This is a genomic window from Pseudomonas lactucae (assembly GCF_036688725.1).
GTDB lineage: Bacteria > Pseudomonadota > Gammaproteobacteria > Pseudomonadales > Pseudomonadaceae > Aquipseudomonas > Aquipseudomonas lactucae.
This window is the reverse complement of the sequence record NZ_JAQQPT010000016.1, coordinates 114932-172602: the sequence shown is the minus strand read 5'-3', so window position 1 is coordinate 172602 and position 57671 is coordinate 114932. Positions and strand designations below refer to the sequence as shown.

Below are 57671 nucleotides of genomic sequence, written 5' to 3'. Positions count from 1 at the left end.
TGGTCCACACCGATCATGGTGTACACCGACAGAATCAGCGTGGCCGATGCAATCGCCCCATAACGTTCACCCAGCGCGCCGAGCATGGTCAGGCCGAACGTCGCCAGGGCCAGGGAGATGGCGAAAATCCAGGGGTAGGGGAACAGCAACTCCACCGACAGCGCGGCGATGCTGAAACACACCAGCGTCACCGCCAGAGCGTTGAGGCGGCCTTGCCAGCTGTCGTCGGTCTCGGCCAGAGCGCTGGCGATAATCCCCAGGAACAGCGGGATCAGCAGGGTCATTTCATCCTGGTACCAGCACAGCGCCATGCTGCCGGTCAGGGCGATGAATACCCGAATGCTGTAGCTGAATTTATCCAGCGCCCACAGGCGCCGCAGGGAATGCTTGAACGAGGTCGATGACATGAAGTCGGGAGTCTTCCGGGACGTTGTCGCTAAATTGAGCTATCAAGGACGCCACGGCAAGGGTGGTGAGCACATCCCAGCGCAAATATTTCCAGGGTACGCCGCAAATCAAAATGTGGGAGGGGCTTGCTTCAGGCGTATTGTGCCGCGGCATAACCCGACGCCCACGCCCACTGGAAATTGAACCCGCCCAGGTGCCCGGTCACATCCAGTACTTCGCCGATAAAGTACAGCCCGGGGCTTTTCAGCGATTCCATGGTCTTGGACGACACTTCCCGCGTATCCACCCCACCCAGCGTCACCTCGGCGGTGCGATAGCCTTCGGTGCCCGCCGGCACCAGTTGCCAGTTCCCGAGTTTTTGCGCGATATCGGCAATTTCGGCGTGGGTGTATTGCTTCATCGGCTTGGACGCGAACCAGGTGTCCGCCAGCAGGTTGGCCATTTTCTTGGTGAAGATCTCACCCAGCAAGGTTTTCAGCTCGCTGTTGGGGCGCTCGACCTGTTGCTGTTGCAGCCAGGTGTGGGCGTCGTGGTCGGGCAGCAGGTTGATCTCTACGGTGTCGCCGGGTTCCCAGTACGAGGAAATCTGCAAAATCGCCGGCCCGCTGAGGCCACGGTGGGTAAACAGGATGTTCTCGCGAAAGCTCTGGTCGTTGCAGCTGACCAGGCAGTCCACGGAGGTGCCCGACAACTCGCCGCACAGCGTCTTGAGCTGATCGGTGATGGTGAACGGCACCAACCCTGCGCGGGTCGGCAGCAACGCGTGACCGAACTGCTTGGCCACCTGGTAACCAAAGCCGGTCGCGCCCAGGGTCGGGATCGACAGGCCGCCGGTGGCGATCACCAGTGACTCACAACGCAACTCACCCAAGGTGGTCTGCAACTGATAGCCGCTGTCGAGCCTGGCGATTTCCTCGATGGAGGTGTCCAGGTGCAGGCTCACGCCGGTCTGGATGCACTCGTCGAGCAACATGCCGAGGATATCGCTGGACTTGTTATCGCAGAACAGCTGGCCGAGCTTCTTCTCGTGGTACGGCACGCCGTGCTTGGCCACCAACCCGATGAAATCCCACTGGGTGTAGCGGGCCAGGGCGGACTTGCAGAAGTGCGCGTTGTGCGAGAGGAAGTTGGCCGGCTCGGTGTACATATTGGTGAAGTTGCAGCGGCCACCGCCGGACATCAGGATCTTTTTGCCGGCCTTGTTCGCATGGTCGATCAACATCACTTTGCGCCCACGCCCGGCAGCGGTCAGCGCGCACATCAAGCCTGCTGCGCCGGCGCCAATGATCACAACTTCGGTCGAGCGCACAGCAATGTCCTCATACAAATTCTGATTTGAAATACAGTCAAATGTGGGAGGGTGCTTGCCCCTCCCACATTGGATCTCCATTAGGTTGGAGATTTTTTACAGGATGCGAACGCGCAACGAACGGCCCTTGATCTTGCCGTCATTCAACCGCTGCAACGCCTGCTTGGCGATGCCACGCTCCACGGCCACGAAGGCCTGGAAATCAAAGATGGCGATCTTGCCGACCTGGGCGCCCGGGATGCCGGCCTCGCCAGTCAAGGCGCCAAGAATGTCACCTGGGCGAACCTTGTCTTTACGCCCGGCGGCGATGCACAGGGTGCTCATCTGCGGCAACAGCGGACCACCGCTTTGCGGCTTGAGGTTGTCCAGTTGGTCCCAGTTCAGCGGCGACTTCTGCAGTTGCTCGATGGCCTGGGCGCGGTGCGCTTCGGACGGCGCCACCAGGCTGATGGCGATGCCGGTCTCGCCGGCGCGGCCGGTACGGCCCACGCGGTGGATGTGGATTTCCGAGTCGCGGGCCAGTTCGACGTTGATCACCATGTCCAGCGCATCAATGTCCAGGCCACGGGCGGCAACGTCGGTGGCCACCAGCACCGAGGTGCTGCGGTTGGCGAACATCGCCAGCACCTGGTCACGGTCGCGCTGTTCCAGGTCGCCATGCAGGCCGACGGCGCAGATGCCCTTGGCCGTCAGGTGGTCCACGGTTTCCTGCACTTGCTGCTTGGTAAAGCAGAACGCCACGCACGAAGCTGGGCGGAAGTGCGCCAGTACCTTGGTCACGGCGTCCATGCGTTCTTCCGGCGAGATTTCGTAGAAACGCTGCTCGATCTGGTCGTCGGAGTGGAACGCTTCGGCCTTCACCTGCTGTGGCGCACGCATGAACTTCGACGCCAGTTGCTTGATGCTCACCGGGTAGGTGGCCGAGAACAGCAGGGTCTGGCGACGCGGCGGGGTCTTGCTGATGATGTCTTCGATGGCGTCGTAGAAGCCCATGTCGAGCATGCGGTCGGCTTCATCGAGGATCAGCGTGTTCAAGCCGTCGAGAACCAGCGAACCCTTGCGCAGGTGTTGCTGAATACGGCCCGGAGTGCCGACGATCACGTGGGCGCCGTGTTCCAGCGAGGCGATCTGCGGGCCGAGGGACACGCCGCCGCACAGGGTCAGCACCTTGATATTGTCTTCGGCGCGGGCCAGGCGACGGATTTCCTTGGCGACCTGGTCGGCCAGTTCGCGGGTCGGGCACATCACCAGCGCCTGGCAGCCAAAGTAGCGCGGGTTGATCGGGTTCAACAGGCCGATACCGAACGCAGCGGTCTTGCCGCTGCCGGTCTTGGCCTGGGCAATCAGGTCCAGCCCTTTGAGGATCACCGGCAAGCTTTGCGCCTGGATCTGCGTCATCTCGACATAACCCAGCGAGTCGAGGTTAGCCAGCATGGCGGCGGACAGGGGCAAAGTATTAAAAGCGGTGGCGATGGTAGTCACGGGACTGGCTCTGCAAAACAAAATGTCGCGCAGTGTAGCAGTCCCGTGGGATTTTCCCTGCAAGTTCTCGACGAGACGCCCGCTAGTGCTCGATATCGTGTTCGCGGCTGACCACGCGTTTGCCGTCTTTTGGCGACAATTGCAGGAAGATCGCCGCTGCCAGCATCGCCATGATGCCGACGGTGAGGAACGTCAACTGGAACGCGCCGAGCACGCTTTCCACGCCGTCATTGCCGGACTCCGCGGTAAACCCGCCGAGCAGCGCACCGGCGCAGGCCACGCCGAGGCTCAGGGACAGTTGCGCCACCACCGACAGCAAACTGTTGCCGCTGCTGGCCTGAGCGTCGTCGAGGTCGATCAGGGTGACGGTGTTCATCGCGGTAAATTGCAGCGAGTTGATGGCCCCCAGTACCGCCAGCATGCCCAGCAGCAATGGGTAGGGCGTGTGCTCCGTTACCAGGCCCATGCTGGCCAGCATGATCCCCAGCGCCAGGGTGTTGCCGGTCAGCACCACGCGGTAACCCAGGCGCTCAATCAGCGGCCGGGCGATGGACTTGGCAAACATCGCCGCCGCTGCCAGGGGCAACATGCTCATGCCGGCTTGCGACGGCGAATAACCCAGCGCCACCTGCAACAACAGCGGCACCAGGAACGGCAGCGCACCGCTGCCCAGCCGCGCGAAGAGGTTGCCCAGGATGCCCACCGCAAAGGTGCGCGTCTTGAACAGCACCGGTGAGAACAGCGCATGGTCGATATGCCCGGCGCGCAGCCAATACGCCGCCAGGCACGCCAGCCCGCCGAACAGCAGCAACATCACCCGCAAGTGCGGCAGGTGCAATTCACCCAGGCCTTCCATGGCGATGGTGATCAGCACCATCGCCGCGCCAAACAGCAGGAAGCCTGCGCCATCGAAGCGTGTGCGCTCGCTGCCGCGCAGATCGGGAATGAATTTCCACACGGCGTAGCAGCCGATCATGCCCACCGGCAGGTTGATCAGGAAGATCCAGTGCCAGGTCAGGTATTGCACCATCCAGCCGCCCATGGTCGGGCCGAGCAACGGGCCGAGCAGGCCGGGGATGGTGATGAACCCCATGATCCGCACCAGTTCGGAGCGGGGGTAGGCACGCAACACCACCAGCCGCCCGACCGGCAACATCAACGCTCCGCCCAAGCCCTGCACCACCCGCGCCCCCACCAGCATGGTCAGGCTACTGGACAAGGCGCACAGCAAGGAGCCGATGCTGAACAGCATGATCGCGCCAAAGAAGATTTTCTTGGTGCCGAAGCGGTCGGCGATCCAGCCCGACGCCGGAATCAGCAAGGCGACGGTGAGCATGTAGGCGATCACCACCCCTTGCATGCGCAGCGGGTTTTCCGCCAGGTCCCGGGCCATGGCCGGCAGTGCCGTGTTCAGAATCGTCCCATCCAGCGATTGCATGAAGAAGGCAATTGCCACCACCCAGGGGAGCCAGCGGGCGGTCTTGGCATCGAGAGGGGCGCGATTCGGCATGGGATCCCTTTTTGTTAGCAGGCTATGTGTCAGCGATTATGCGCCATTCGTCGCGCCTTTTCCCACTGGCGGTTCGTCTAACTCCGACAGCGCTGCGTGCTCGCCCACCAGGAAATTCAACAGCGCCCGGTGCACCGCCAACGCGGCCTCGCGGGACTCCAAATCCAGCAAATGGCCGGTGTGTTCGGCCACGGTGAAGCTGCTGCGTCCCACGTATTGCTTGAACAATTGGGCGTCGGCGGCCGGGGTGTATTCGTCCAGGGCGCCGTTGAGGAAATGCACTGGCGTTTCAATCTGCCGCAGCGCCGGCAGGTAGTTGCCATCGCCCAGGGCCAGTACCTGATGGATATGAAAGCGCGCCTGGCGGTACTCGGTGGTGGCCATGCTCGACAGGTGGCGGTGGTTGTTGCGCTTGAGGCGCGGCGACAGGTATTTGCCGACGGTCTCGTTGAGCAAGTGGCCGACGGCGGATTTGTCATCGGCCTCGATCAGCACGCGCACGCGCTCTACATAGTCGAGCATCGCCGGGTTGAGGTTGGGCGCCAGGGCCATCACCACCGAGCTTTCGATGGAGGGCGGGTTATGCGCCAGGGTCAGCAACGTCGAGATGCCGCCCCAGGAGGCCGATACCAGGTGGTTGACCTCAAAGCGCTCGACCAGGGCGCGCAGCATCTGTACTTCATCGTCCTTGGTCACCAGGTCCAGGTCGGTGTTGTGCTCGCGCGAATAACCGGAGAACGGCAAGTCGAACAGCAGCACATTGAAATGCTCGGCCAGGCATTTGCTCGTACGGGCGAAGGACCGCGTGGTCGACAGCGCGCCGTTGACCATCAGCACGGTTTTCTTGTGTGGGTCGTTGCCGAGTTGCTCTACATGGACGTTGTAGTGTTTGAACAGCTTTTGTATGACGAAACTTCCATGGTTCATCGCAGCACTCCCTGTGGTGTGGCGGTATGCTATTAACTCTTATAACGGGGTTTTTTGCGGGCGACAACAGGCTGCCCGTGCAAGCTGGGAGGAAGAGAATTTACTGTAGGAAGGGCCGAAGCCGAGAGGTTTGAATTCAGCACAAGACAATGTGGGAGGGGCGGTGCGACGATTCGACTTGCTCCCTCCCACAGGGATTTTGGTGCTTAGAGGGTCAGGGTCAGGCGCTTGATCAAGGCGCCGGGAAGCAGGTTCGATGACGTATTGCGCTGCCCGTAGGTGCTGGCCGACAGCAGCAGCTCGCGTTCAGCCGTCAGCGCTTCCAACTGCGAACCGAGCAGGTTGTAGACGCTGTCATCAAAACGCATGGTGCTGACCGGCGCCTTGATCTCGCCGTCTTCCACCCAGAACGTGGCAAAACGCGTCATGCCGGTCAGGCGCGCCGCCGGCAGGTCGGAATAGTTGAGGTACCACAGGTTGCTGATGTACAGCCCGGTGCCCAACTGCTTGAGGATATCAGCCTGGGCCAGGCTGCCCGCCGCCATCTGCAAGGCGCTGGGGGCTTCATCGCGGCTGGCGCCGTTGGCGCTCAGGCCGTATTCGGCGGCGCTGCGCGAATTGACCAGTTGGCCGTCGGCCTTGCCGGCGTTGATCAGGGTCACGTCGCTGCGCGGGTAGCCCTCGGTGGAGAACGCCTGGCTCAGGGAGCCGCTGACCTGTTCGTTCACCGTCACCAACGGGTTCAGCTGCTGCTCGCCGGCGTACAGCCGTTGCAGCGAACTGCCTTTGCTGGCGATTGCCTGGGCCGAGAACCCGCCCCAAGTGATGATGCTGATGATTTCTTCCAGCGCGGCCGGCGCCAGGTAGGCGCGGTACTGTCCGGGCGGCAACGGGTGTAACGGGCGGTCGAGGAACGCCAATTGCTCGCGCGCCTGCTGCAAGCGCGCGGTGAACTCGGCGCTGTCCCAGGTGTGCCCGGCGTAGCTGGCTTTGACGGCTTCGCCATTGGCATGGAACAGGCTGAAATCGAAGTTGAAGCTATTGGCCCGGTGCCAGCCGAATGCGCCGTCCGAACTGGCGAAGCCACGGCTGATCGGACCGGCGGCGTAGATGCCTACCAAGTCGACGCCGTCGGCGGCCTGGCTGATGTCTTCCAGCACCCGCGCCAGTTCGGGCAGCGGCCGCGCCTGCTCATTGTTGCTTTGCCAGGCGTTGTGGTTGAGCAACAGGTACGGGTCCTGCGGCAACAACGGCAAGGTTTCGCGCAGTTGCCGCAGGCCATCGGCGAGGCGCTGACGGTCCAGTTCGGGCTCGCCGGCCAGGGTAATGCCGAGGTCGGCATGCCGGCCGCCGTTGATCAGTTTAAGGTTGAGGCTGGCCTGCTGCACTTGCCCGGCCTGGCGTACCTTGGCGTGGTTGAAGCGCACGAACTCGGAGGCTTCCGCCGCATAGCCGAGGTGAAATTGTTCCTTGTCGGTGATGGCCTGTTTGAGCCATTGCACCAGTGCCTTGAAATCATTCATCAGGCATCTCCCCCGAATACGTCGACATTGCTGAACACACAGGCCGGCGACGCATGGCCGACGCGGATCACCTGGTTGGGTTCGCCCTTGCCGCAGTTCGGCGTGCCCAACACCTTGAAGGTGCTGGCGTCGCCCACGGCGCTGAGCTTGCGCCAGAACTGCGCGGAAATGGCCCGGTAGTTGGGGTTCTTCACCACGCCCTTGAGTTCGCCGTTTTCGATCAACTGCCCCCATTCGCAGCCGAACTGAAACTTGTTGCGCGCGTCATCAATGGACCACGAACGGTTGGTCGACATCAGAATGCCGCTTTCGATGCCACCCACCAGTTGTGCCAGGCTCTTGTCGCCGGCCTCGATATTCAGGTTGGCCATGCGGTCGATCGGCGGGCGGTTCCAACTGCTCGCGCGGCTGTTGGCCACGCCGCTCATGCCGGAACGAAATTGCGACAACGCCCCACCCAGCGGCTTGAGCAACAGCCCCTCGCGGATCAGGAATTGCTTGCTGGCGCGGGTGCCATCGTCGTCATGGCTATAGCTGGCGAGCTGTTCGGGGATGTCCGGGTCGAAGGTCACGTTGAGCAATGGGGAGCCGTATTGCAAATGGCCAAAGTCGCTGGGCTTCACAAAACTGGTGCCGGCGTAGTTGCGCTCGTCACCGAGGATACGGTCCAGTTCCAGCGGGTGACCGATGGATTCGTGGATCTGCAGGATCATCTGATCGGGCATCAGCAGCAGGTCGCGTGGGCCCTGGGGCGTGTTCGGCGCCAGCAGCAGTTGCAGGGCTTCATCGGCCACCCGTGGCGCCGCGCCGATCAGGCCGAAGCGGCTGATCACGTCAAAGCCGCCTTGCTGGCCGAAGTTGGTGCCGCCCAGGGTACGGGTCTGGCTGTCGCTGCCATCAAAGGCCGTGACGTTGACGCCGGGGAATATAAAACGCTGGGCCTGACGCAATTGCGCGCCGGCCGTGTTGAGGTAGATCTGCTCGACGTGGGTCAGGCCCAGGCTCACGTCCCAGCTCACCAGGCGCTCGTCCTTGGGCACGGCGGCAGACTCGTCGCCCAGCAGTTGGTAGCAGTCGCTCAAGGCGGGGAAGGGCTGGTCGAGGTCGGGCGACAGGTAGTCGGCGACGTCGCTGGACACCGGTTGTTCGCGCAGGTCGAGCAGCGCATGGGGCTTGATGCGCCGGGCTTGCTGTTCGGCGCGCTCAAGGGCGGCTTGCAGGCCGGCAAGCGAGATATCGTTGGTCGCGGCGTAGGCTTCCACCCCATTGAGGCGCACGGTGAGCATGGCGCCTTCGTCGTGGCTCAGGTGCGGGGGTTCGGCGACGTTCTTGCGTACCGACAGGTAGTGGCCGGATTCGCGGACGTAACGCAGGGAGAAAAATTCGGCGGCGGTGCGCAGGGCACTGAAGTGTTTTTTGAGTGTGGCGTGGTGGTCGAACATGGGGCCTTCCTTGTGGGCGGCTCAGCGCGGGCAGGCAAACAGAGTAGGCCTGGGCTGGGGGCTGATCAAGGAGGTGTGTGGTGTTTGTTGGGGACTCATCGGGGGCAAGCCCCCTCCCACAGTTGATCGGGTTCACACGGTCAAAATGTGGGAGGAGACTTGCCCCGATGAAGTCACCGCGGTGTATCAGTTACTGCGCGGTAGGCCCGACTTCACGCAACGGCTTGCCCCGCACCGGCGCATCGCCCGCCACGTAGTAGTCGGCGGTGCTGCGCGGCAGTGGCTGGCGACCACGGATCTTGTCGGCGATTTTCTCGGCGATCATGATCGTCGGCGCGTTCAGGTTGCCGGTGGTGATGATCGGCATGATCGACGCATCGACCACACGCAGGCCCTGCATGCCATGCACGCGACCTTCGCCATCCACCACGGCCATCTCGTCGGTGCCCATCTTGCACGAGCACGAAGGGTGGAACGCAGTCTCGGCGTGCTCGCGGATGAACGTGTCCAGTTGCTCGTCGGTTTGCACCTCGATACCTGGGCTGATTTCGCGGCCACGGTACGGGTCCAGCGCCGGTTGCTGCATGATTTCACGGGTCAGGCGGATGCCGTCGCGAAATTCCTGCCAGTCCTGTTCGGTGGCCATGTAGTTGAAGAGGATGCTCGGGTAGTCCCGTGGGTTCTTCGACTTCAGCTGGATACGGCCACGGCTCGGCGAACGCATGGAGCCCATGTGCGCCTGGAAACCGTGTTCTTTCACACCGTTGCTGCCGTTGTAGTTAATCGCCACCGGCAGGAAGTGGTACTGGATGTTCGGCCATTCGAACTCTTCACGGGTACGGATAAACCCACCTGCTTCGAACTGGTTGCTGGCGCCGATACCGGTGCCGTTGAACAGCCATTCGGCCCCGATGGCCGGTTGGTTGTACCAGAGCAGCGACGGGTACAGCGACACCGGCTGGGTGCAGGCGTATTGCAGGTACAGCTCGAGGTGGTCCTGCAGGTTTTCGCCGACGCCGGGCAGGTCGTGGACCACCGGGATGTCGAGACTTTCCAGCAGCTTGGCCGGGCCGACGCCGGAACGTTGCAGCAGTTGCGGCGAAGCGATAGCACCGCTGCACACCAGTACTTCCTTGCGTGCACGCGCTTCAACGCGCTCTTCGGCGGCGCCGATCAGGTAGCGCACGCCCACCGCACGTTTGCCTTCGAACAACACTTTGTCGGTGAGTGCATGGGTGACGATGGTCAGCGTGGAACGCTTCTTGGCCGTGTCCAGGTAACCGCGCGCGGTGCTGGCGCGACGGCCGTTGGGCGTGACGGTACGGTCCATCGGGCCGAAACCTTCCTGCTGGTAGCCGTTCAAGTCTTCGGTACGCGGGTAACCGGCCTGTACGCCAGCTTCGACCATGGCGTGGAACAACGGGTTGTTGCCCGCCTTCGGCGTGGTCACGCTGACCGGGCCATCGCCGCCGTGCCAGTCGTTGGGGCCGATGTCGCGGGTTTCGGCCTTGCGGAAATACGGCAGGCAGTCGAGGTAGGTCCAGTTTTCCAGGCCTGGCAGCTTCGCCCAGTTGTCGTAGTCCATGGCGTTGCCACGGATGTAGCACATGCCGTTGATCAGGGAAGAGCCACCCAGGCCCTTGCCGCGACCGCATTCCATCCGGCGGCCGTCCATGTGCGGCTCCGGATCGGTTTCGTAGGCCCAGTTGTAGCGACGGCCTTGCAGCGGGAACGCCAGCGCGGCGGGCATTTGGGTACGGAAATCGAGACGGTAGTCCGGACCGCCGGCTTCCAGCAGCAGGACGGTGACGCCTTCGTCTTCGGTCAGACGGGTCGCCAGGGTGTTACCGGCGGAGCCGGCACCCACAATGATGTAGTCGTATTCTTGGGACATAAATGCGCCCTCTTTGGAGTGTGGTCAGCAAGGGGCCTCATCGGGGGCGAGCCCCCTCCCACATTTGGAATGCGTTTCCCTGTGGGAGGGGGCTTGCCCCCGATGGCGGCCTCAAAGGCAATACAGGACTCGGGTCTTAGAACACCGAGGCGTAATCGCCCAGCTCAACCTGTACCGATTTGATGCGAGTGAAGTTGTTCAGCGAGCTGATCCCGTTCTCACGGCCCACGCCCGACTGCTTGTAGCCACCGACCGGCATCTTCGCGTCGGACTCGCCCCAGGCGTTGATCCAGCAGATACCTGCTTCCAGCTGATGAATCACGCGGTGGGCGCGGTTCAGGTCTTTGGTGACCAGACCGGCGGCCAGGCCGAAGTCGGTGTCGTTGGCGCGGCGGATCACTTCCTCTTCGGTTTCATAGGTGAGGATGCTCATCACCGGGCCGAAGATTTCTTCACGCACGATCACCATGTCGTCGGTGCAGTCGGTGAACACGGTCGGTGCCACGAACGCGCCTTTGGCGAAGTCGCCCTCGGTCAGGCGGTCGCCGCCGCACAGCAGGCGGGCGCCTTGCTCTTTGCCTTTGGCGATGTAGCCCAGCACGCTTTCCATGTGGGCGAAGCTGACCAGCGGGCCGAAGTTGGTGTTTTCGTCTTCCGGGTTACCGACACGAATGCGCGCGACACGCTCGACGATCTTGGCTTCGAACGCCGCTTGCAGGTGCTTGGGCACGAACACGCGGGTGCCGTTGGTGCAGACCTGGCCGGAGCTGTAGAAGTTGGCCATCATCGCGGTATCGGCGGCGCGGTCGAGGTCGGCGTCGTCAAAGATGATCAGCGGCGACTTGCCGCCCAGTTCCATGGTCACGTCCTTGAGCGACGAACTCGACGCGCTGGCCATGACTTTCTTGCCGGTGTCGGTGCCGCCGGTGAACGAGACTTTCTCGATGCGCGGGTGCTCGGTCAGCCAGGTGCCGACTTCACGGCCACTGCCGGTCAATACGTTGAACACGCCTGCCGGAACGCCGGCTTCGGTGTAGATCTCGGCCAGTTTCAAGGTGGTCAGCGAGGTGACTTCGCTGGGCTTGAAGATCATTGCGTTGCCGGCGGCCAGGGCCGGTGCGGATTTCCACAGGGCGATCTGGATCGGGTAGTTCCACGCGCCGATGCCGGCGACCACGCCCAGTGGCTCGCGACGGGTGTAGACGAATGAGGTCTCGCGCAGCGGGATCTGTTCGCCTTCGATGGCCGGCACCAGGCCTGCGTAGTATTCCAGCACGTCGGCGCCCGTGACGATGTCGACGTACTTGGTTTCGGAAAAGGCCTTGCCGGTGTCCAGGGTTTCCAGGGCGGCCAGTTCATCGTTGCGCTCGCGCAGGATGTCGACGGCACGACGCAGGATGCGCGAACGTTCCATGGCGGTCATGGCGGCCCAGATTTTCTGGCCTTTTTCGGCGCTGACCACGGCACGTTCAACGTCGTCTTTCGTTGCGCGTTGCACTTGGGCGAGAACTTCACCGTTAGCCGGGTTGATGGCTTCGAAGGTGGCGTCGCTGCCAGCATCGGTGTAGCCGCCGTCAATGTAGAGTTTTTGCAGTTCGAAACGGGCCATAAAGTCCTCGCAAGTGCATAAGTGGTTGGCGCGGTGCGGGAGTTGAGCGGTTATATGCCTCTAACTCACCTGCTTGGCCAATTGGAAATCCATGTATTCGTGCGCAATGCGTTGCGCCTGCTCCGTGTCGAAAGCGTCTCCCGACAGGGCACCGCGCAACCACAAACCGTCGATCAGGGCCGCCAGCCCTCGGGCTGCGCTGCGTGCCTCGGGCAACGGCAGCGTGCGGCGGAACTGGCAGCACAGGTTGGAATACAGACGCTGATCGTTGATCCGCTGCAACCTGTGCAAAGACGGGTGGTGCATGCTGGAGGCCCAGAAGGCCAGCCAGGTTTTCATTGCCGGGCCATTGACCTGGCTGGCGTCGAAGTTGCCGGCGACGATCACCTGAAGGTGGGCGCGTGGGCTGTCGTCCTTCAACGCTTGTCGACGGGCGTGGATGTTCTCCATCAGCACGCTCATCAAATATTGCATCGTCGCTGCGATCAGGCCGTTCTTGTCCCGAAAGTAGTGACTGATGATGCCGTTCGAGACGCCTGCCAAACGGGCGATCAACGCAATGCTGGCATCGCCCATTCCGACCTGATCGATGGCCGTCATCGTGGCTTCGATCAATTGCTGACGGCGTATGGGTTGCATACCGACCTTGGGCATGTAGCACCTCTCCTTAGGCCTGCCGACGGGCGATCACGTCCATCGGCTTGAAGGCCAGTCTATTTTGTTTTGATTGAACGTTCAATCAACAAAGAATAAGCTCTGCGACAAATCGTCGCTGCTGGCAGGTATTCCTACTTGAAAGACAGCGACACCTGACACCTGGAAAACCCCGCAAACGCCCCATCTACCGCTTCGGCGAGGGGGAGGGATTTTCGGGCTGTCTTTATAACACCCGTCCGTCGACTGCCGAAAAATCGATGGCGCGGGATAACCGTTGCCTTGTGTTTCTCTCTCGCACTGCCCGGAGCATCTGCGCCATGAGTTCTGCCTCTCTAATAAAGACCCCGCCGGAAAAGGTGCGGGTCAACGGTTGGGTGTTCTACACCTCCACCGCTCTGATTCTGTTGCTGACCGCCATCCTGATCATCGCCCCGCAGGAGGCCGGGCGCATGCTCGGCGTCGCCCAGGCCTGGCTGTCGAAAAGCTTCGGTTGGTACTACATGGTGGTGATCGCCGCCTACCTGGTGTTCGTGGTCGGCCTGGCGTTTTCGTCCTACGGCAAGTTGAAACTGGGCAGCAAGGACGACACCCCGGACTTCAGCTACGGCGCCTGGGCCGGCATGCTGTTCTCGTCGGGCATCGGCATTTCGCTGCTGTACTTCGGTGCGTCGGAGCCGTTGGACCACTATTTCAACCCGCCCGAAGGCGCAGCCGCCAGCAATGGCGCGGCACGCCAGGCGTTGCAGCTGACCTTCCTGCACTGGGGCCTGCATGGCTGGGCGATTTACGCCCTGGTCGGCCTGGCCGTGGCGTACTTCGCGTATCGGCATAACCAGCCGCTGGCCTTGCGTTCGGCGTTGTACCCGCTGGTGGGTGAGCGTTGGGTGAAGGGCGCGGCCGGCCACGCGGTGGACGGTTTCGGTATGTTCGTGACGCTGCTGGGGTTGGTGACCAACCTGGGGATCGGCGCGATGCAGGTGTCGTCGGGGCTGGAAAACCTGTTCGGCATGCAGCACAACAACACCAACCTGTTGATCGTGATCATCGTAATGAGCACCGTGGCGACCATCGCCGCCGTCTCCGGGGTGGAGAACGGCATTCGTCGCCTGTCCAACCTCAACATCGTGCTGTTCAGCGGTTTGCTGATCTTCGTGCTGCTGTTCGGCCCCACCCTGCACCTGCTCAACGGTCTGGTGCAGAACACCGGCGACTACCTCAACGGCATCGTGCTGAAAACCTTCGACCTCTATGTGTACGAAGGCGACGGCGACAAAACCGAACGCTGGATGGGCCTGTGGACCTTGTTCTACTGGGCCTGGTGGATTTCCTGGGCGCCATTTGTGGGCATGTTCATCGCGCGTATTTCCCGTGGGCGTACCGTGCGGGAACTGGTGGCCGGCGTGCTGTTGATCCCGCTGGGGTTCACCCTGGCGTGGCTGTCGATCTTCGGTAACTCGGCGCTGGACCTGGTGTTGAACCAGGGCGCGGTGGAGCTGGGCAAGACGGCGCTGGAACAGCCGTCCATGGCGATCTACCAACTGCTGGAACATTACCCGGCGTCGAAAGTTGTCATCGGTGTGTCGATCTTCGTGGGCTTCGTGCTGTTCCTGACCCCGGCGGATTCCGGCGCGGTGATGATGGCCAACCTTTCTTGCAAAGGCGGCAACGTGGACGAAGATGCGCCGCACTGGCTGCGGATCTTCTGGTCGGCGGTGATTACCCTGGTGACCATCGGCCTGCTGTTTGCCGGTAACTTCGAAGCCATGCAAACCATGGTGGTGCTGGCGGGGCTGCCGTTCTCGGTGGTGCTGATCTTCTTTATGTTCGGTTTGCACAAGGCCATGCGCCAGGACGTGGCCATCGAACAGGAGCAGGCGCAGTTGGCTGAACGCGGGCGTCGTGGTTTCAGCGAGCGCTTGACCGCCCTGGACCTGCAACCGAGCCAGGCCACCGTGCAGCGCTTTATGGACAAGCACGTCACACCGGCGCTGGAAGAAGCGGCGACGGCGTTGCGTGAGCAAGGGGCGCAAGTGCAGACGCTGCTGGGTAAATCCAAGCGTTGCATTGGCGTACGCATCGAAATGGAAGAGGGCAACCCCTTCGTCTACGAAGTGAGCCTGGATGCTTACTCGGCGGCGCCGAGCGACGTGCCGGAAGAAGAACGCACCCGCTACTACCGGGCCGAGGTGTACCTGCACAACGGGCCTCAGGAGTACGACCTGATGGGCTTCGCCCAGGAGCAGATTACCCGGGACGTGCTCGATCAGTTTGAAAGCCATCGGCAGCTCCTTGGCCGTGTCTATAGCTGATAGTTGAGCTTGGCAATACTTTAAATGTGGGAGGGGGCTTGCTCCCGATAGCGGTGTATCAGTACTAGATGTGCTGACTGACACACGGCTATCGGGAGCAAGCCCCCTTCCACATGTTTTGACCCGGTTCCTGCAGTGTTGGTTAGCCCAGGTTCTTGCCCAGCAGGGCGTGGTACAACTCACTGTCGCCCAGGATCCCCACCACCTTGTTGTTGTCATGCAAGACCAGCTTGTTCCCTGTCTGGTAACGGATCTGCAACGCATCGCGCATGCCGATATTCGAATCCACCAGGGTCGGCACGCGGCCCAAACCTTCCACGGCTTGCCCCGGCGCCCAGTTCTGCAGGTTCATCACCACGCCATTCTGGCGCGCGCCCTGGATGGTGTTGCCTTCGGCCAGGTCCAGCCACGAGTCACCGCCCGGGTCCAGGCACACTGAGCCGTTGACCCGCGTGCAGTTGTCCAGCGTGCGCATCAGGCTGCGGCCGCACAGCACGTTCAGCGGGTTGGTATGGGCGACAAAGGTGCGCACATAGTCGTCCGCCGGGTTCAGCACGATCTCTTCCGGCACGCTGTACTGGATGATCTTGCCGTCTTTCATGATCGCAATACGGCTGCCCAGCTTGAGTGCCTCGTCGAGGTCGTGGCTCACGAACACGATGGTCTTGCTCAGCTTGCGTTGCAATTCCAGCAATTCGTCCTGCAAACCCTGGCGGATCAGCGGGTCGAGGGCGGAGAAGGGTTCGTCCATCAGCAGGATATCGGCGTCCATCGCCAACGCACGCGCCAGGCCGACGCGCTGCTGCATGCCGCCGGACAGCTCGTCGGGCTTTTTGTTACGCCATTGGGTCAGGCCCACCAGCTCCAGTTTCTCGTCCACCAGCTTGCGCCGTTCTTTCTCCGGACGGCCCTGCATTTCCAGGCCGAAGCTGATGTTTTCGCGCACCGTCAGCCAGGGCATCAGGGCGAATTTCTGGAACACCATGGCGATGCGCTTGGTGCGCATCATTTTCAGCTCGGCCGGTGTGCACGAGGCGATGTCGATCTGGCGACCTTCATGCTCCACGAACAACTGGCCACGGCTCACGGTGTTGAGGCCGTTGATGCAGCGCAGCAAGCTCGATTTGCCGGAGCCCGACAGGCCCATCAGCACGCAGATCTCGCCTTTCTCGATGTCCAGGCTGGCTTTTTCAACGCCGACGATCTGGCCGGTCTTTTTCAGTATCTCGTTACGGCTCATGCCCTGGTCCAGCAGCTTGAGCGCTTCGCGTGGGTCTTTGGAAAAGACCACGTCGACTTTGTCGAATCGGATAATGCTCATGCATCACCCCCTACTTTAGCGTCGGGTTGTTTGCAGATACGGTCGAGCATGATGGCCAGCAACACAATCGCCAGGCCGGCTTCAAAGCCCAGGGCAATGTCAGCGGTGTTCAGTGCGTTGACTACCGGCTTGCCGAGGCCATCGGCACCCACCAGGGCGGCGATCACCACCATCGACAACGACAGCATGATGCATTGGGTAATGCCGGCGGCAATGCTCGGCATGGCGTGGGGCAGTTCAATGCGCGAGAGCAACTGACGGCGCGAACAGCCAAAGGCCAGGCCTGCGTCCATCAACTCTTGCGGTACGTCGCGGATACCCAGGTAAGTCAGGCGGATAGGCGCTGCAATCGCGAACACCACCGTGGAAATCAAACCGGGCACCACACCCAGCCCGAAGAGGGTCAGGGTAGGGATGAGGTAGACGAAGGTCGGTACGGTCTGCATCAGATCGAGCACCGGCCGCATCATGGTGTAGAACATCGGTTTGTGCGCGGCAACAATGCCCAGCGGCACGCCGATGACCACGCAGACCAGCGTGGCGAACAGCACCTGCGCGAGGGTCTCCATGGTTTCCTGCCAGTACCCCAGGTTGAGGATCAGCAGGAAGGAGGCGATGACAAAAACAGTCAGTCCCCATTTGCGTTGAATAAAGTGAGCCAGCAGCGCAATCAGACCGATCAATGCCAGCGGATTGAACCAGGTCAGCGCAAACGTCACGCCGTGGATCATCGTTTCCAGTGTCGATGCGATTGCGTCGAAATAGTTGGCGCCATGTTGGGTCAACCATTCGACGAAGGCAGCGATGTACTGGCCTAGTGGGATTTTCTGTTCAGTCAGCATGGTAGTGAATGTCCACATGCGAAGAGGGAAACATCCCGGGGCAGCGCACCGCCCCGGGGTCAGCGGTGTTATTTGTCGAGGTACGCTTTGACGGCGGCAAGGCCAGGTTGGCCGTCCACGGTAGTGACACCGGCGAGCCAGGTGTCGAGCACTTGCGGGTTCTTTTTCAGCCAGGCCTTGGCGGCGGCGTCGGGCTTCATCTTGTCGTCCAGGACGTTACCCATCAGGGTGCTTTCCATGTTCAAGGTGAAGACCAGGTTTTTCAGCAATTGGCCAACGTTGCTGCATTCCTGGGTATAGCCCTTGCGGGTGTTGGTGTAGATGGTCGCCTGGCCGTAGTTGGGGCCGAACGAGTCGTCACCGCCGGTCAGGTACTTCATCTTGAAGCGGGTGTTCATCGGGTGCGGTTCCCAACCGAGGAACACGATGGCCTGGTCGCGCTTGGTGGCGCGTTCGACCTGGGAGAGCATGCCGGCTTCGCTGGACTCGACCACTTTGAAACCGGCGGTTTTGAGGCCGAAGGCGTCTTTGTCGATCAGCGTCTGGATGGTGCGGTTGCCGTCGTTACCCGGCTCGATGCCGTAGATCTTGCCGCCCAGCTCTTCCTTGAATTTGGCGATGTCGGCGAAGTCTTTCAGGCCCTTGTCGTACAGCGCCTGCGGGACCGCCAGGGTGTATTTGGCGTTCTCCAGGTTGGCGCGTACGGTTTCCACGGTGCCGGCATCACGGTACTGCTTGATGTCGTTTTCCATGGTCGGCATCCAGTTGCCGAGGAAGATGTCCATGTTCTTGCCGTCAGCCAGTGACTTGTAGGTCACCGGTACCGAAATCATCGTGGTGCGAGGCTTGTAGCCCAGGCCCTTGAGGATTTCGCTGGTGGTCGCGGTGGTGACGGTGATGTCGGTCCAGCCGACATCGGAGAAGTTGACGGTCTTGCACTGTTCCGGTTCTGCAGCGTGCGCCATGACTGGCAGACTCAGCATGGCGGCCAACAACAACGAGGGTGAACCTTTCATCTGGGTAGACTCCTGTGTTTTTTCTGGCGGCCTTCGCCGCGCTTTATAAGTGTTGCGGTTGGAGCGTGCGACAACAGCTCTGCCACGGTGCCTTGCAAACGAGTCGAGACTGATCATGTACCAGTGAAAATCTGACGCCTACAGGGTGCGTCGTATCCAGTACAGGGAGGGTCGTATCCAGTGTTGGTGACGTCGTTTACAGGTTTTTCCTACGGCAAAACCGCAGGTTTTGCTCATCTGCACCGCAAAAAACGGCCAAAAACAGTGTTCGCACGCAAGCGACGCTAGTGAGCATGGGTGCGTCGGTGTGAGACGCCGTGACGACGATTAAAAGCTTGATGATGCCGCCATCTGGGCGATCTGAGCGTAGCACCTCGTTCAAGCCTGGCCGCGCTTATCGAGGAGTTCTACCGCAATGGCTATCAGTGTTTTCGACCTGTTCAAGATCGGCATCGGGCCTTCGAGTTCTCACACCGTGGGCCCCATGCGCGCCGCGGCGTTGTTCGTCCAGGCACTGCGTGGACGCGAATTGTTGGAACAGGTTCGGCGCGTCGAAGTTCAGCTGTACGGCTCATTGTCGGCCACCGGCATCGGCCACGGCAGCGACACCGCCACCATCATGGGCCTGATGGGCGAGTGGCCGGACGCGATCGACCCGTCGCAAATTGGCGTGCGCATCCACACCTTGCGTGAAACCGATACTCTGCTGCTCGATGGCCGCCTGCCGGTGCCTTTCGTATGGGCGCGGGACATGCGCCTGCTCGACGAAAATCTGCCATTCCATCCCAATGCCATGACCCTGGTGGTATGGGGCGATGACGGCGAGTTGCACCGCGACACCTATTATTCCGTCGGAGGCGGGTTTGTAGTGGATGAGGCCCAGGCCCAGAGCGGGGTAGCGGACATGGACCGCACCGAACTGCCCTACGATTTCTCCAGCGCCGTGGAATTGTTGCAGCTGTGCAAGACCCACAACCTGCGCGTCGCCGAGTTGATGCTGGCGAATGAAAAGGTCTGGCGCTCCGAAGAAGAAATCCGCAGCGGCTTGATGAAGCTCTGGCGTGCCATGCAGGACTGCGTTGAGCAGGGCCTCAAGCACGAAGGCATCCTGCCTGGCGGCCTCAACGTGCGCCGTCGCGCGGCCAAGTTGCACCGCAGTTTGCAGGAGCTGGGCAAACCCAATGTGATCGGTTCGACCTTGAGCGCCATGGAGTGGGTCAACCTGTTCGCCCTGGCGGTCAACGAAGAAAACGCCGCCGGTGGGCGCATGGTCACCGCACCGACCAATGGCGCGGCAGGGATCATCCCGGCGGTGCTGCACTACTTTATGAAGTTCAGCGAAGAAGTCACCGAAGCCAACGTGGTCGACTACCTGCTCGGCGCCGCGGCGGTGGGCATCCTGTGCAAGAAGAACGCCTCGATCTCCGGCGCCGAAGTCGGTTGCCAGGGCGAAGTGGGTTCGGCCTGCGCCATGGCTGCGGCCGGGCTGGCGGAAATCCTTGGCGCGACGCCGGAGCAACTGTGCAACGCCGCTGAAATCGGCTTGGAGCACAACCTCGGCCTGACCTGCGACCCGGTGGGCGGGCTGGTGCAAGTGCCGTGTATCGAGCGCAATGCGATTGCGGCGGTCAAGGCGATCAATGCCGCGCAAATGGCCCTGCGTGGCGACGGCCAGCACTTCATCTCTCTGGACCGTGTGATCCGCACCATGCGCGATACCGGGGCGGATATGCATGACAAGTACAAAGAGACGTCGCGGGGTGGGTTGGCGGTCAGCGCGGTTGAGTGCTGACAACCACCGCAGTAGTGAGCGGGCTTTCCCGCGCTGGGTGGCGAAGCCGCCCCATTAAAAGCACCGCATCGTTTCAGTTGAAACCGAGCCGCCTGTTTTTGGGGCGGCTTCGCCACCCAGCGCGGGGCAAGCCCGCTCACTACAAGTGAACACCCAAGCCAAAAGCGCCACCTTTTAGCGCGTCGCAAACAGATAAGTAGCTCCCGAACGATTTTCCCTCGACCCTCTGTCGCCCGTGCTTGGGGTGACAGACTTGTCCCACACCCCTCAAAGCGCCTTCCCACAAGTGCTACCGATCTGCTCACGCCCTGTGGCGAACCGGCTGCTACGTCGTTTTCAGGCCATATCCCGCACATCCCGCGCGGGCTTATATAGACGCGTCAGCAGGTCGTTTTCAGGATTTATTGAATGCGCATTCAATTTTAGGCACGGCATTTGCTCTGTCCATTCAAAGCCTCTCTTCTTTACGGACGAAGAGCGCAATAACAAGAGCCTCGCCTGAGGCCATCACCCGCTTTGTGTGAGGAGATACCGCGATGACGTCGTTCAACTCAGGGGCCCAACCCCAGAACCGTGCGCCTCAATCCATCGGCTTTTTGCTGCTGGACAATTTCACGCTGATTTCCCTGGCGTCGGCAGTCGAGCCGCTGCGCATGGCCAACCAGCTGTCCGGCCGCGAGCTGTACCGCTGGACAACCTTGAGTGTCGACGGCAACCAGGTGTGGGCCAGCGACGGTTTGCAGATCACTCCCGACGCCTCCATGCACAAAGCCCCGGCCCTGGACACTGTGATTGTGTGCGGTGGCGTGGGTATCCAGCGCACCGTCACCCGTGAGCATGTGTCGTGGCTGCAAAGCCAGGCGCGCCAGTCCCGTCGTCTCGGCGCGGTGTGCACCGGCAGTTGGGCCCTGGCCTGCGCCGGTCTGCTCGACGGGTTCGATTGCAGCGTGCACTGGGAATGCCTGGCCTCGATGCAGGAAGCCTTCCCGCGCGTGTCGATGAGCACGCGCCTGTTCACCCTCGACCGCAACCGCTTCACCAGCTCTGGCGGCACCGCGCCGCTGGACATGATGCTGCACCTGATCAGCCGCGACCACGGGCGTGAACTGTCGGCCGCGATCTCCGAGATGTTTGTGTACGAACGCATCCGCAACGAACAGGACCACCAGCGCGTGCCGCTCAAGCACATGCTCGGCACCAACCAGCCGAAGCTGCAGGAAATCGTTGCGTTGATGGAAGCCAACCTGGAAGAGCCGATCGACCTCGATGAACTGGCGGTCTACGTCGCCGTGTCGCGCCGCCAGCTGGAGCGCCTGTTCCAGAAATACCTGCACTGCTCGCCGTCGCGCTACTACCTCAAGCTGCGCCTGATTCGTGCGCGGCAATTGCTCAAGCAAACACCGATGTCGATCATTGAAGTGGCGTCGGTGTGCGGGTTTGTGTCCACGCCGCACTTCTCCAAGTGCTACCGCGAATACTTCGGCATTCCGCCACGCGATGAGCGCGTAGGCTCCAACACCACCCAGCAAGTGGCGATGATGCCGATTCCGCAGGCGCTGGTGTTGTCACCGTTGGCGGGGCCGATGTCGGCGTTGAGCCAGGCGCGCAATGAGTCGACGTTTGCCAGCGTAAGGCTTTAAACCGAATTGACCGCATCGCAGGCAAGCCTCCTCCCACACTTGACCGAGTTGTCATGGACGGACGCGGTCAAGTGTGGGAGGGGCTGCCCCCGATAGCGATCTGTCAGGCTCTGGAGTTCTGCTTGAACTGCATCAACGCCGGCAACAGCTGCTTATCAATCGCCTGACGCACCGCCGGCAAAATCGTCGCGCTGCTGGTGTACATCTGCTCAACCATGCCCTTGAGCGCCTTGGCCCGTGCTTCGCTCAAACCGCGTACCGCGCACTCGCAGGCCTGCTCGGCGGTGGCACCACTGGACACTTCGAAACCCAGGGAGCGCAGTTGGCCCAGCAGGTCATCCTGATCAATCAAATCCGCATGCATCATGACGTCTATCCTGGTGAGGGGAGCGGGGTTCGACTTCGATTCTGGTAGCCACCCAGGCGGTCGGCAAGGGCAGAATGCACGAATGCCTCGGATGGCTATGAGCATGTCGTTTTCGGGCCATGTACCGAACGCACTTACCGGCACACTGAACCCAGGCACACAGCTTGACGGTTTGGTCACCCTCGGGATGTACGGCTCACACAAGGCACTTGCGCCCCGATCCAGTCACGGCTGGATCGGGGCTTTTTTGTTTTGGGTATGCCGTTTCTATTCATCAAGAGTTGGTTCGTGTTTTACCAGGTCTTGATGAGTTTTGGCCCCGATGGGTCGTTTCTCAGGGTAAACCTGAAAAAACAGCGAAAGGGCAAAAATAATGACGCCAGTGTCGAACCCTATTCCGGAGCCGGATAAGTTTGATGAGAAATGTCGGAAACCGGGTGATGTTTGGCTAAAGGCAAACCCTGTTGCCGAGAGACCAAGAGACTTGTGGTCACCCTTCAGGCACGCGCTGGCTGATGGGTTTGATGACCGGTGTGGTTATGCCGCCATGTATATTCCGAGTGGCACTGTCGATCATGTGTCAGTTACAACGAGGATCGATTCCTTGCTTACGAGTGGTCGAACTATCGATATATTGACGGATGGATTAACAGCTCTAAAAGCAAGCAAGTGGCTGCTGGATTGTTAGACCCATTCGAAGTGCAGGAAGGATGGTTTGAAATCAGCTTGCCATCCCTTCAATTGGTGTTAACGGATGCGGTTCCACCAGAGTTTCGAGAGCGCGCGCAAAATACGCTCAAGAAGCTTCCCATCAGGGATGATGAACGGATAATAAGGCCTCGACGCAAATGGCTGAGTCTTTACGAGAAGAGTGGAGATATAGACATGCTGCGTGAAATGGCACCTCTCATTGCAGCAGCTGTCGAGAAGAAACAGGCTCTTGAAGCTGCACAGTTACCGGCTGAGGAGCGCTAGGTAAGCTAGCGCAACCATCACCAACGTTACCGCTGCAATACCAGGATGCGCGAGAGCAATTCATCCCGGTCGATGTAGCAACCCTGGAAATGTCGCGCCCCGGAAGCCGGATCAAAAGCATTGCGCGCATGCAGCGTACGACGGTTGTCGAAGCACCACAGCTCGCCCGGGTTCAGGCGTTGCACTACCCGAAAACGCTCTTCGCGCGTCATCGCAATAAACCGCCGATAGGCCCGGTACAGCAACGGCATCTGCTCCACCGGCGCCTCGAAAGGCCCGCGCAGGAAGTTGGCCATGCGAATCTCCGCCACTTCGCCCAAGGCATCCAGCGCGATGATCGGCGCCAGCCGGCGATAGTCGCTGTGGCGGTCCTTGTTGCGAAACTCCACGGGGATTTCACACAGGGCGCGAAACGCTTGGGGATCTTCCGTGCGCAGGGCATGGGCGATGGCAAACCCATCGACAAAAATACTCTCGCCACCATTGGCATCATTCACCAGGCAATGCAGGAATTGCAGCCCTGGTTGCAGTTCGCGCGTGGGCAAATCACTGTGTAGCGGCAGGTTGAAAGCGGTGTAGGCATTGCTGTCGGCATCGGCCTTGGACTGCACGTTGAACAGCACGCCGAAGTTGCTCTCGCGGATAAACGAAATGCGCTTGGCGATCAGCGCCAAGGAGCCGGGCTCGGTGGGCACGCGACGGATCTGTGTGAGGCCGCAATCCCGTAACGCCAGCAACCATTGCAGCAGCGCCTTGGGGTCTTCCATGACGGCTGCGTAGTCGAATACCGGCAGTTGGAAGCGGCTGTCCCACAGCTGGGATTTCGGCTTGGCCGCGCGGCGTTCGGCGCGGGACTCGTCGTCGTAGGCATGCGCCCGCAGCCAGCCCGGGTCGTACTGGCTGTGATGGCCGCCATGCCATTGCACACTGAGCAAACCCTGCTCAATGCGTGCGTCGAGGGCGCTGAGATCGTCCTCCACATCGACGATTTCCAGCACCTGCTCACGGGTCACGCTGTACACGCATTCCCCACACGGGCAGTTGTCGCGCAGCCACTGATGATGAAACGGGCTGATCCGGCCGTCGGCCCAGTGCACGTCGACGCGATCCGCCAACAGCTGCACCTCGGCGAGGTCGCTGATCAACGTGTAGGTACGAAAATCGGCAACACTTTGCATGGCGGCTCCTTGTTATCTTTTGGCGGGCAATCCAATCACGCGGCCGAGCAGGGCAGGGCGGGGCAGCTCGGCCTGCTGCGCGCTGAGGGTGGTGAGTTTTTCCAGGATCGCCTCGGTGAACGGCGCCGAATGCGGGCCGGCGAGGTCGACATGCAGCAGCATCTGTTCGTTGCCGGCCAGTTCCTTCTGCTCGCCCACCAAGTGCAGACCGTGATAGAGGTGCAGGCGCTTGGCGTCGTGGGCGATCAGTTGGGTGTGCACCTCAACTTCGGCGCCCAGCTTCACTTCGTGCAGGTAATTGAGGTGCAACTCCAGGGTGAACAGCGAGTGACCGCTGGCTTCGCGGTTGTCGCTATCGAGGCCCAAGACGTCCATCAGCGCGTCGGTGGCGTAGCTGAAGATCAGCAGGTAGAACGCGTCGCGCAGGTGGCCGTTGTAGTCGACCCATTCAGGTTGGATTTTTGTGGTGTAGGTGGTCAATGCAGGCATGAGTCCGTACTCGGTCAAAGGTGGGAGGGAGCAAGCCCCCTCCCACAGGGTTATTCGGCGAAGCTCATACCGTGCTTGGCCTTGGTGGTTTTCACCGCCTCCAGCACCGCCAGCAAGCAATCATCACGATAGCGTTCCAGCGCCGAAATGCTGCGGCTACCCAACTGGTCGCTGGTCCCCTCGACCACATCATCGATCAGTTTGTCGGTCAGTTCCGGTGCCGGCAAATAGGTCCACGGCAACTGCAGCGCCGGGCCGAACTGCGCCATGAAGTGCCGCATGCCGGCATCGCCCCCCGCCAGGGTGTAGGTCAGGAAGGTGCCCATGAACGACCAGCGCAACCCGGCACCGAAGCGAATTGCGTCATCGATTTCGCCGGTGGTGGCTACGCCGTCATTGACCAGGTGCAGCGCCTCGCGCCACAGCGCTTCGAGCAGGCGGTCGGCGATAAATCCAGGGACTTCCTTGCGCACATGCAGCGGGCGCATGCCGAGGCTTTCGTACACCTTGATCGCCGCCTGAATCGCCTCCGGCGCGGTGTGCTTGCCGCCGACGACTTCCACCAACGGCAGCAGGTACACCGGGTTGAACGGGTGCCCGACCACACAGCGTTCCGGATGGGTTGAGCCCTCGTAGAACTCACTCGGCAACAGGCCCGACGTGCTTGAACCGATCAATGCATTCGGCTTGGCCGCTGCGCTGATCTTGCCGTGCAATTCCAGCTTCAATTCCAGGCGTTCCGGGGCGCTTTCCTGGATGAAGTCGGCGTCTTTCACGCAGGCTTCGATGGTGGTGACAAAGCGCAGGCGGTCCTGGGACGCGCCGGGCGCCAGACCTTGTTTCTCCAGGGCGCCCCAGGCATTGGCGACGCGTTTGCGCAACGCGGCTTCGGCGCCTGGCGCCGGGTCCCAGGCCACTACATCGAGGCCGTGGGCGAGGGCGCGGGATACCCAGCCGCTGCCGATGACACCGCTGCCGAGGGCGGCGAAGATTTTGATGTCAGTGATAAAGCTCATTGGCAAATTCCTAAGGCGTTCGGTGTTCCCTTGTGGGAGGGGCGGTGTTTAGCTGCGCTTTGTCAGGCCCATCTTGATTCGGCCCTCGGCCGGGCTCAGCACCCGCGCGCCCAGACGGGTGAGGATTTCACTGGCGCGTTCCACCAGTTGACCATTGGTTGCCAGCACGCCCTTGTCCAGCCACAGGTTGTCTTCCAGGCCGACCCGCACGTTGCCGCCCAGCAGCACGGCTTGCGCCGCCATCGGCATTTGCATGCGGCCGATGCCGAAGCCGGCCCACACTGCGTCGGCGGGCAGGTTGTCGACCATGGCTTTCATGGTGGTGGTGTCGGCCGGCGCGCCCCATGGGATGCCCAGGCACAACTGGAACAGCGGGTTATCCAGCAGGCCTTCCTTGATCATCTGCTTGGCGAACCACAGGTGGCCGGTGTCGAAAATCTCCAGTTCGGCCTTGACGCCCAATGCCTGGATGCGTTTGGCCCCGGCACGCAGTTGTGCCGGGGTGGACACATAAATGGTGTCGCCATCGCCGAAGTTGAGGGTGCCGCAATCCAGGGTGCAGATTTCCGGCAGCAGCTCCTCGACATGGGCCAGTCGGGTCAACGGGCCGACCAGGTCGGTGTTGGGGCCGAACTCCATCGGGCTCTCGCCGCCGCCGATCTCCAGGTCGCCGCCCATGCCGGCGGTGAGGTTGACGATGATGTCGACGTCGGCCTCGCGGATGCGCTCCATCACTTCGCGGTACAGCGCCACGTCGCGGCTGAACTTGCCGGTCTCGGGGTCTCGCACATGGCAATGCACCACGGTGGCACCGGCCTTGGCCGCTTCAACCGCCGCTGCGGCGATCTGTTTGGGGGTGATCGGCACGTGTGGACTTCTGGCGGTCGTGTCGCCAGCACCGGTGAGTGCGCAGGTGATGATGACGTCGTGGTTCATGAGGCGATTCCTTACAGGCGTGGTGGTGCCGTTCGCGGTCGGTAATGACCGCGAAACGGTGATTCGAAAAAGGTTATTTGCCGGTCAATTGCAGGTTGGCAGCGGCCGGTTTGCCGTCAAAGGTGGTCACGCCTTCCAGCCAGCGGGCCTGGTCCTGGGGGTGATCCTTGAGCCATTGCCTGGCGGACTCCAGAGCGTCCTTGTGATCCAGCAGCGGCTGCATCATCCGGCTCTCGTCGGCGGCGGTGAAGGTCAGGTTGGCCAGCAGTTTGTGCACGTTGGGGCATTGTTCGGCGTAGGTGGGCGTCGTCACGGTCCAGACGGTGGCCATGCCTTCGTTCGGACCCAGGGCGTCTTCGCTGCCGCTGAGGTAGGTCATGGCGATGTTGACGTTCATCGGGTGCGGCGCCCAGCCGAAGAACACCACGGCTTCCTTGCGGCGCACGGCGCGGTCCACGGCAGCAAGCATGCCGGCCTCGCTGGACTCCACCAGCTGGAACTTGCCCAGGCCGAACTGGTTCTTGGCGATCATCGCCTTGATCTGCGTGTTGGCGCCTGAGCCGGGCTCGATGCCGTAGATCTTACCCCCCAGTTCTTTCTCGAACCTGGCGATGTCGGCGAAGGTTTTCAGGCCCTTGTCCGCCAGATAAGTCGGTACCGCCAAGGTGGCACGGGCGTCTTCCAGGCTGGGTTTGTCGAGAACCTTGACCTGTTTGGCATCGACGAAAGGACTGATGGTCTGGGTCATCAGCGGGTTCCAGTAGCCCAGGAACAGGTCCAGACGCTGGTCGCGGATGCCGGCGAAGATGATTTGCTGGGAGGCGCTGGTCTGTTTGGTCTTGTAGCCGAGGCCGTCGAGCAACACCTGGGTCATGGCGCTGGTGGCGATCACGTCGGTCCAGTTCACCACGCCCATGCGCACGTTCCGGCAGGATTCGGCGTCGGCCGCGAATATGCTGGTGCTCAAGATGGCGCTGGCGCTGAGTGCGAGCACGCAGCGGCGGATCAGTCGGTTCATGGTGGGTCCCTCGGCAGGTCGTTATTGTGGGGTCCGGCGTCTTTGTGCGCCGTGAGGCCAAGTTACGTACCTTCGCAACCGACAAAACGCACGGCGGCGACCGGCTCTTGCACTGTAGCGACCTGTCCCCTTGAATCCGCCGGTGAACGGGAGTATCACAGTGCCACGCTGCCCGTATGACGAGAGCGCCACCATGTCCCAGGATTTCTACTTTCTACTGATGCCGGGGTTTTCGGCCATTGGCTTTATTTCCGCGCTGGAACCGCTGCGGGTGGCCAACCGCTTTCGTGGCGAGCTGTACCGCTGGCATGTGTTGAGCGCCGACGGCGGCGCGGTATTGGCGAGCAATGGCATGTCGGTCAATGCCGACGCGGCGTTGGAGCCGCTGAAAAAAGGCGCGACCTTACTGGTGGTGGCGGGTTTCGAACCGCTGCAGTTCGCCACCCCTGCGCTGGAACATTGGCTGCGCCGCCTCGACCATGACGGTGTGACCCTCGGCGCCATCGACACCGGCGCCTGCGTGCTCGCCGAAGCGGGCCTGCTCGACGGCCATCGGCTGACCCTGCACTGGGAAGCCATCGATGCGTTCAAGGAATCTTATCCACAGCTGACGGTGACCCAGGAGCTGTTCGAGATCGACCGTCGTCGCATCACCTGCGCCGGCGGCACCGCGTCCATCGACCTGATGCTCGACCTGATCGCCCAGGCCCACGGTCCGGAGCTGGCCATTCAGGTGTCCGAGCAATTCGTGCTCGGCCGCATACGTCCGCGCAAAGACCACCAGCGCATGCAGATCGCCACGCGCTACGGCATCAACAACAAGAAACTGGTGCAGGTGATCGGCGAGATGGAACAACACACCGAGCCGCCCCTGAGCACCTTGGCGTTGGCCGACGCGATCAAAGTCACCCGGCGTCAGTTGGAGCGCCTGTTTCGTCTGCACCTGAACGACACACCCAGCAACTTCTACCTCGGCCTGCGCCTGGAAAAAGCCCGGCAATTGCTGCGTCAGAGCGACCTGAGTGTGCTGGAAGTGAGCATTGCCTGTGGGTTTGAATCGCCGTCGTATTTCACTCGCAGTTATCGGGCGAGGTTTACGAAGTGTCCGCGGGAGGATCGGCGACGGGAGGTGGTTTGACGGGCAATTATAGTTAATTATACTGCTCACTATAATTTATAGTCCGTTGCATAATTGAGTATAAAATCATGTCCAAGCACAGCGGCTTCGTGTTCCGCCGCCCCACCCTGGCAAGCAGCATTGCCGACGGCCTGGTGGGGGCTGGTATTCAGGATTTCACCTCTGGCCTGTTTCTCGCGGCACCGCGTCGCACCGGCAAAAGTACATTTTTGCGTGAAGATTTGATCCCGGAGTGTCAGCTTCGGGGTTGGCTTGCCGTGTATGTCGACCTGTGGGCTGACAAAGACAAAGATCCGGCGGAGTTGATCGCCAGTGCTATTGCCGCTGCTCTGGTTCCCTATGAAAAAGGCATTCGCAAGCTGGCCAAGAACATTGGAATCGAGAAACTGAGCTTTCTGCGTACCTTGTCCTGGGACTTCAGCAAGCCCCAATTGCCCGTTGGCGCGACGTTGACCCAGGCCTTGGAGTTGCTCCACAGCGCTGCCGAAAAACCCGTAGTGCTGGTGATTGACGAAGCGCAGCACGCATTAAGCAGCGATTCCGGTATCAACGCGATGTTCGCGCTGAAGGCCGCCCGGGATCAGCTCAACCAAGGCCGTGACGAGGACGGCAGTGGCTTGCACCTGGTGTTCACCGGTTCCAACCGCGACAAGCTGGCCCATCTGGTCCTGGGCAAGAGCCAGCCGTTCTTCGGCTCCAGCATCACGCCGTTTCCACTGCTGGGCAAAGAGTTCACCCAGGCCTACACGGCGCACCTGAATGCCCACCTGGCCAAGACCAACCAGTTCAAGGCGGCGGATATCGACGCCGCCTTCGAGCTGGTCGGCCGTCGCCCCGAGATGCTGCGCACCATCATCGGTGAAGTCGCATTGGAGCTGGGTGAGGCGAGCAATCTGGGCCAATTGCTGCACAGCCGTGCCGAATTGCTGCGCGCGGGAGTGTGGACCGAATTCGAAAGCGCCTGGAACGCCCTGACCATCCCGCAACGTGCGGTGCTGCGGGTGATGGTGGAACGCTTGCACCGCAATGAACCCTTTGCGCCGTTTACCGACAGCACAATCACCGCGGTCAGCAAGGCGCTGGAGGATATGGGCAGCGATGTGGTGCCGGGTACCCAGACCATTCAGGCCTGTATCGATGCCTTGCGTGACAAGGAGTTGGTATGGAAGTCGAGCCGGGGCGGGTATGCGCTGGAAGACAAGGCGTTTGGAGATTGGCTGCTGCACAAGCACCGCACTAAAAACAACCAGAATCCACTGTGAGCTGGGTCTGAATGTGGGGGGCTTATTTTTTTAGCAGAGCCGAACACGCCGCCTTGTAGGCTTCATGCTGATACTTGTTCAGCGTCGCCGGCAGTTCAAAATTGTGCTTCTTGTTCTGCGCATTAATGGTCTGCGGCGACAGCAAGGTCACCTCAACCCCGTCCAGCAGTTGGAACACCCCTTCAATCTTGAACGTGGTCGGGCCGCCGGCGAATTCGCCTTTCTTGCTGCGCTTCTTGATCGCGATGCGAGTGATGGCGTTGGCCTGCACAAACGCCTTCACCTGAGCGGCGAAGGCTTTGACGTTGGCCGCTTCATCGTCGTCTTCCAGGGCGATTTTCTTGATGGCCAGGGCTGCATGGGTCAGCGCCTGGTTGTCCAGCGAGGCGACGGCGATGATGGCTTCGCTGCCTTTGATTTCGATACCGCAGATGCTCATGAATGGCCTTGGTTCAGATTAAAAGTGGCAGGGATTGTCGCTTATTCCTGCCCAATCGACTCCAAAAACTCCGACCGCTCATCGCTCATGCGCGCCAGGCAATCATTTTGCGCAATCGCATACGCCTTGGTGCCGGTCACCGCCGGGAAGGTGTCCACGGCGCAATCGGCGTCACGCAGCTTTTCCCATTTCTGTTGGGCGTCCTTCAGACGAGCGGTAATGTCCGCCAGCTTGGTCTTGTCGTGGCCGTAGGTCGATCCCATGCGTTCCAGCAGGGCCTGGTAGTTGTCTTTCAACAATTGTTCAGCGGTGGTTTTGTTATAGGAGGCGCATTCCAGGGTTTGTTTGTCGTTTTCGATGCCGTCGCACGGTGTGCTGTCGGTGTCTTCGGCGGCGTGGACGCCGGTTGCGATGAGTGCCAAAGCCAGGAAAATCGATTTCATTGCGCCGTCTCATATCAGTTGATGCGGGAATTCTGGCTCAAGCGTAAGACAAATAACAGCCACCAGTCAGACACCTCTTAACGCCCTTTGTCGCGGATTGACGCTTTCGGCAATTCCCCTGTCGTTTTTGCACCCGGCTCTGTCGGCCCCTGGGCATATGCTGGCCCCAAAGCGCCGGCAGACGATTCGGCGCATGAATCGCCAAAAAGGGGACAGCCTGATGAGCCCAGCCGAACTTCACGCCGACAGCATCGTTATCGACGGGCTGATTATTGCCAAGTGGAACCGCGACCTGTTCGAGGACATGCGCAAAGGTGGCCTCACCGCCGCCAACTGCACCGTGTCGGTGTGGGAAGGCTTCCAGGCCACGATCAACAACATCGTGGCCAGCCAGACCTTGATCCGTGAGAACAGCGACCTGGTGATCCCGGTGAAAACCACCGCCGACATCCGTCGCGCCAAGGAACTGGGCAAGACCGGCATCATCTTCGGTTTCCAGAATGCCCACGCGTTTGAAGACCAGCTCGGCTATGTCGAGATCTTCAAGCAGCTCGGCGTGGGTGTGGTGCAGATGTGCTACAACACCCAGAACCTGGTCGGCACCGGTTGCTACGAGCGCGATGGCGGCCTGTCGGGCTTCGGACGTGAGATCGTCGGCGAGATGAACCGCGTCGGCATCATGTGCGACCTGTCCCACGTCGGCTCCAAGACCAGCGAAGAAGTCATCCTCGAATCGAAAAAACCGGTGTGCTACTCCCACTGCCTGCCGTCGGGCCTTAAAGAGCACCCGCGCAACAAGTCCGATGAAGAACTCAAGTTCATCGCTGACCACGGCGGGTTTGTCGGCGTGACCATGTTCGCGCCGTTCCTGGCCAAGGGCATCGATTCGACCATCGACGACTACGCCGAAGCCATCGAGTACACCATGAACATCGTCGGTGAAGACGCCATCGGCATCGGCACCGATTTCACCCAGGGCCATGGCCAGGATTTCTTTGAAATGCTGACCCATGACAAAGGCTACGCCCGCCGCCTGACCAGCTTCGGCAAGATCATCAACCCGCTGGGCATCCGCACCGTGGGCGAGTTCCCCAACCTCACCGAGACCCTGCTCAAACGCGGCCATTCCGAGCGTGTGGTACGCAAAATCATGGGCGAGAACTGGGTCAATGTATTGAAAGACGTCTGGGGCGAATAAGCCACCGCTCGCTTAATCCTTCACCCGCCGCCATTCGCGCGGCGGGCATTAAAACGAATTTTCTGGAGTTAAGTTTCCATGGCCAAGATCGCCCCGCAATTGCCAATCGAAGTCGACAGCGAAACCGGTGTCTGGACCTCCGACGCCCTGCCGATGCTGTACGTGCCGCGCCATTTCTTCGTCAACAACCACATGGGCATCGAAGAAGTGCTGGGCGCCGACGCCTACGCCGAGATCCTCTACAAGGCCGGCTACAAATCCGCCTGGCACTGGTGTGAAAAAGAAGCCGAGTGCCACGGCCTGGAAGGCGTCGCGGTGTTCGAACACTACATGAAGCGCCTGTCGCAACGCGGCTGGGGCCTGTTCAAGATCCAGGACATCGACCTCGACAAAGGCACTGCCAGCGTCAAGCTCGAACACTCGGCATTCGTCTACGTGTACGGCAAGGTCGGGCGCAAGGTGGACTACATGTTCACCGGCTGGTTTGCCGGTGCCATGGACCAGATCCTGCAAGCGCGTGGCAGCAACATCCGCACCGTCGCCGAACAAGTCTACGGAGGCTCCGAAGAGGGCTTTGATTCTGGTTTGTTCACCGTCAAGCCGCTGTAAGCCGAGGACCGTGCCATGGCTTTCGAAGCAATGTTCCAGCCGATCCAGATCGGCAAACTGACCATCCGCAACCGCGTGCTCAGTACCGCGCACGCCGAGGTGTATGCCACCGACGGCGGCATGACGACCGACCGCTACGTGAAGTATTACGAAGAGAAAGCCAAGGGCGGTATCGGCCTGGCGATCTGCGGCGGCTCCTCGGTGGTGGCCATCGACAGCCCCCAGGAATGGTGGAGTTCGGTGAACCTGTCCACCGACCGCATCATCCCGCACTTCCAGAACCTGGCCGACGCCATGCACAAGCATGGCGCCAAGATCATGATCCAGATTACCCACATGGGCCGTCGCTCGCGTTGGGACGGCTTCAACTGGCCGACTCTGATGTCGCCGTCCGGCGTGCGTGAACCGGTGCACCGTGCCACTTGCAAGACCATCGAGCCGGAAGAAATCTGGCGCGTGATCGGCAACTATGCCAGCGCCGCCAAGCGCGCCAAGGCCGGTGGCCTGGACGGTGTGGAACTGTCCGCCGTGCACCAGCACATGATCGACCAGTTCTGGAGCCCACGGGTCAACAAGCGTACCGACGAATGGGGCGGCACCTTCGAAGGCCGCATGAAATTCGGCCTGGAAGTGCTCAAGGCCGTGCGCGCCGAAGTGGGTGACGATTTCTGCGTGGGCATGCGCCTGTGCGGCGACGAGTTCCATCCGGACGGCCTGTCCCACGAGGACATGAAGCAGATCGCCAAGTACTACGACGACACCGGCATGCTCGATTTCATCGGCGTGGTGGGCTCGGGTTGCGACACTCACAACACCCTGGCCAACGTGATCCCGAACATGAGCTACCCGCCGGAGCCGTTCCTGCACCTGGCGGCCGGCATCAAGGAAGTGGTCAAGGTCCCGGTGCTGCACGCGCAGAACATCAAGGACCCGAACCAGGCCACGCGGATTCTGGAAGGCGGCTATGTGGACATGGTCGGCATGACCCGTGCGCACATCGCCGACCCGCACCTGATCGCCAAGATCAAGATGGGTCAGATCGACCAGATCAAGCAGTGCGTCGGCGCCAACTACTGCATCGACCGTCAGTACCAGGGCCTGGATGTGCTGTGTATCCAGAACGCCGCCACCTCCCGTGAATACATGGGCGTGCCGCACATCATCGAGAAATCCACCGGGCCCAAGCGCAAAGTCGTGGTGGTTGGTGCCGGCCCGGCCGGGATGGAAGCGGCGCGCGTAGCGGCCGAACGTGGGCACGATGTGACCCTGCTGGAGAAAAAAGAATTTATCGGCGGGCAAATCACCACCGCCTCCAAGGCCCCGCAACGCGACCAGATCGCCGGCATCACCCGCTGGTTCCAACTGGAGCTGGCACGCTTGAAAGTCGACCTGCGCCTGGGCGTGGCGGCGGATGCCGAAACCATCCTGGACCTGCGTCCGGACGTGGTGGTACTGGCGGTGGGCGGGCATCCGTTTATCGAGCAGAACGAACACTGGGGCGCGGCCGAAGGTTTGGTCGTCAGCAGCTGGGATGTACTCGACGGCAAGGTGGCACCGGGCAAGAACGTGCTGGTGTACGACACCATTTGTGAGTTCACCGGCATGTCGGTGGCTGACTTTTTGGCGGACAAGGGCAGCCAGGTGGAGATCGTCACCGATGACATCAAGCCGGGCGTTGCGATTGGCGGTACGTCGTTCCCGACTTACTACCGCAGCATGTACCCCAAGGAAGTGATCATGACCGGCGACATGATGCTGGAAAAGGTCTACCGCGAGGGCGACAAGCTGGTGGCGGTGCTGGAGAACGAATACACCGGCGCCAAGGAAGAACGGGTGGTCGACCAGGTGGTGGTGGAGAACGGCGTGCGTCCGGACGAAGCGATTTACTACGGGCTCAAGGAAGGGTCGCGCAACAAGGGCCAGATCGACGTCGAAGCCCTGTTCGCGATCAAGCCGCAGCCGTGCCTGAGCGAAGCGGGCGAGGGGTACTTGCTGTTTCGCATCGGTGACTGTGTGGCGCAGCGTAATACCCATGCCGCCATCTATGACGCCCTGCGCCTGTGCAAGGATTTCTAAGCCGACTGGGTTCAAATGTGGGAGGGGGCTTGCCCCCGATGGCGGAGTGTCAGTTGATACAGCTGTAGCTGACCCACCGCTATCGGGGGCAAGCCCCCTCCCACATTAGTTTTGTGTGGTCTGTGGGAGCTTCACCATGTTGAACACCTTGCTGCCTATTCTCCTGTTTGCCGCCCTGGGCCTCGCCGTCCTCGGCGCCCTGCGCCGCGTGAACATGTGGCGCCGTGGCCGAGCCTCCAAGGTCGACCTGCTGGGCGGCCTGCTGGCCATGCCCAAGCGCTACATGGTCGACCTGCACCACGTGGTCGCCCGCGACAAATACATCGCCAATACCCACGTCGCCACGGCGCTGGGTTTTGTGCTGTCGGCTTTGCTGGCGATTCTGGTACACGGCTTTGGCCTGCAGAACCGTATCCTCGGGTATGCCTTGCTGCTGGCCTCGGTGTTGATGTTTGTCGGCGCCATCTTCATGTACCTGCGCCGCCGCAACCCACCCGCGCGCCTGTCCAAGGGCCCATGGATGCGCCTGCCGAAGAGCCTGATGGCGTTCTCGGTGAGCTTCTTCCTGGTGACCTTGCCGGTGGCCGGGATTCTGCCGGCGAACTTTGGCGGCTGGTTGCTGGCGGCGCTGCTGGGCGTCGGTGTGCTGTGGGGCGTGTCCGAGATGTTCTTCGGCATGACCTGGGGCGGGCCGATGAAGCACGCCTTCGCCGGTGCCCTGCACCTGGCCTGGCACCGCCGTGCCGAACGCTTCGGCGGCGGGCGCTCCACCGGTTTGAAACCGCTGGACCTGAGCGACAAAACCGCGCCCCTGGGAGTGGAAAAACCCAAAGACTTCACCTGGAACCAACTGCTCGGCTTCGACGCCTGCGTGCAGTGTGGCAAGTGCGAAGCGGCGTGCCCGGCATTCGCCGCCGGCCAGCCGCTGAACCCGAAAAAACTCATCCAGGACATGGTGGTCGGCCTGGCCGGTGGCACTGATGCCAAGTTCGCCGGCAGCCCGTATCCAGGCAAACCGATCGGCGAACACGGCGGCAACCCGCACCAGCCGATCGTCAACGGCCTGGTGGACGCCGAGACCTTGTGGTCGTGCACCACCTGCCGTGCCTGCGTGGAAGAGTGCCCGATGATGATCGAGCACGTGGACGCCATCGTCGACATGCGCCGCCACCTCACCCTGGAAAAAGGCGCCACGCCGAACAAGGGTGCCGAAGTCCTGGAAAACCTGATCGCCACCGACAACCCCGGCGGGTTCGCGCCGGGCGGGCGCCTGAACTGGGCGGCGGATTTGAACTTGCCATTGCTCAGCGAAAAAGGCAGTGCCGACGTGTTGTTCTGGGTCGGCGACGGTGCCTTCGACATGCGCAACCAGCGCACCCTGCGTGCTTTCGTCAAGGTCCTGAAGGCGGCCAAGGTCGACTTCGCCGTACTCGGCCTGGAAGAACGCGACAGCGGCGACGTGGCGCGACGCCTGGGCGATGAAGCGACGTTCCAACTGCTGGCCTCGCGCAATATCCAGACCCTGGCCAAGTACAGTTTCAAGCGCATCGTCACCTGCGACCCGCACAGCTTCCATGTGCTGAAAAACGAGTACGGCGCCTTCAACGGCAACTACCTCGTGCAGCACCACAGCACCTTCATGGCCGAGCTGATCGGCGACGGCGCGCTGAACCTGGGCCAGCACAAAGGCAACAGCGTGACCTATCACGACCCATGCTACCTGGGCCGCTACAACGGTGAGTACGAGGCCCCGCGCCAAGTGCTGCGTGCGTTGGGCATCGAGGTCAAGGAGATGCAACGTTCGGGCTTCCGTTCGCGCTGCTGCGGCGGTGGCGGCGGGGCGCCGATCACCGACATCCCCGGCAAGCAACGGATCCCGGACATGCGCATGGAAGACATCCGCGAAACCGGCGCCGAACTGGTGGCCGTGGGTTGCCCGCAATGCACCGCGATGCTCGAAGGTGTGGTCGAACCACGCCCGTTGATCAAAGACATTGCCGAGCTGGTGGCCGACGCGTTGCTTGAAGACTCTGCGCCGGCGAAAGCGCCTAAACGTGAACCTGCGGAGGTGCACTGATGAGCGACATTATCCGCCGCGACCCACGGGCCGAATGGATTGCCCGTAACCGTCTGCACCCGCTGCACGCGGCGATGCAGCCTGTGCAACACAGCTGGATGGGGCCTCACGGCGTTATCCGCAAAAACGTGCATGGTGTCGGTTTTATCGGCCCCAACGGCATCAAGCGCATTGACCGCAGCGGCGCCCAGCAGGGCGGCGCGGCCAAACGCACCGCCGCTGTGGAGGTGCAATTGCCGCTGCATCAGGTGCCTGCGCCTGCGTTCTACATCAACGTAGTGCCGGACATGGTCGGCGGCCGCCTGAGCAGCCACGACCGCGACCTGCTGGGCCTGGCGCGGCAACTCGCCGGCAACGACGGCGCGGTGTTGGCGGTGGTGTTTGGCGAGCACAAGGAAAGCGCGTTTGCCACCGCCGGTGTCGACCGCCTGCTGGTGCTGGACGGCCACGAGTTCGACGGTTATTCACCGGAGCAACGCGTGCAGGGTCTGCGCGCTGTGGATAACCAGTTCAACCCGCGCCATTGGTTGTTGCCCGACAGCCGTAGCGGTGGCGGCGAGTTGGGCCGGCGTTTTGCCGCCAGCCTCAAGGAACGCCCGGCCACACGGGTGTGGCAGATCAAGGGCGAGGAGTGCATCGGCCGTGCCGGCGCGGGTCAGGAAGATCTGGCGCGAGCATTGCCGCGCTTGATCCTCGCTGCGGTGGAATGCGCCGATCCGGTCAGCGACACCCGCCACGAGGTATTGCCCGTGGAGTTATCCACAACCCTGGCGCGCAGCCTGCCGCGTATCGAAGACCTTGGTGCGGTGGCGGTGGACCCGGCGGCGATTCCGATGGCCGAAGCGGAATTCATTTTCTCCGGCGGCAACGGCGTGAAGGACTGGGACCTGTTCCACCAGACCGCCGCCGCCCTCGGCGCCACCGAAGGCGCCTCGCGGGTCGCGGTGGACGATGGCTTCATGGCGCGTGATCGCCAGGTCGGCGCCAGCGGCACCTGGGTCACGGCGCGGGTGTATGTGGCCGTGGGGATTTCCGGGGCGATCCAGCACCTGCAAGGCATCGGTGCCTGCGACAAGGTGGTGGCGATCAACCTCGACCCCGGTTGCGACATGATCAAGCGTGCCGACTTGTCGGTGATCGGCGAAAGCGCCGCGATACTGAAAGCCTTGATCGATGCGGTCGAGGCCTACCGCAACGGCGCCAAGCGCGATGCGGCTTAAGGATATGGCCATGACGACGAATGTAATCAGCCTGGTTTCTATCGGTGCCCACCCCACGTCGGGTCGCCCACGGCGTGCGGAGCAAGATGCCCGCGCCGTCGAACTGGGCCTGCAAATGGCTGGGGATAAGTTGCAGGTGCTGCACGCCGGCAACATTGCCGAGCCGACCTTGCGCAGCTACCTGGGCATGGGGCTGCCACAACTGCATGTACTCGAACAACCGGCCGGCGCCGACGCGTTGCCGGTGCTCAGCGACTATTTGCGCGACGCTGGCGCGCAGGTGGTGCTCACCGGCAGCCAGGCGGAAACCGGTGAAGGTTCGGGCATGCTGCCGTTCCTGCTGGCCGAGCAATTGGGTTGGCCGTTGATTGTCGGGCTGGCTCAGGTCGAGTCGATTGAAGGCGGTGTGGCCCATGTGCTGCAGGCCTTGCCGCGCGGTCAGCGGCGTCGGCTGAAAGTGCGTCTGCCGTTTTTGGCGACGGTGGATAACGCCGCGCCCAAGCCTCGGCAAAGCGCGTACGGCCCGGCGCAGCGCGGTGAGCTGGCGGCCCATGAGGTGGAAGTCGAAGAAGACGAGCTGTTCACCGGCGCGGTGCTGCAACCGGCCAAGCCTCGGCCCAAGCGCCTCAAGGTGATCAAGGCCAAGAGCGGCGCCGACCGCATGAAAGCCGCCACGGCCAAGGCCAGTGGTGGCGGGGGGCAGGTGCTCAAGGGGCTTAGCCCTGAAGCCGGTGCGCAAGCCATTCTCAAACTGCTCATAGAAGAAGGCGTCGTGCGCTGACCCACCGCTATCGGGGCATGAGTATCTACACAATTTTTAAACGCTGATAATTCACCCTGTGGTGAGCGGGCTTGTCCCGCGCTGGGCTGCGCAGCGGCCCCAATAAGGCCAACGCCGTATGTCAGGACAAACCGAGGTGCGGGTTTTGGGGCTGCTTCGCAGTCCAGCGCGGGCGGTGCGACGATTACAACAGCCATTGGCTCTAGATTTTTCGCTCAGCGGAAGTTGTGTAGATACCTATGGCTATCGGGGTGCCCCCTCCCACATTTTGATCTCCATCAGAAGTTAAGGTTGTGCAGGTTCCGGCGCAGGCTTGGGCACCAACTCCGGCAACGGTGGCGGCAGTGCTTGCCAGGTCGAGTCCGGCTGCTGCATCGGCGGTGGCAGCGCGGGCGTCGGGTTGCCTCCGATCGGTTTGAGGATCATTTTTTCGGTGGTATCGCGCAGGATCATGCCCTCGGTCGAGCTGCGTGCCTCGGTGCCGCTGTGGAAGGTACTGATCTGCGAAATCGGCAAGTCCAGGTTGCGCTCGATTCTCGGTGTGAGCAGCAGGATGATCTCGGTCTTCTGCTGCGTGCTCTGGTTGGTGCCGAACAGCTTCTTGCCGATCCAGGGGATCTGGCTCAACCACGGCAACCCCGAGCCTTCGTCGACATCCGCTGTACGAATCAGCCCCGATACAATCTGGGTTTCGTTGTTGCGTGCGGTCAGCAGCGTCTTGGTTGAACGTGAGCCCAGCTCGAAGGTGGCCTGCACGTTTTCCGAGGCGGGAATGCGCTTGGTGATGTGGCTCATTTCCACATTCAACTCCAGGTTCACCTCATCGCTCAGGCTGATGTTGGGCTTGACTGTGATCTGCAGCCCCACGTCCTGGTAGGTCACCGACGAGGTGGTGATGTCGTTGGCGGTGGTGGTGGTCACCATCGGGACTTTGTCGCCGATGTTCACTGCCGCCTCTTCGCGATTGCGCACGCGGACCCTGGGGTTGGCCAGGGTCACCGTATTACCGCTGCGCTGCAGCATGTTGATGCGCGCCGAGGTGCTGCCCGCATCCAGCAGGATGTTATCGCCATTGATGCCGCGCAATGCGCTGAGCGGGATGCCCGCCAGCCCGGCGGGCACGTTGGCCAGGTTGCCCACCGACAGGCCAACGCTCTCGGGGTACTGGATACCCAGGTTCAACTCATCGTTCAGGCTGACCTCCAGCACCTGGATATCGATGGTCACTTCCGACTGCGCGATATCGATGGCCTCCACCAGTTTTTCCACCGCGCTCAGGGTGTCCAGCCCGTCGCGCACGATCACCGCGTTCAAGCGCTCGTCCACCAGCACTTCCTTGGGTTTGAGCACTTGCTTGATCTCGGCGCCGACGACCTTGGGGTCACTGTGGCTGAGGTAGAACGTGCGCACCGCCAGTTCGCGGTATTCACGCTCTTTGTCCGGGCGCCGTGGGTAAACCAGGATGGTATTGGCATTGAGGATTTTCTTGTCCAGCCCTTGGGTGGTCAGCATCAGGTTCAGTGCGTCTTCCGCCGTGGTTCGGCTAGCCGTCATGCTCGCCGAGGCGCTGGGGTTGACGTCTTTGTCGATGACAAAATTGACCCCCGACAGCCGCGCAATGGTTTCGAAAATCGTGGTCAGGCTTTGGGCGCTGAACTCCAGGCTCAGGGGTTTGCGCATGGCTTCGGAAAGGTCCGCGCTGAGATAGTCGGCGCTTACCAGCTCGCGGGTCAGGGCGTTGCGAAAGTCCAGCGCCTCTCGGTAGTTGGGTTTTTGCGCGATGATCCGGCGCACCAGGTTGAGCGCCTCGACCGGGTTCGCGCGTTTCATTTCGTAGGCTTGCGCCAGTTGCGGGCGCAGTTGTTTCATCGCCTGGATGCTCTGGATCTCCTGCCGCGCGCCAAGGTTAGCGGGGTCGTACTTGAGGATGGTTTCCAGGGCGCGGGTGGCCGCCGCATCGTCGCCGCGCAGCAGTGCGGTGCTGGCTTCGCGGCTGTATTGGGCGACCAGTAATTCCAGCTTGCCGAATTGGGCGGTGCGCAACTGGATATTCTCGGGGTCTTCCTTGGCTTCGGTTTGCAGCACCTCGACCGAGCGTAGGATATCGCCCTGCTGGCGCAATTGGTCGCTGTGCCGGATCGCCCGTTCGGTCTCGCACCCGCTCAGGCCAAACAACGCCAGGCTCAGGGGTATCCACGCACGGAGGGTCATGATTGTGTTCTTCCCAAGTCAGTGTGTGTCCAGGCGCAAGGTGCTGACATGCTTGAGCGGCATGTAGGTCAGCACCACGCGGGTGTCGGTGAGTTCGTCCAGGCGGTAGTGGGCATCGAGCATCTTGCCGGGCACGATGCGCCCGGGCACCGAGCAGCGGTTGCACAGGGTGTACTGGCCGCCGTTGCCGCGCAGCACGACGATTTTTGCCTGGTTTTCGTAGCGCCATTGGGCACTGACGGTAAACGGCAGCGGCGGTGGTTTGGGCGGCGCGATGTCGATTGGTACGGGCGGTGGCGCAGGCGTCCAGGTTTGCACGGGGAACAGGTCGAGCGGGGCGCTCGGCGCCGCGATGGCGGGGGCGAGCGTTGGCGCGGGGGCCGCGGGTTCGGCGGCGATGGGCGTCGGCGCGGCGCTCTGTGGGCTGTCGACGGTGTCCTGCCAGAATAGCCAGCCGCAGCCGATCAACGTCAGCAGCAACAGCACGCGTAAAGAAAGTGACAGTTTCATTCCACCACCCCCAGCACGCTCAATTTGAGGGTGATGTTCAACATGCCGCTGGTGATTTCCTTACGTTCGAGCGTGAGGTTCTCGATGCGCACCGCCGGTTCTTGCGTGACAGCATTCAGCGCTTCGCGCAACAGGCTGTAGGGCCCGCTGAGGGGGATCTCGACCTCAAGTCGCTGCAACCCGGTGTCGCCAGGCGCAGAGTAGGCCAGGGTGGTCTGTTCGACGATGAAGCCGCGTTGCGTCAGCAGGCCCAGCAGTCGCTCCAGGCGTGGGGCAAAGTCGTCCGCGTTCGGCAGGTGTTCAACCACCGCCGGTTCAGTCACCTGCACCTCCTGGGGTTGTTCGGCGATGCCGGCTTCCAGGATCTGGCGCCGCTCACGGTCCGCGCTGTTCGCCGGATGAATCACGCTCACTTCCACCACCAGGGCGGCGGCCATCACGGCCAACGCCAATACGCCCCAGAAGCCCAGGCGCTGTTGCCATTGCATCCATTGCCAACGCAGGCGCGGCAGGTGGCGAGTGAGTGTGTCCATGGGCGGCTAGCCTGCGCCAACGGTCAGTTTGACCTGTACGGGGTGTTGCGGGTCGCTGCTCTTGAGCGCGCTGCGCTGCAGGTTCACGCGCACGCCGGGCTGGGCCTTGAGGCGGTCGACAAAGCGAAACGCATCGCCCAGCTGTTTGGCTTCCAGGTCCAGGTGAATCTGTTGGGCCTGGGTGTTGACCTCCACGCGTGTCAGCGCGATTTCCCTGGACCAGGCCAGCGCCACGGCATCCATCAGCGCGAAGGGGCTGGCCTTTTGTTGGGCGAAGGCTGCCAGCTGTTGTTTTTGCCGGGGCGACAGGTGGCTGGCGGCCTGGATCAACTGCTCCTGTTGGCGGGTCAGCTGGATGAAGTGCTGCTCCAGCGCGTCGGTCTGCTGTTGCCGTTGCGCCATGCGTTGCCAATGTTGCCAGGTGCTCAACAGCAGCACGGCTGCCACCAGCCATAGCGCGGCGATCACAGGGCGGTGGGTTGCGCCGGCACGCTGGAAGTCCACACCCGGCGCACGGGGCGCGCGCAGGGCGTTCATGTTGACGCTGCCTCCAGCCAAGGGTGCACAGGCCCCAGGCGGTTTTGCGACGCGGTATTGGTGACGACTTGCGTGGCAAGTGCGTGGCGCTCGCAGAGCAGGTCGACGGTGAACAGGTTATCGCTCAAGGCGCTGCCGGGTTGGGTGGGGATGACACACACCTGATCGATGAGCCCCTGCTGTCGGTAGAGGCAACTGAGGCTGTCTGCGTCAGGCACCGCCAGCACACAGTCAGTGTGCAACTGCCGCCAGTACCGGCGGGCGACCGCCGTCAACAACGGTGTGCAGCTCACCAGGGGCAGGCGGTTGAGCTTGAACAGGTCGCGCAGTTCTTGCAGCAGCAGCCGGGACGTCGCGCAGGCCAGGCGTGGTTGCCCGAAGTCGCTGTCGGCGATCTGTATCTGCCAGTGTTCAGGGTCGATGCCCATCTGCTGGTTGAACAGCGCCTGGGCAAAGCCTTGCCAGTCTTGCCGGGCGTAGAGGCCGGTTTGCCAGGGCAACATCAAGTAGTGCACATGGGGGAAGCCCAACAGCAGCGTGGCCCGGTCCAGAAACGCGACGCGCCCTCGCGGTGCCTGGCCCAACAGCTCGGCGCAGGCCGCCAACGGATCGCCCGCGTGGCGTGCATGCCACACCGTCGCACCGTGCCAACGCGGACGCGCGCCCCACTCGGCGCTGGCGCCGTGCAGCCCCACCACGTGTTCAATAAAGGGAAATGACACGGTGGATCTCCTTGAGCGTGGTGTCGCCGGCGGCGGCATGGGCCAGGGCGATATCGCGGATAAATACGTGGCCGGCTTCACGCGCCAGTTCACGCAGCGTGAAGGCGGAACTGCGCTTGAGCAGGCCCTCCTTGATGCCGTCCGTCATGCTCAGCACTTCGGCCAGGGCCAGCCGGCCGCGATAGCCGGTGTGGCGGCAGGCCTCGCAGCCCTTGCCCACGCGATAGTGGCCCTGCTTGAGCTGAGCCTCCGGGAGCTGGGCGAGGCGCACGATATCCGCATCCGGTTGTGCCTCAATCCCACAATCCGCGCAGATACGCCGTACCAGGCGCTGCGCGACCACGCCGTTGAGCGCTTCGACAAAACTGGCCGGGTCCACGTCCATATAGGTAAAGCGCTCCAGCACACTGAAGGCGCTGTTGGCGTGCACCGACGACATCACCAGATGCCCGGTCAGCGCGGCTTGCACCGCAATGCCTGCGGTTTCGCCGTCGCGGATTTCGCCCACCAGAATGGTGTCCGGGTCATGCCGCAGGATCGAGCGCAGGCCACGGGCGAAGGTCAGGCCCTTCTTGTCGTTGACCGGAATCTGCAGGACGCCGGGCAGTTCGTATTCCACCGGATCCTCGATGGTGATGATCTTTTTTTCGCCGGTATTGGTTTCCGACAAGGCCGCATACAGGGTGGTGGATTTGCCGCTGCCGGTGGGACCGGTCACCAGCAACATGCCGTAGGGCTCGCTGGCCAGCATGCGGATGCGCGCAATGGTGTCGGCGGCCAGACCGAGGTTCTCCAGGCTCAGGGATTCGCCGCGCTGGGATTTGTCGAGGATACGCAACACCGCATCTTCGCCGTGGATGCTGGGCATGATCGACACCCGAAAATCCACTTCGCGACGCTGGATAGCCATTTTGAAGCGCCCGTCCTGGGGCACGCGTCGTTCGCCGATGTCCAGCTCCGACAGCACCTTGATCCGCGACAACGCCTGCTCGGCCATGTCCAGCCCGGCTGCCTTGCCCATCGGTTGCAGTACGCCGTCGATGCGGTATTTGATCACCAGGCCCTGGGGCGTGGTTTCCACATGAATGTCGCTGGCGCGGCTTTGCAAGGCGTCGAACAACATGGAATTGACCAGGCGCACCACCGGGTTGTCATCGCGGGCAATACTGCTCAGGGAAATCTCCTGGGCGGCCTCGCTGACCCTGGCGTTATGGTCGTCCTCGCCGAACGGCCGCATCACCCGTTGGCTGGCTTCGGCCTTGGCCAGTTGGGCCTTGACCGCGCCGGGCAGACTCATCGCCAGGGGCAATTGCCGTAACGTCAGGGACGATTGCAGCCATTGCCTGCTGGCCAGGGTGAAAGGGTCGCCGAGCACCAGGCAAGGCCGGCCCAGGTAATCCATCGGCAGCACGTTGTGGAGCAGCGCCTGGGGCAATGGCAGCAGGTCGAAGCGCCACGCTTCGCCGAGGGTGTGGGGGGCGATGTCGAGCAGGCCCAGGGGCAGGGCGACGGCACGCAATTGATCGGGCGCCTCGGTCAGCAGCTGCGTCAGGTAAGCAGACAGCGTAATGCCCCGTTGCGCCGCCAGGGCCTGCCATTTGTGCGTGGTGTCGCTCATGTGCGTTACCCCTGGATAGACCCCGCCAGCTCGAAAATAGGCATGTACAACATGAACACGATCAAGCCGATCAACCCGCCTACCACCAGCATCAGCAGCGGCTCGAAGACCTTGCTGAACAACTCGATGGCGCGCTCCAGTGCCTCGTCGTGAAACTGCGCGATGCGCTCGCACATCGCCGCCAGCTCGCCGCTTTGCTCACCGACGCGCAACAGGCGCTCGGCGACGGCGGTGGTCAGCTGATGGCGTGCCAGCGACATGGATAACGGTTGCCCGGCCTGGATATCGGTCATGGCATGGCGCAGGTCGGCCTGGCGCTCTGGGGGCAACAGCGCGCCGGACAATTGCAGCGCCATGACGACTGGCATCCCGCCCATCAGCAACATGCCGGCGGTGCGGTAAAACCGCGCCAGGATAAACAGCGTGCGTTGAGCACCCAGGCTGGGGATTTTCCAGAACAGGCCCGCCGCGCGGCGCTTGAACGCGGTGCTGCGAAACAACAGCACCAACGCGCCAATCGCCAGCAGCAGGCCGAGCAGCAGTTCCATGCCGCGTGCCTGCACCAGCGCGCCCCACCACACCATGAACCGCGCGGTGGCCGGCAGGTCGGTGACCGCATCGAACACCGAGGCAAACCGCGGAATCACAAAGAACAGCAAAAACAGCAGGATCAACGCGCCCACGCTCAGCACCACCAGCGGGTACATCAGTGCGCCGCTGACGCGCTTTTTGACGGTTTGCAGGTGCGCTTCGAAATGGTGGTAGCGGCGCAGCGCCACGGCCAACTGCCCGCTGTGTTCGGAAGACGCCACCGTGGCGACCAGCAGCGCAGGGAAGACCTGTGGCTTGAGCTGCATCGCTCTGGACAGCGAGTTGCCCTCGTACATCGACGCCAGCAGATCGCTCATGACCTGCCGGTTGACGCCCGGTGGTGCTTTGTCGCGCAGGGTCTCCACCGCCTCCACCAATACCAGCCCGGCATCGAGCAGCACCACCAGTTCCTGGATGAACAGGCCCAGGGCGAACGGGCTGCGTCGGCGAGGTAAGCGCAGCGCGCGCCGGGCCTTGAGGGCGACCACCCGAGCGCCGTCGGCCTGCAGCTGCTGGCGTGCCTGGGCCAGGTCGAGGGCTTGCAGGCGCACGGTCTGTAGGTGGCCGTCGCGAATGACGCGGGCATCCACCTCGATCATGGCGTTTGTCCTGCGCGTTGCTGCAGCAATTGGCCGTAGTAGCGCCATACCACCAGGGCATAGCGCGAACGTTGCGCGTGCCGATCCGGCCTGGTTCCGGCGTTATAGGCGCCCACGGCCTGCCAGCCGTAACCCTGCTCGCGGATAAAACCTGCGAGGATCCATGCGCCTGCCAGCACGCTGGTGCACGGCTGGGTGAGCAGGTGCTGTTCACTGATGCCGAACCGTGCCAACGCGGGCAGGTGACGGCTATTGATCTGCATCAGGCCGATGTCCTGGCTGCCGTCGCGGTTGATATTGCGGGCGCTGGGGTTGAGGCCCGATTCGACCTTGGCGATCGCATACAACAAGAGCGGGTCGATATGGTAACGGCTGGCCGCCAGCTGCCAGCAATCGGCCTGGGCTGGGCCGCAAAGGCTCAGCAACGTCAGGACGATTCGCAGCGGGCGCATGACCGGTCAAAGTCCGTACACGATGTCGGAGTAGGTGTTCTCCCCGCCGGCCTTGCCGTCGCGGCCCAGGGAGATGATGTCGGCATCATTGGGTGGTGCGCCGTGGTACTTGTAGAGATACGGGTTGCCCCACGGATCCAGCGGCAGCGCCTTCACATACGGACCTTGCCAGTGGGGCGCATTGGCAGGCCGCGTGACGAGGGCATTGAGGCCCAGGGTTTCGTCGGGGTAGTTGCCGTTGTCCAGGCGGTACTGGTTCATGGCATCGCCGAGTGACTTCATCTGGCCCTGGGCGGTTTGTACCTTGGCCAGTTCCAGGCGGTCGAACATCTTCGGGCCGACATAGCCGGCGAGCAGCGCGATGATCAGCAGGACGACCAACAGCTCCAGCAATGTGAAGCCGCGTTGGAGGCGGTGGATAAGTGTGTGCGTGCGCATGGAGATACCCTGTTGGGAGTGCCAAGGTACGGCGGTTGTGTATCACTCTCCCGGCCCGCTGGTGAGCGGGCACCGCCGGTAGAACGTCGTTAGAACAGTTGCATGTTCAACTGTAGCGTTTGTCGATATAAGGCGCCGTCAGGCGCCCTATAACGTTTGGCGCTAGGGCTTATCCACAAACTGAATAAGCCTGAGCGCCGACGGTTTATTTAACCTCTTCCCAAGCCTGCTTCCACGCCCAGCCCGTACCGGGGGCGTACGCCGACGCCGCACCTGCGCACCAGTCGGTATAAGGATGAGGTTTGCACTGGTAGTGCTTGCGTTGGTTGGACACGATGTCGCCAGCTTTGTATGCGGTACCTTCCTTGTAGTCCGGGTACTCCTCGCCACCAACTGCCGGTGTGACGGTGAAGTCAAATTCCGCCTGGCTGGTTTTGCCGTTCTCTTGGTCGCGAACATTCAAGCGTGCCTTGAACACGGTCGGCTGTACGACGGTATAGGCCGCGCCGCTCACGCTTATCTCGTTCTGCGCGCCAGCCATGCCTGGCACCGTCCAGATGAAGAGCAAGGCGCCGTTGCTCCCGGAGGATGCCGCGCCACTGAACGTAAAGGCCTGCCCCGACTTCAATTCGGTCGGCCCTGTGATCCGTGCCACCGGTGGCGCCGGATTGACCGGGCCTGGGTCATCGCCCGGAATGATCGACATCGCCTTGGACGCTTGCTCATCGGCGAGGTAAACCTGATTTTTCCCAGGTTCCGCCGTGTTATACACAATGCTTGCCCCCTTCATTTCGCCTATCTGCACCACCGTCTTGTAAGGCGCCAACGCCTGCACAAGACTCGGGCCCCATACCTGCGGGTTCGCGTCCTTGACGGGATGTTCGATATCAACGACTTCGCTATGTGCCTTGCCGGAGCCGAATACCCGGAAGTGGATCTTGTCTCCAACCTTTGGATTAAATCCTGGCGGCTGGAAAAGACCCTTGGCGTGCCATTCGGGAGTGGGGGTGGGCCCGTCGTTATGAAGGGTGATATCGCTGCAGTTGTAGAAGCCTTCGCCATCGGGGTCTATGCGCTGGAATCGGCTGAATAATATGGCATCACCGGTACGCCCGGCGGGGATGGCGACATTGAATTTGAAGAACCCCGACACGCCACTGACAGGCGGTGGCTGTGCGCCCCAGTCTGTTCGCGCGACGGTCACGGTCTCCTGGTGAACGAGGTCAAGGTCGCTCCATTTCAACGCGGTTGTCGCGGGGTTGAAGCCCGGTTTGCTGAGGTAGATTTTCACGATGCTGCTGACGTGAGGGGCGGTGCCGGAGATGCGCACCTCCACGAAACCGTTCTTGGGCGTCATGGCGGTTTTGTACCAATTGGCGGAAGGCCGGTCGAGGCCGGCTTTCTGCGGGTCGGCCGCTGAGCACAGTTTGCCGTCCGGAATTAACCGTTCCACGGTTGACTGGTCGTTGTAATCGTCACCGTTGCTGGCTTTGATCAGTTTCGCCACTTCGTTCCACTGCTGCCCCGGGTAGGTGCCGCTCGCACTGTTGAGTTCTTTACAGCCGACATCGGCCGGGTTGCCACTCCAGAAATCCGGCTGGGTATAACAATGCAACTGCCGGGCAACCGGTATGTCTGTCGCCACGTGGGCCGATGCGAGTGCGGGCAACAGCACGGCCCCGGCCACCAACCCTCTAAATAGATAACGCATGCGCCGTTGTAAGTTATTCATGCTCTAGTCCACCTTCAATTCAGATAAACAAGTTCCGAACGGCTGGAACGATCAGTGTGTTTGTTCAATCACCTGCATGGGTCGGCTGATCTCCAATGGGAGTGGTACGGGTTGTAGAGCTACTCTGCACAGAGCCATGCAGAAACACCCACCCTTGATAACTGCCTTGCCCTGTAAAACCCTGATTGATCACTGCAAAGTTGCCTTGCTTGAACGGAATGCCCTTGGCTTTGCTGAACACGCCCATGACGGTTTCGCCAGGCCCCGGCACGATGCCCCAGTCGGTGGTGCCGGTCAGCGGGTCGCTGTAGACACGGCGCAAGTAGCGTTTGATGGTCGGTTGGCGGCGGTCGAGCACCAGGTCTTCGAGGGACTTGGGGAACCTGTTGCCGACCGCGTAATACAGGCCGATCGCCCGGCGTATTTCATTGCCGCGTGCCAGCAGTTCCAACTCGCGCTCGCGCTGCAAGACGCTGGACCACAGGGTGCCTGCCTCCATCAGCATCACCGCCACGACGGCCACCGTGACCAGCATGCCCATGAACACCGCGCCCTTCTGCTGTGCATTACCACTGGGCATAGGTGCTCCCATCGTTGGCGTTACCTGGCGCGCCGCTGCGCACGTCGCCCAGGCCCTGTTCGTCGGAAGGCTGCAGTTGCCAGGTGTCACGCTTGCCGGTCAGCGGGTCGAGGGGGATTTCGCGCAGGTAGCGACGGTCCACCAGGGCTTGCAGGGAGTCGGGGTTGGCACCATGGTCTTCACGGTATTGGTCCAGGGCCTGGCGGATGGAGGACAGGTTATGACGCAGCACGGTTTCCTGGGCCTTGGCGTGCTGGCGAAAATACTGCGGCGTGACCAGGGTCATGAGGGTGGCGATGATGGCCATCACCACCAGCAGTTCGATCAGGGTAAAACCCCGCTCACCACTGGCTGTATAACGTTCCATTCAACCCCTCCCGAGTGCTGCGGGATGAAACGTCGAATACATCTTCTCCCTCTTGTGGGGCCTGCGCCGTGCTCTTGTAACTGCGCAGTTGCCAGGTTTGCGCGGGCGCACGGTCGGGGCACTCGCAGACGGGGTCGCGGGGAATGCGGCGCAGGAAAAAGAGTTTTTTACCCTTGAGATCGGTTCGGTCCGTGACCCCATCGACCAACGCCTGCAAGGAGGGCGGGTAACCGCTGTCGCTGAGGCTTTTTTCAATGCGGCCATCGTCGCTGGCTTCTTTGTAGGCATCGATCGCACGGCGAATTTCCCGCAACGAACGTTGCAGGTCGAGTTCCCGTTCACGTTTACCCATCAACGCCGTCAGCGGATAAGCAACTGTCGAAAGCGTGGCCAGCAGGGCCAGCGTCAGCAGTAATTCAATCAGCGTGAAACCTTTGGCGCAGTGATGGCTGGGATTACCCTGCCACATCACCGGTCTGCCTCCATTGCTGCGCCAAGGGCTTCTGCACTCACCCAGGCCATTGGATATAACTGCAAGAAAGAGTGTAGATGAACTTTAAATCTGAGCATTTTTTGTACAGCCAGCTGACAAACGGTCGGTTACCCACAATCGCTGTGTACGGGGCTGTGGATAAGGTGTTTGCGGTTGTCCACAGCCCACGCGGACAAAGGCCTGCAAGCTGATGGGTGAAAAATAACCAGGCTAAGTGACGGTTTTTAGAGAAGTTTTCGTGTGGATAAGGCGAGTGTCGGTGTTCAACTTGCCCCCAAAGTCTGTTGGCGGATCTGTGGATAAGATGTTCGCTCTACCTTGCAGCCCACGAAATACGTAGCTTTTAAGGTATTGGTTAAAATTTAACCAAAACTGTCTTTTGAGCGCGTAAAACCGTTGGAAGCCCGTGTTAATCATGGTTTGAGGCGGTTTTCCACAGCGCTCGTGAAGTTGCCCCCAAAGTCTGTTGGCGGTTCTGTGGATAAGGTGTTTGCGTACCGCTACAGGCCACGTTTTACTTGGCCTGTGTGGAATTGATCATAAAACGACCAATAGCTTGCAGGAATCGTCGACTTGAATAAGTCACGGATTTTCTTCGATTAATTTCAGCAGAACCAGGCAGTTGCCCACAATTGCTGTGGGTGGCTCTGTGGATAAGTTGTTGGGCGAAAGCTGGAGGGCAAAGCCGTAAAGGGCTTCAAGGGAGTTGATCAATTTTTGAGCATTGAGAGATAAAGTGTGGTGAATGGGTAATCCGTAGCGGCTGTCGAGCCTCGCCAAGGCTCGACAGCTGCTACGCAAGGGGGTGTAGACCCCCTATGTATTACTCGTGAGCCGCCACACCCTTGAGATAAGGCGCCGGCGCCGCGCCCAGGTTGCTCAGCATGCGCTCGCTGTACCAATCCACGAAATTCACCACGCCGAACTCGTAAGTCTTGGAGTACGGGCCAGGCTGGTAGGCGGTGGAGTTGATGCCACGCTGGTTCTCTTCGGCCAGGCGACGGTCCTGGTCGTTGGTGGCGTCCCACACCTGGCGCATGCGCTCCACGTCGTAGTCCACGCCCTCAACGGCGTCCTTGTGTACCAGCCACTTGGTGGTGACCATGGTTTCCTGGGCGCTGATCGGCCACACGGTGAACACGATGATGTGGTCGCCCATGCAGTGGTTCCACGAATGCGGCAGGTGCAGGATGCGCATCGAGCCCAGGTCCGGGTTCTTGATGCGGCCCATCAGTTTGGCGCAGCCCTGTTTGCCGTCCAGGGTCATCGACACGGTGCCCTTGAGCAGCGGCATGCGCACGATACGGTTGCGCAGGCCGAAGCTGGCGTGGGCGTAAGGGATCTTTTCGGCATCCCAGGCGGCGGCAGAGGCGGCCACATGGTCCTTGAACGCCTGGTCGGCGCGCGGGTCGGTGACGTCATCCCATTCCAGCAGGGTTTTCAGCAGTTCCGGGTGCGACGCGTTGCAGTGGTAGCACTCGCGGTTGTTTTCCAGCACCAGTTTCCAGTTGGCTTTCTCGAACAAGGTGGTCTGGATCGCCACCTTGGTGTTCTCCATGTCGTAAGGTTCCATGTAATGGTTCAGTGTCGACAGGAAATCATCGATGGCCGGCGGGTTTTCGGCCAGGCTGATGAAGATGTAACCGCCGGCGGTCTTCACGTTCACCGGTTTGAGGCCGTACTGCTTCATGTCGAAGTCGGCGCCCATCTCGGTGCCGGCGAACAACAGGCGGCCGTCGAGCTCGTAGGTCCACTGGTGGTAGTGGCAAACGAGCTTGGCGACCTTGCCCTTGTCGCTGGTGCACAAGCGCGAACCACGGTGGCGGCACACGTTGTGGAACGCATGCACCACGCCGTCGGCGCCACGGATCACGATGATCGGGTTCTTGCCCACTTGCAGGGTCAGGTAGTTGCCCTTGGTGGGGATCTCGCAGGTCATGCCGGCGATCAACCACTCTTTCTGGAAGATCTCCTGCATGTCGATATCAAACAGCCGCTCATCAGAGTAAAACGGCTGTGGCAGCGAAAAAGTGCGCTCGCGCTCTTGCAGCATCTGCGCGGTGGCCTTGCGTGCGGGTTCCAGCGGATCGCCCAAGCTTAAGGTTGCGGTGACGTCCATCATGTGTGTCCTCATGGCCATTCTGTGTGGCCGGCGAATAGTGGCTACGGTTGGTGCTATGCAAGGCGTAAAAAAAGCGTCTTCGTATGGAGTGAGTGTGGGGCCGGCGTTGCGACGAACCTTATCCATGGGCGACATGGCCCAATCTGATCCCGACGCGCAACCCCCTGTCGTTGGGGGCTGGTCGCGGTAAGTATGTGAATGTCGCAGATAGGTAAGTGGGCGGTTCGCGTGTTACGCAGAATCGCCACCATAAGGCCGAGCCTCGGCGGTGGAGAACAGTATGTCCAGTAACTTCCTGAATCCGGTAACGACCCAGACCTGGGCCAATGGTCGGCACATCGTCCGTTGCGTCAAAGTCATCCAGGAAACCTGGGACGTGCGCACCTTCTGCTTTATGGCCGACCAGCCGATCCTGTTTTTCTTCAAGCCGGGGCAATTCGTCACCCTGGAGCTGGAAATCGAAGGCCAGCCGATCATGCGCTCGTACACCATTTCCAGCTCGCCGTCGGTGCCTTACAGCTTCTCGGTGACCATCAAGCGCGTACCGGGCGGCAAGGTCTCCAATTGGCTGCACGACACGCTGCATGAAGGCCAGGAGCTGGCGGTGCACGGCCCGGTCGGGCTGTTCAATGCCATCGACTTCCCAAGCCCGAAGGTGCTGTACCTCAGCGGCGGCGTGGGCATCACCCCGGTGATGTCCATGGCGCGTTGGTTCTACGACACCAACGCCAACGTCGACATGACGTTCGTTCACAGCGCCCGTTCACCCAAAGACATCATCTACCACCGCGAGCTGGAGCATATGGCCTCGCGGATCGACAACTTCAGCCTGCACCTGATCTGCGAAAAACATGGTCTGGGCGAGCCCTGGGCCGGTTATCGCGGTTACCTGAACCACAAGATGCTCGAACTGATGGTGCCCGACTTCCTTGAGCGCGAAGTATTCTGCTGCGGCCCCACGCCGTACATGAGCGCGGTCAAGCGCTTGTTGGAAGCCGCTGGTTTCGACATGGCGCGTTACCACGAGGAGTCGTTTGGCGCGACCCCACCGGAAGCCCGTGCTGACGCGGTGGAGCAAGCCGAACAAGCGGCGGACGCGCCGGAAGTCGACCTGGCGGACCTGCACCAAGTGGAATTCATCGCATCGGGCAAGAGCATCCGCGTGGCGCCAGGCGAAACCGTGCATGCGGCGGCGGCCAAGCTTGGGTTGTTGATCCCGAAAGCCTGCGGCATGGGGATTTGCGGTACCTGCAAGGTGATGAAGCTCGGCGGCGAAGTGGAGATGGAGCACAACGGCGGGATCACCGAGGAAGACGAAGCCGAGGGTTATATCCTGTCGTGCTGCAGCGTGCCGAAGGGGGATGTGCGTATCGAGTTCTGACCACCGCTCGTTCCCACGCTCCGCGTGGGAATGCCTCTTGGGACGCTCCGCGTCCCGCCTCGGTGCAAGCGCTCTTCAGAACCAGGGCTGAATCTCTGGGCTCTGTGATGGCGTAGCGGCTTCTGCCCATGGGTGGGGCCCTGAGTCGGGGGGAGGCTTGGGCGCGGAGCGTCCGGGGAGGCGTTCCCACGCAAAGCGTGGGAACGATCGGCGTCGGAGGTCATGAGTCTCCGACGCGAGTATTAACGGTTACTGGGCGTAGATGTGGACCACAAAGTGCTGGCCTGATGCTGTCAATTCATAGGCTTTGTCGTAGATTCGCAGCGTCCTCGATGGCTCGCGAATGGTATCCCCGACTTTGGCATGCTTGCGGAACTCATCCCAATCAATGACGGTGGTGCTGATAGTGTCGTCGCTTTGCAGGGTGGTGTTGTTGCTTTGATATTCCATGGGTTTGGCTCTCTTCTGGATTTCCGTTTCCAGCCGATTGTTCGGCGCGTGGTTAACCCCAAAAGGAGGCCGCTGCAGCGGCCTTTTCTTCTCGGGTTCCAAGAGGCTAGTCAATGAAAACGCAGCGCGCTGCTGTCAGAAATATCAAATGACAGACTCGGCAATCCGCCAGTATTCGTCAGGTTCAAGCGCCCATCACTTCCCGAATATCAGCCGCCAATTCCCTTACACGTTCTTCCTCGGTATCCCACGCACACATAAAGCGCGCGCCGCCTTTGCCGATGAAGGTGTAGAACCGCCAGCCCTTGGCGGTCAGCGCTGCAATAGCCGGTTCCGAGAGTTGCAGGAACACGCCGTTGGCCTGCACCGGGAACATCAGTTCCACGCCGGGAATATCCGCCACCAGGCTGCTCAGCAACTGTGCGCAGTGGTTGGCGTGGCGGGCGTGTTTGAGCCAGGCGTCGTTTTCCAGCAGGCCCACCCAGGGGGCCGACAAGAAGCGCATTTTCGACGCGAGCTGACCCGCCTGTTTGCAGCGGTAGTCGAAGTCTTCGGCCAGTTTATGGTTGAAGAACAGGATCGCTTCACCCACGGCCATGCCGTTCTTGGTGCCGCCAAAACACAGCACGTCCACGCCCGCTTTCCAGGTCAGGTCGGCCGGTGAGCAGCCGAGGAACGCGCAGGCGTTGGAGAAGCGCGCGCCGTCCATGTGCAGGTTCAGGCCCAATTCCTTGCAGGTGGCGCTGATGGCGCGGATTTCTTCCGGGGTGTAGACGCTGCCGACTTCGGTGGCTTGGGTCAGCGTCACGACGCGCGGCTTGGGGTAGTGGATGTCCTGGCGCTTGAGGGCGATCTCGCGGATCGACTCCGGGGTCAGCTTGCCGTTTTCGGTACGCGCGGTGAGCAGCTTGGAGCCGTTGGAGAAAAATTCCGGCGCGCCGCATTCGTCGGTTTCGACGTGGGCGGTTTCCGAGCAAATCACGCTATGGTAGCTCTGGCACAGCGACGACAGTGCCAGGGAGTTGGCGGCGGTGCCGTTGAAGGCGAAGAACACTTCGCAGTCGGTTTCGAACAGGTTGCGGAAACCGTCAGCGGCGCGGTGGGTCCATTCATCATCGCCATAGGCGCGCTGATGGCCGTGGTTGGCTTGTTCCATGGCGGCCCAGGCTTCCGGGCAGATGCCGGAATAGTTGTCGCTGGCGAATTGTTGGCTCTTGTCGGTCATGGCCCATTCCTGTGGTCGATGTTGGTGCGCACTTTAACCAAGATAGGCAGGGGTGCGCACGCGCTGTAAATGCAAAGTCGTTGGGGAATTATGCACGGTACTGCAATGATGCCTGTCGGACGTGTCCGCGATGGCGCGCTGGATTTACTCAAGTGGCTGGCGCTGCTGAGCATGGTGCTCGATCACCTGCGCTATGTGGGGTTGAGTCTGGATGGGCTGTATGTGCCTGGGCGCCTGGCGTTCCCGTGGTTTTGCCTGGCGATTGCGGCCAATTTACACAGGGCCCGCAACGCACCGGTGACCGGCCATTGGCGCTATTTGGGTTGGTTGTTGCTGTTCAGCGTGATCAGCGAAGTGCCGTATCGAATGTTCATCGAAGATGCCGATACCTTAAACGTGTTACCGACCCTGGCGCTGGGCTTGCTCATTGCCCGAGGTTGGCAGAAGAAGACGTTGTTTGATCGAGGATTGGCGCTGATCGCCGTCTCAATAGCGGCGATTTTTTCAGCCCAGTTGATGTTCGGTTTCTTTGGTGTATTGCTGCCGCTGGCAATGCTGCTGGTATTTCGTCGGCCTTGGTATTTCAGCATATTGCCGGGATTGGTCTGTGTGGCGGCTAATCAGTGGCAGGTTTTGCTCAATAGCGGCACGGTTGTAGCGTTGTTGGGCTTGGCGACATGCCTGATTGCGCCAGTGGTGGGTTTGGTCTTATTACGACACGCCAAAAATGTCTCGCCACCGCCTATGCGCCGCTGGGCGTATGCGCTCTACCCCATGCATTTCCTGCTGCTGCTACTGGTCCGTCAGATCATCGCCTAACCCCCTCCCACATTTGCTGTGTTGTTCCGGCAATGTCGTAAACGCACCTTTGCGTGGCGTGCGCAGGCATTTGGCCTGCCTGCGCCAGCCCTACCATCGCATCAAAGGGCCCTGCACGGGCCTCAACAATACGAAAGGCTGGGAGAGACGCGATGTTCAGCAAGAAAGACCAGATCCAGGGTTATGACGATGCACTGCTGGCGGCGATGAATGCCGAGGAGCAGCGTCAGGAAGATCATATCGAGCTGATCGCGTCAGAGAACTACACCAGCAAACGTGTGATGGAAGCGCAAGGCAGCGGCCTCACCAACAAATACGCCGAAGGCTACCCAGGCAAGCGCTACTACGGCGGCTGCGAGCACGTGGACAAGGTCGAGGCCCTGGCCATCGAGCGCGCCAAGCAGCTGTTCGGCGCCGATTACGCCAACGTGCAACCGCACTCCGGTTCGTCCGCCAACAGCGCCGTGTACCTGGCGCTGATCAACGCGGGCGACACCATCCTGGGCATGAGCCTGGCCCACGGCGGTCACTTGACCCACGGCGCCAAAGTGTCGTCCTCGGGCAAGCTGTACAACGCGGTGCAATACGGCATCAACACTGACACCGGCCTGATCGACTACGACGAAGTCGAGCGTCTGGCCGTCGAGTGCCAGCCGAAAATGATCGTGGCCGGTTTCTCCGCCTACTCCAAGACCCTGGACTTCCCACGCTTTCGCGCCATCGCCGACAAGGTAGGCGCGCTGCTGTTCGTCGACATGGCCCACGTCGCCGGCCTGGTCGCCGCTGGCCTGTACCCGAACCCGCTGCCGTACGCCGACGTGGTCACCACCACCACCCACAAGACCCTGCGCGGTCCACGGGGCGGCCTGATTTTGGCCAAGGCCAACGAAGCGATTGAAAAGAAACTCAACGCTGCCGTGTTCCCCGGAGCCCAGGGCGGCCCGTTGATGCACGTCATCGCCGGCAAGGCCGTGTGCTTCAAGGAAGCGCTGGAGCCAGGTTTCAAGGCCTACCAGCAACAAGTGATCGACAACGCCCAGGCGATGGCGAGCGTATTCATCAAACGCGGCTACGATGTAGTGTCCGGCGGCACCGATAACCACCTGTTCCTGGTCAGCCTGATCCGTCAGGGCCTCACCGGTAAGGACGCGGATGCAGCCCTCGGTCGCGCTCACATCACCGTCAACAAGAACGCGGTGCCGAATGACCCGCAGTCGCCGTTCGTGACTTCGGGCCTGCGCATTGGCACCCCGGCGGTGACTACGCGTGGTTTCAAAGTGCCGCAGTGCATCGAACTGGCCGGCTGGATCTGCGACATCCTCGACAACCTCGGCGACGCCGATGTCGAGGCCAACGTGGCCAAGCACGTGTCTGCCCTGTGCGCTGAT

At 61.5% G+C, this 57671-nt stretch carries 52 protein-coding genes (2 of these 52 running past the window's edge); 15 read left to right on the top strand and 37 right to left on the bottom strand.

The window, feature by feature from the left end:
- The 10 genes from yccS to betI form a co-directional block, all read right to left on the bottom strand.
- Positions 1-407: the 5' portion of a YccS family putative transporter gene (gene yccS, locus V6M90_RS19560; RefSeq protein ID WP_141062918.1), read on the bottom strand. The gene continues 1777 nt to the left of window position 1, outside the view; only the first 407 of its 2184 coding nucleotides appear in the window; it begins with the start codon at positions 405-407; the stop codon falls past the left edge of the window.
- A gap of 131 nt (positions 408-538) precedes the next feature.
- Positions 539-1717, bottom strand: a complete 1179-nt coding sequence (locus V6M90_RS19555; protein WP_042945382.1) for a BaiN/RdsA family NAD(P)/FAD-dependent oxidoreductase — start codon at positions 1715-1717, stop codon at positions 539-541.
- Between the two features lie 96 nt (positions 1718-1813).
- Positions 1814-3151 (bottom strand): ATP-dependent RNA helicase DbpA, encoded by a 1338-nt coding sequence (gene dbpA, locus V6M90_RS19550; RefSeq protein ID WP_305429660.1) that lies wholly within the window; start codon positions 3149-3151, stop codon positions 1814-1816.
- A gap of 130 nt (positions 3152-3281) precedes the next feature.
- A complete protein-coding gene (mdtD, locus tag V6M90_RS19545; RefSeq protein WP_078735001.1) occupies positions 3282-4709 on the bottom strand; it encodes a multidrug transporter subunit MdtD in 1428 nt (475 codons plus the stop codon).
- A 36-nt stretch (positions 4710-4745) separates the two neighbouring features.
- Positions 4746-5636: an alpha/beta fold hydrolase gene (locus V6M90_RS19540; protein ID WP_141062920.1), complete on the bottom strand. Its 891-nt coding sequence runs from the start codon at positions 5634-5636 to the stop codon at positions 4746-4748.
- 206 nt (positions 5637-5842) lie between these two features.
- Positions 5843-7159, bottom strand: a complete 1317-nt coding sequence (locus tag V6M90_RS19535) for a TldD/PmbA family protein (RefSeq protein WP_305428013.1) — start codon at positions 7157-7159, stop codon at positions 5843-5845.
- Positions 7159-8601 (bottom strand): TldD/PmbA family protein, encoded by a 1443-nt coding sequence (locus tag V6M90_RS19530; protein ID WP_141062922.1) that lies wholly within the window; start codon positions 8599-8601, stop codon positions 7159-7161. Before V6M90_RS19530 ends, V6M90_RS19535 begins: the two co-directional genes overlap by 1 nt.
- 190 nt (positions 8602-8791) lie before the next feature.
- Entirely contained in the window at positions 8792-10495 is a 1704-nt protein-coding gene (betA, locus tag V6M90_RS19525; RefSeq protein WP_141062923.1) for a choline dehydrogenase, read from the bottom strand.
- Positions 10496-10631: 136 nt separating this feature from the next.
- Complete coding sequence (gene betB / locus V6M90_RS19520) at positions 10632-12104, bottom strand: betaine-aldehyde dehydrogenase (protein WP_332846975.1); 1473 nt, start codon at positions 12102-12104, stop codon at positions 10632-10634.
- Between the two features lie 60 nt (positions 12105-12164).
- Positions 12165-12758 carry a transcriptional regulator BetI gene (betI, locus tag V6M90_RS19515; RefSeq protein ID WP_003176593.1) on the bottom strand — a complete coding sequence of 198 codons (594 nt, stop codon included), beginning with the start codon at positions 12756-12758 and terminating at the stop codon, positions 12165-12167.
- A 377-nt stretch (positions 12759-13135) separates the two neighbouring features.
- Between betI and V6M90_RS19510 the strand changes: the two genes are divergently transcribed.
- Complete coding sequence (locus V6M90_RS19510) at positions 13136-15070, top strand: BCCT family transporter (protein ID WP_305429659.1); 1935 nt, start codon at positions 13136-13138, stop codon at positions 15068-15070.
- A gap of 142 nt (positions 15071-15212) precedes the next feature.
- Here V6M90_RS19510 and choV read toward each other — a convergent pair whose 3' ends face one another.
- The 3 genes from choV to V6M90_RS19495 form a co-directional block, all read right to left on the bottom strand.
- Positions 15213-16391: a choline ABC transporter ATP-binding protein gene (gene choV, locus V6M90_RS19505; protein WP_332846974.1), complete on the bottom strand. Its 1179-nt coding sequence runs from the start codon at positions 16389-16391 to the stop codon at positions 15213-15215.
- Positions 16388-17233, bottom strand: a complete 846-nt coding sequence (gene choW, locus V6M90_RS19500; protein ID WP_141062924.1) for a choline ABC transporter permease subunit — start codon at positions 17231-17233, stop codon at positions 16388-16390. Before choW ends, choV begins: the two co-directional genes overlap by 4 nt.
- 68 nt (positions 17234-17301) lie before the next feature.
- Positions 17302-18249, bottom strand: a complete 948-nt coding sequence (locus V6M90_RS19495) for a choline ABC transporter substrate-binding protein (RefSeq protein ID WP_003176589.1) — start codon at positions 18247-18249, stop codon at positions 17302-17304.
- Between the two features lie 415 nt (positions 18250-18664).
- Between V6M90_RS19495 and V6M90_RS19490 the strand changes: the two genes are divergently transcribed.
- Positions 18665-20041 carry an L-serine ammonia-lyase gene (locus V6M90_RS19490; RefSeq protein ID WP_003176587.1) on the top strand — a complete coding sequence of 459 codons (1377 nt, stop codon included), beginning with the start codon at positions 18665-18667 and terminating at the stop codon, positions 20039-20041.
- A gap of 536 nt (positions 20042-20577) precedes the next feature.
- Positions 20578-21681, top strand: a complete 1104-nt coding sequence (gene gbdR, locus V6M90_RS19485; protein WP_003176586.1) for a choline metabolism transcriptional regulator GbdR — start codon at positions 20578-20580, stop codon at positions 21679-21681.
- A 103-nt stretch (positions 21682-21784) separates the two neighbouring features.
- Here the strand turns inward: gbdR and V6M90_RS19480 are convergent, their stop codons facing one another.
- A complete protein-coding gene (locus V6M90_RS19480) occupies positions 21785-22048 on the bottom strand; it encodes a hypothetical protein (RefSeq protein WP_042945381.1) in 264 nt (87 codons plus the stop codon).
- A gap of 669 nt (positions 22049-22717) precedes the next feature.
- On the opposite strand from V6M90_RS19480, the gene V6M90_RS19475 reads away from it, so the two are divergent.
- The gene (locus V6M90_RS19475; RefSeq protein ID WP_198140467.1) at positions 22718-23023 is read left to right on the top strand and encodes a hypothetical protein; all 306 of its coding nucleotides are present in this window, start codon (positions 22718-22720) and stop codon (positions 23021-23023) included.
- 26 nt (positions 23024-23049) lie between these two features.
- Here V6M90_RS19475 and V6M90_RS19470 read toward each other — a convergent pair whose 3' ends face one another.
- From V6M90_RS19470 to V6M90_RS19450, 5 genes are all read right to left on the bottom strand, one after another.
- Positions 23050-24201, bottom strand: a complete 1152-nt coding sequence (locus V6M90_RS19470) for a gamma-butyrobetaine dioxygenase (protein ID WP_141062925.1) — start codon at positions 24199-24201, stop codon at positions 23050-23052.
- Between the two features lie 12 nt (positions 24202-24213).
- Positions 24214-24690 (bottom strand): thioesterase family protein, encoded by a 477-nt coding sequence (locus V6M90_RS19465; protein ID WP_003176582.1) that lies wholly within the window; start codon positions 24688-24690, stop codon positions 24214-24216.
- Positions 24691-24740: 50 nt separating this feature from the next.
- Complete coding sequence (locus tag V6M90_RS19460; protein ID WP_003176581.1) at positions 24741-25706, bottom strand: L-carnitine dehydrogenase; 966 nt, start codon at positions 25704-25706, stop codon at positions 24741-24743.
- 48 nt (positions 25707-25754) lie between these two features.
- A complete protein-coding gene (locus tag V6M90_RS19455; protein ID WP_003176580.1) occupies positions 25755-26642 on the bottom strand; it encodes a BKACE family enzyme in 888 nt (295 codons plus the stop codon).
- A 73-nt stretch (positions 26643-26715) separates the two neighbouring features.
- Entirely contained in the window at positions 26716-27660 is a 945-nt protein-coding gene (locus tag V6M90_RS19450; protein WP_332846973.1) for a choline ABC transporter substrate-binding protein, read from the bottom strand.
- A gap of 193 nt (positions 27661-27853) precedes the next feature.
- On the opposite strand from V6M90_RS19450, the gene V6M90_RS19445 reads away from it, so the two are divergent.
- On the top strand, positions 27854-28798 hold the full coding sequence (locus V6M90_RS19445; protein WP_078734988.1) for a GlxA family transcriptional regulator: 945 nt from the start codon (positions 27854-27856) through the stop codon (positions 28796-28798).
- 68 nt (positions 28799-28866) lie between these two features.
- The gene (locus tag V6M90_RS19440) at positions 28867-30060 is read left to right on the top strand and encodes an AAA family ATPase (RefSeq protein WP_332846972.1); all 1194 of its coding nucleotides are present in this window, start codon (positions 28867-28869) and stop codon (positions 30058-30060) included.
- Between the two features lie 22 nt (positions 30061-30082).
- On the opposite strand, the gene V6M90_RS19435 is transcribed toward V6M90_RS19440, so the two are convergent.
- Complete coding sequence (locus V6M90_RS19435) at positions 30083-30499, bottom strand: DUF3010 family protein (RefSeq protein ID WP_332846971.1); 417 nt, start codon at positions 30497-30499, stop codon at positions 30083-30085.
- Positions 30500-30540: 41 nt separating this feature from the next.
- Positions 30541-30942 (bottom strand): lysozyme inhibitor LprI family protein, encoded by a 402-nt coding sequence (locus V6M90_RS19430; RefSeq protein ID WP_003176575.1) that lies wholly within the window; start codon positions 30940-30942, stop codon positions 30541-30543.
- A gap of 220 nt (positions 30943-31162) precedes the next feature.
- Between V6M90_RS19430 and V6M90_RS19425 the strand changes: the two genes are divergently transcribed.
- From V6M90_RS19425 to etfB, 6 genes are all read left to right on the top strand, one after another.
- Positions 31163-32140: a dipeptidase gene (locus V6M90_RS19425; protein ID WP_003176573.1), complete on the top strand. Its 978-nt coding sequence runs from the start codon at positions 31163-31165 to the stop codon at positions 32138-32140.
- A gap of 78 nt (positions 32141-32218) precedes the next feature.
- Complete coding sequence (locus V6M90_RS19420) at positions 32219-32749, top strand: DUF5943 domain-containing protein (RefSeq protein ID WP_003176572.1); 531 nt, start codon at positions 32219-32221, stop codon at positions 32747-32749.
- Between the two features lie 15 nt (positions 32750-32764).
- Complete coding sequence (dgcA, locus tag V6M90_RS19415; RefSeq protein ID WP_003176571.1) at positions 32765-34825, top strand: dimethylglycine demethylation protein DgcA; 2061 nt, start codon at positions 32765-32767, stop codon at positions 34823-34825.
- Between the two features lie 136 nt (positions 34826-34961).
- Positions 34962-36902: a dimethylglycine demethylation protein DgcB gene (gene dgcB, locus V6M90_RS19410; RefSeq protein ID WP_141062931.1), complete on the top strand. Its 1941-nt coding sequence runs from the start codon at positions 34962-34964 to the stop codon at positions 36900-36902.
- Positions 36902-38122, top strand: a complete 1221-nt coding sequence (gene etfA, locus V6M90_RS19405) for an electron transfer flavoprotein subunit alpha (RefSeq protein WP_332846970.1) — start codon at positions 36902-36904, stop codon at positions 38120-38122. The genes dgcB and etfA overlap by 1 nt, the downstream gene beginning before the upstream one ends.
- A 10-nt stretch (positions 38123-38132) precedes the next feature.
- Positions 38133-38903, top strand: coding sequence for an electron transfer flavoprotein subunit beta (gene etfB / locus V6M90_RS19400; protein ID WP_003176568.1), 771 nt, complete (start codon positions 38133-38135; stop codon positions 38901-38903).
- A gap of 285 nt (positions 38904-39188) precedes the next feature.
- Here the strand turns inward: etfB and V6M90_RS19395 are convergent, their stop codons facing one another.
- From V6M90_RS19395 to gbcA, 14 genes are all read right to left on the bottom strand, one after another.
- Positions 39189-41114, bottom strand: coding sequence for a secretin N-terminal domain-containing protein (locus V6M90_RS19395; RefSeq protein WP_332846969.1), 1926 nt, complete (start codon positions 41112-41114; stop codon positions 39189-39191).
- A gap of 18 nt (positions 41115-41132) precedes the next feature.
- Positions 41133-41624 carry a hypothetical protein gene (locus V6M90_RS19390; protein ID WP_332846968.1) on the bottom strand — a complete coding sequence of 164 codons (492 nt, stop codon included), beginning with the start codon at positions 41622-41624 and terminating at the stop codon, positions 41133-41135.
- Entirely contained in the window at positions 41621-42157 is a 537-nt protein-coding gene (locus V6M90_RS19385) for a hypothetical protein (protein WP_003176563.1), read from the bottom strand. The genes V6M90_RS19390 and V6M90_RS19385 overlap by 4 nt, the downstream gene beginning before the upstream one ends.
- Positions 42158-42163: 6 nt before the next feature.
- A complete protein-coding gene (locus V6M90_RS19380) occupies positions 42164-42694 on the bottom strand; it encodes a hypothetical protein (protein WP_141062936.1) in 531 nt (176 codons plus the stop codon).
- Positions 42691-43416 carry a hypothetical protein gene (locus tag V6M90_RS19375; protein WP_141062937.1) on the bottom strand — a complete coding sequence of 242 codons (726 nt, stop codon included), beginning with the start codon at positions 43414-43416 and terminating at the stop codon, positions 42691-42693. Before V6M90_RS19375 ends, V6M90_RS19380 begins: the two co-directional genes overlap by 4 nt.
- On the bottom strand, positions 43397-45034 hold the full coding sequence (locus V6M90_RS19370) for a GspE/PulE family protein (RefSeq protein ID WP_003176560.1): 1638 nt from the start codon (positions 45032-45034) through the stop codon (positions 43397-43399). Before V6M90_RS19370 ends, V6M90_RS19375 begins: the two co-directional genes overlap by 20 nt.
- A 5-nt stretch (positions 45035-45039) precedes the next feature.
- Positions 45040-46224 (bottom strand): type II secretion system F family protein, encoded by a 1185-nt coding sequence (locus V6M90_RS19365; RefSeq protein ID WP_003176559.1) that lies wholly within the window; start codon positions 46222-46224, stop codon positions 45040-45042.
- Entirely contained in the window at positions 46221-46676 is a 456-nt protein-coding gene (locus V6M90_RS19360) for a transglycosylase SLT domain-containing protein (protein WP_332846967.1), read from the bottom strand. The genes V6M90_RS19365 and V6M90_RS19360 overlap by 4 nt, the downstream gene beginning before the upstream one ends.
- Before the next feature lie 6 nt (positions 46677-46682).
- Positions 46683-47114: a type II secretion system major pseudopilin GspG gene (gspG, locus tag V6M90_RS19355; RefSeq protein WP_332846966.1), complete on the bottom strand. Its 432-nt coding sequence runs from the start codon at positions 47112-47114 to the stop codon at positions 46683-46685.
- 205 nt (positions 47115-47319) lie between these two features.
- Entirely contained in the window at positions 47320-48846 is a 1527-nt protein-coding gene (locus tag V6M90_RS19350) for a lytic polysaccharide monooxygenase (protein ID WP_332846965.1), read from the bottom strand.
- A 64-nt stretch (positions 48847-48910) separates the two neighbouring features.
- On the bottom strand, positions 48911-49426 hold the full coding sequence (locus V6M90_RS19345; RefSeq protein ID WP_232291278.1) for a type II secretion system protein: 516 nt from the start codon (positions 49424-49426) through the stop codon (positions 48911-48913).
- Positions 49413-49793 (bottom strand): type II secretion system protein, encoded by a 381-nt coding sequence (locus V6M90_RS19340; protein ID WP_003176554.1) that lies wholly within the window; start codon positions 49791-49793, stop codon positions 49413-49415. Before V6M90_RS19340 ends, V6M90_RS19345 begins: the two co-directional genes overlap by 14 nt.
- A complete protein-coding gene (locus V6M90_RS19335) occupies positions 49768-50262 on the bottom strand; it encodes a type II secretion system protein (protein ID WP_332846978.1) in 495 nt (164 codons plus the stop codon). Before V6M90_RS19335 ends, V6M90_RS19340 begins: the two co-directional genes overlap by 26 nt.
- A gap of 847 nt (positions 50263-51109) precedes the next feature.
- Positions 51110-52405 carry a glycine-betaine demethylase subunit GbcA gene (gbcA, locus tag V6M90_RS19330; RefSeq protein ID WP_042945964.1) on the bottom strand — a complete coding sequence of 432 codons (1296 nt, stop codon included), beginning with the start codon at positions 52403-52405 and terminating at the stop codon, positions 51110-51112.
- Between the two features lie 283 nt (positions 52406-52688).
- Here gbcA and gbcB point away from each other — a divergent pair, with 283 nt between their 5' ends.
- Positions 52689-53789, top strand: a complete 1101-nt coding sequence (gene gbcB / locus V6M90_RS19325; RefSeq protein WP_003176551.1) for a glycine-betaine demethylase subunit GbcB — start codon at positions 52689-52691, stop codon at positions 53787-53789.
- Between the two features lie 249 nt (positions 53790-54038).
- Here gbcB and V6M90_RS19320 read toward each other — a convergent pair whose 3' ends face one another.
- Both V6M90_RS19320 and V6M90_RS19315 read right to left on the bottom strand, forming a co-directional pair.
- Entirely contained in the window at positions 54039-54239 is a 201-nt protein-coding gene (locus V6M90_RS19320; RefSeq protein ID WP_078826370.1) for a hypothetical protein, read from the bottom strand.
- A gap of 184 nt (positions 54240-54423) precedes the next feature.
- The gene (locus V6M90_RS19315) at positions 54424-55464 is read right to left on the bottom strand and encodes a threonine aldolase family protein (protein ID WP_003176549.1); all 1041 of its coding nucleotides are present in this window, start codon (positions 55462-55464) and stop codon (positions 54424-54426) included.
- Between the two features lie 90 nt (positions 55465-55554).
- On the opposite strand from V6M90_RS19315, the gene V6M90_RS19310 reads away from it, so the two are divergent.
- Both V6M90_RS19310 and glyA read left to right on the top strand, forming a co-directional pair.
- On the top strand, positions 55555-56283 hold the full coding sequence (locus V6M90_RS19310) for a TraX family protein (protein ID WP_042945379.1): 729 nt from the start codon (positions 55555-55557) through the stop codon (positions 56281-56283).
- Positions 56284-56435: 152 nt separating this feature from the next.
- Positions 56436-57671, top strand: partial view of a serine hydroxymethyltransferase gene (gene glyA / locus V6M90_RS19305; RefSeq protein WP_003176547.1) — the 5' portion only. The gene runs 18 nt beyond the window's last position; the window shows 1236 of its 1254 coding nt (coding positions 1-1236); it begins with the start codon at positions 56436-56438; its stop codon lies beyond the right edge, outside the window.

Excerpts from the sequence above, each read along its gene's own strand:
- dbpA (WP_305429660.1), bottom strand. The coding sequence starts at position 3,151 with ATGCTGGCTAACCTCGACTCGCTGGGTTATGTCGAGATGACGCAGATC.
- mdtD (WP_078735001.1), bottom strand. The coding sequence starts at position 4,709 with ATGCCGAATCGCGCCCCTCTCGATGCCAAGACCGCCCGCTGGCTCCCC.
- V6M90_RS19540 (WP_141062920.1), bottom strand. The coding sequence starts at position 5,636 with ATGAACCATGGAAGTTTCGTCATACAAAAGCTGTTCAAACACTACAAC.
- V6M90_RS19535 (WP_305428013.1), bottom strand. The coding sequence starts at position 7,159 with ATGAATGATTTCAAGGCACTGGTGCAATGGCTCAAACAGGCCATCACC.
- V6M90_RS19530 (WP_141062922.1), bottom strand. The coding sequence starts at position 8,601 with ATGTTCGACCACCACGCCACACTCAAAAAACACTTCAGTGCCCTGCGC.
- betA (WP_141062923.1), bottom strand. The coding sequence starts at position 10,495 with ATGTCCCAAGAATACGACTACATCATTGTGGGTGCCGGCTCCGCCGGT.
- betB (WP_332846975.1), bottom strand. The coding sequence starts at position 12,104 with ATGGCCCGTTTCGAACTGCAAAAACTCTACATTGACGGCGGCTACACC.
- betI (WP_003176593.1), bottom strand. The coding sequence starts at position 12,758 with ATGCCCAAGGTCGGTATGCAACCCATACGCCGTCAGCAATTGATCGAA.
- choV (WP_332846974.1), bottom strand. The coding sequence starts at position 16,391 with ATGAGCATTATCCGATTCGACAAAGTCGACGTGGTCTTTTCCAAAGAC.
- choW (WP_141062924.1), bottom strand. The coding sequence starts at position 17,233 with ATGCTGACTGAACAGAAAATCCCACTAGGCCAGTACATCGCTGCCTTC.
- V6M90_RS19495 (WP_003176589.1), bottom strand. The coding sequence starts at position 18,249 with ATGAAAGGTTCACCCTCGTTGTTGTTGGCCGCCATGCTGAGTCTGCCA.
- V6M90_RS19490 (WP_003176587.1), top strand. The coding sequence starts at position 18,665 with ATGGCTATCAGTGTTTTCGACCTGTTCAAGATCGGCATCGGGCCTTCG.
- gbdR (WP_003176586.1), top strand. The coding sequence starts at position 20,578 with ATGACGTCGTTCAACTCAGGGGCCCAACCCCAGAACCGTGCGCCTCAA.
- V6M90_RS19480 (WP_042945381.1), bottom strand. The coding sequence starts at position 22,048 with ATGATGCATGCGGATTTGATTGATCAGGATGACCTGCTGGGCCAACTG.
- V6M90_RS19470 (WP_141062925.1), bottom strand. The coding sequence starts at position 24,201 with ATGCAAAGTGTTGCCGATTTTCGTACCTACACGTTGATCAGCGACCTC.
- V6M90_RS19465 (WP_003176582.1), bottom strand. The coding sequence starts at position 24,690 with ATGCCTGCATTGACCACCTACACCACAAAAATCCAACCTGAATGGGTC.
- V6M90_RS19460 (WP_003176581.1), bottom strand. The coding sequence starts at position 25,706 with ATGAGCTTTATCACTGACATCAAAATCTTCGCCGCCCTCGGCAGCGGT.
- V6M90_RS19455 (WP_003176580.1), bottom strand. The coding sequence starts at position 26,642 with ATGAACCACGACGTCATCATCACCTGCGCACTCACCGGTGCTGGCGAC.
- V6M90_RS19450 (WP_332846973.1), bottom strand. The coding sequence starts at position 27,660 with ATGAACCGACTGATCCGCCGCTGCGTGCTCGCACTCAGCGCCAGCGCC.
- V6M90_RS19445 (WP_078734988.1), top strand. The coding sequence starts at position 27,854 with ATGTCCCAGGATTTCTACTTTCTACTGATGCCGGGGTTTTCGGCCATT.
- V6M90_RS19440 (WP_332846972.1), top strand. The coding sequence starts at position 28,867 with ATGTCCAAGCACAGCGGCTTCGTGTTCCGCCGCCCCACCCTGGCAAGC.
- V6M90_RS19435 (WP_332846971.1), bottom strand. The coding sequence starts at position 30,499 with ATGAGCATCTGCGGTATCGAAATCAAAGGCAGCGAAGCCATCATCGCC.
- V6M90_RS19430 (WP_003176575.1), bottom strand. The coding sequence starts at position 30,942 with ATGAAATCGATTTTCCTGGCTTTGGCACTCATCGCAACCGGCGTCCAC.
- V6M90_RS19425 (WP_003176573.1), top strand. The coding sequence starts at position 31,163 with ATGAGCCCAGCCGAACTTCACGCCGACAGCATCGTTATCGACGGGCTG.
- V6M90_RS19420 (WP_003176572.1), top strand. The coding sequence starts at position 32,219 with ATGGCCAAGATCGCCCCGCAATTGCCAATCGAAGTCGACAGCGAAACC.
- dgcA (WP_003176571.1), top strand. The coding sequence starts at position 32,765 with ATGGCTTTCGAAGCAATGTTCCAGCCGATCCAGATCGGCAAACTGACC.
- dgcB (WP_141062931.1), top strand. The coding sequence starts at position 34,962 with ATGTTGAACACCTTGCTGCCTATTCTCCTGTTTGCCGCCCTGGGCCTC.
- etfA (WP_332846970.1), top strand. The coding sequence starts at position 36,902 with ATGAGCGACATTATCCGCCGCGACCCACGGGCCGAATGGATTGCCCGT.
- etfB (WP_003176568.1), top strand. The coding sequence starts at position 38,133 with ATGACGACGAATGTAATCAGCCTGGTTTCTATCGGTGCCCACCCCACG.
- V6M90_RS19395 (WP_332846969.1), bottom strand. The coding sequence starts at position 41,114 with ATGACCCTCCGTGCGTGGATACCCCTGAGCCTGGCGTTGTTTGGCCTG.
- V6M90_RS19390 (WP_332846968.1), bottom strand. The coding sequence starts at position 41,624 with ATGAAACTGTCACTTTCTTTACGCGTGCTGTTGCTGCTGACGTTGATC.
- V6M90_RS19385 (WP_003176563.1), bottom strand. The coding sequence starts at position 42,157 with ATGGACACACTCACTCGCCACCTGCCGCGCCTGCGTTGGCAATGGATG.
- V6M90_RS19380 (WP_141062936.1), bottom strand. The coding sequence starts at position 42,694 with ATGAACGCCCTGCGCGCGCCCCGTGCGCCGGGTGTGGACTTCCAGCGT.
- V6M90_RS19370 (WP_003176560.1), bottom strand. The coding sequence starts at position 45,034 with ATGAGCGACACCACGCACAAATGGCAGGCCCTGGCGGCGCAACGGGGC.
- V6M90_RS19365 (WP_003176559.1), bottom strand. The coding sequence starts at position 46,224 with ATGATCGAGGTGGATGCCCGCGTCATTCGCGACGGCCACCTACAGACC.
- V6M90_RS19360 (WP_332846967.1), bottom strand. The coding sequence starts at position 46,676 with ATGCGCCCGCTGCGAATCGTCCTGACGTTGCTGAGCCTTTGCGGCCCA.
- gspG (WP_332846966.1), bottom strand. The coding sequence starts at position 47,114 with ATGCGCACGCACACACTTATCCACCGCCTCCAACGCGGCTTCACATTG.
- V6M90_RS19350 (WP_332846965.1), bottom strand. The coding sequence starts at position 48,846 with ATGAATAACTTACAACGGCGCATGCGTTATCTATTTAGAGGGTTGGTG.
- V6M90_RS19345 (WP_232291278.1), bottom strand. The coding sequence starts at position 49,426 with ATGCCCAGTGGTAATGCACAGCAGAAGGGCGCGGTGTTCATGGGCATG.
- V6M90_RS19340 (WP_003176554.1), bottom strand. The coding sequence starts at position 49,793 with ATGGAACGTTATACAGCCAGTGGTGAGCGGGGTTTTACCCTGATCGAA.
- V6M90_RS19335 (WP_332846978.1), bottom strand. The coding sequence starts at position 50,262 with ATGTGGCAGGGTAATCCCAGCCATCACTGCGCCAAAGGTTTCACGCTG.
- gbcA (WP_042945964.1), bottom strand. The coding sequence starts at position 52,405 with ATGGACGTCACCGCAACCTTAAGCTTGGGCGATCCGCTGGAACCCGCA.
- gbcB (WP_003176551.1), top strand. The coding sequence starts at position 52,689 with ATGTCCAGTAACTTCCTGAATCCGGTAACGACCCAGACCTGGGCCAAT.
- V6M90_RS19320 (WP_078826370.1), bottom strand. The coding sequence starts at position 54,239 with ATGGAATATCAAAGCAACAACACCACCCTGCAAAGCGACGACACTATC.
- V6M90_RS19315 (WP_003176549.1), bottom strand. The coding sequence starts at position 55,464 with ATGACCGACAAGAGCCAACAATTCGCCAGCGACAACTATTCCGGCATC.
- V6M90_RS19310 (WP_042945379.1), top strand. The coding sequence starts at position 55,555 with ATGCACGGTACTGCAATGATGCCTGTCGGACGTGTCCGCGATGGCGCG.